The 57,671-nt window shown below is 54.0% G+C and carries 56 protein-coding genes and 1 riboswitch (2 of these 57 only partly in view); of the genes, 16 read left to right on the forward strand and 40 right to left on the reverse strand.

Annotated elements, in window-relative coordinates; translation table 11 throughout:
* Positions 1-326, reverse strand: partial view of a B12-binding domain-containing radical SAM protein gene (locus tag MHH82_RS26050; RefSeq protein ID WP_340968525.1) — the 5' portion only. It extends 1,447 nt beyond the left edge of the window; the window shows 326 of its 1,773 coding nt (coding positions 1-326); it begins with the start codon at positions 324-326; its stop codon lies off the left edge, out of view.
* A gap of 113 nt (positions 327-439) precedes the next feature.
* Complete coding sequence (gene recQ / locus MHH82_RS26055) at positions 440-2,323, reverse strand: DNA helicase RecQ (protein ID WP_015737160.1); 1,884 nt, start codon at positions 2,321-2,323, stop codon at positions 440-442.
* A 189-nt stretch (positions 2,324-2,512) separates the two neighbouring features.
* Between recQ and MHH82_RS26060 the strand changes: the two genes are divergently transcribed.
* The 5 genes from MHH82_RS26060 (at position 2,513) to MHH82_RS26080 (ending at position 8,276) form a co-directional block, all read left to right on the forward strand.
* Entirely contained in the window at positions 2,513-3,298 is a 786-nt protein-coding gene (locus tag MHH82_RS26060; RefSeq protein ID WP_340968528.1) for a helix-turn-helix transcriptional regulator, read from the forward strand.
* An 88-nt stretch (positions 3,299-3,386) separates the two neighbouring features.
* The gene (locus tag MHH82_RS26065) at positions 3,387-3,845 is read left to right on the forward strand and encodes an SRPBCC family protein (protein WP_015737162.1); all 459 of its coding nucleotides are present in this window, start codon (positions 3,387-3,389) and stop codon (positions 3,843-3,845) included.
* 30 nt (positions 3,846-3,875) lie between these two features.
* Positions 3,876-4,238, forward strand: a complete 363-nt coding sequence (locus tag MHH82_RS26070) for a VOC family protein (protein WP_015737163.1) — start codon at positions 3,876-3,878, stop codon at positions 4,236-4,238.
* 316 nt (positions 4,239-4,554) lie between these two features.
* The gene (gene speD, locus MHH82_RS26075) at positions 4,555-5,370 is read left to right on the forward strand and encodes an adenosylmethionine decarboxylase (RefSeq protein ID WP_015737164.1); all 816 of its coding nucleotides are present in this window, start codon (positions 4,555-4,557) and stop codon (positions 5,368-5,370) included.
* Positions 5,371-5,699: 329 nt separating this feature from the next.
* The gene (locus tag MHH82_RS26080; protein ID WP_340968532.1) at positions 5,700-8,276 is read left to right on the forward strand and encodes a rhamnogalacturonan lyase; all 2,577 of its coding nucleotides are present in this window, start codon (positions 5,700-5,702) and stop codon (positions 8,274-8,276) included.
* Positions 8,277-8,366: 90 nt separating this feature from the next.
* Here MHH82_RS26080 and MHH82_RS26085 read toward each other — a convergent pair whose 3' ends face one another.
* Together MHH82_RS26085 and MHH82_RS26090 are read right to left on the reverse strand one after the other, a co-directional pair.
* Entirely contained in the window at positions 8,367-9,173 is an 807-nt protein-coding gene (locus tag MHH82_RS26085; protein ID WP_036660006.1) for an MBL fold metallo-hydrolase, read from the reverse strand.
* Between the two features lie 23 nt (positions 9,174-9,196).
* On the reverse strand, positions 9,197-9,802 hold the full coding sequence (locus tag MHH82_RS26090; RefSeq protein WP_036660008.1) for a winged helix-turn-helix domain-containing protein: 606 nt from the start codon (positions 9,800-9,802) through the stop codon (positions 9,197-9,199).
* A 206-nt stretch (positions 9,803-10,008) separates the two neighbouring features.
* Here MHH82_RS26090 and MHH82_RS26095 point away from each other — a divergent pair, with 206 nt between their 5' ends.
* Positions 10,009-10,524, forward strand: a complete 516-nt coding sequence (locus MHH82_RS26095; protein ID WP_340968535.1) for a hypothetical protein — start codon at positions 10,009-10,011, stop codon at positions 10,522-10,524.
* 95 nt (positions 10,525-10,619) lie between these two features.
* Here the strand turns inward: MHH82_RS26095 and MHH82_RS26100 are convergent, their stop codons facing one another.
* The 7 genes from MHH82_RS26100 to MHH82_RS26130 form a co-directional block, all read right to left on the reverse strand.
* Positions 10,620-11,474 carry a VOC family protein gene (locus MHH82_RS26100; protein ID WP_213579639.1) on the reverse strand — a complete coding sequence of 285 codons (855 nt, stop codon included), beginning with the start codon at positions 11,472-11,474 and terminating at the stop codon, positions 10,620-10,622.
* A 218-nt stretch (positions 11,475-11,692) separates the two neighbouring features.
* Entirely contained in the window at positions 11,693-12,145 is a 453-nt protein-coding gene (locus MHH82_RS26105; RefSeq protein WP_251498307.1) for an Rrf2 family transcriptional regulator, read from the reverse strand.
* 222 nt (positions 12,146-12,367) lie between these two features.
* Positions 12,368-12,532 (reverse strand): hypothetical protein, encoded by a 165-nt coding sequence (locus MHH82_RS26110; protein ID WP_340968538.1) that lies wholly within the window; start codon positions 12,530-12,532, stop codon positions 12,368-12,370.
* Positions 12,533-12,643: 111 nt separating this feature from the next.
* Positions 12,644-13,567, reverse strand: a complete 924-nt coding sequence (locus MHH82_RS26115) for an AEC family transporter (protein ID WP_036662796.1) — start codon at positions 13,565-13,567, stop codon at positions 12,644-12,646.
* A gap of 110 nt (positions 13,568-13,677) precedes the next feature.
* Positions 13,678-16,827: a hybrid sensor histidine kinase/response regulator gene (locus tag MHH82_RS26120; RefSeq protein WP_340968541.1), complete on the reverse strand. Its 3,150-nt coding sequence runs from the start codon at positions 16,825-16,827 to the stop codon at positions 13,678-13,680.
* Between the two features lie 135 nt (positions 16,828-16,962).
* Complete coding sequence (locus tag MHH82_RS26125) at positions 16,963-17,454, reverse strand: hypothetical protein (RefSeq protein ID WP_015737173.1); 492 nt, start codon at positions 17,452-17,454, stop codon at positions 16,963-16,965.
* A gap of 174 nt (positions 17,455-17,628) precedes the next feature.
* Entirely contained in the window at positions 17,629-18,786 is a 1,158-nt protein-coding gene (locus tag MHH82_RS26130) for a response regulator (RefSeq protein WP_340968543.1), read from the reverse strand.
* A gap of 185 nt (positions 18,787-18,971) precedes the next feature.
* Between MHH82_RS26130 and MHH82_RS26135 the strand changes: the two genes are divergently transcribed.
* Positions 18,972-19,316 carry a hypothetical protein gene (locus MHH82_RS26135; protein WP_009589352.1) on the forward strand — a complete coding sequence of 115 codons (345 nt, stop codon included), beginning with the start codon at positions 18,972-18,974 and terminating at the stop codon, positions 19,314-19,316.
* Positions 19,317-19,376: 60 nt separating this feature from the next.
* Here MHH82_RS26135 and MHH82_RS26140 read toward each other — a convergent pair whose 3' ends face one another.
* Complete coding sequence (locus tag MHH82_RS26140) at positions 19,377-19,853, reverse strand: GNAT family N-acetyltransferase (protein WP_051425344.1); 477 nt, start codon at positions 19,851-19,853, stop codon at positions 19,377-19,379.
* Between the two features lie 150 nt (positions 19,854-20,003).
* A complete protein-coding gene (locus MHH82_RS26145) occupies positions 20,004-20,504 on the reverse strand; it encodes a GNAT family N-acetyltransferase (protein WP_009589361.1) in 501 nt (166 codons plus the stop codon).
* Between the two features lie 185 nt (positions 20,505-20,689).
* Here MHH82_RS26145 and MHH82_RS26150 point away from each other — a divergent pair, with 185 nt between their 5' ends.
* Positions 20,690-21,778 carry a M24 family metallopeptidase gene (locus tag MHH82_RS26150; RefSeq protein ID WP_340968546.1) on the forward strand — a complete coding sequence of 363 codons (1,089 nt, stop codon included), beginning with the start codon at positions 20,690-20,692 and terminating at the stop codon, positions 21,776-21,778.
* Positions 21,779-21,909: 131 nt separating this feature from the next.
* Here MHH82_RS26150 and MHH82_RS26155 read toward each other — a convergent pair whose 3' ends face one another.
* From MHH82_RS26155 to cobD, 11 genes are all read right to left on the reverse strand, one after another.
* Positions 21,910-23,304 (reverse strand): L-cystine transporter, encoded by a 1,395-nt coding sequence (locus tag MHH82_RS26155; RefSeq protein ID WP_015737178.1) that lies wholly within the window; start codon positions 23,302-23,304, stop codon positions 21,910-21,912.
* A gap of 212 nt (positions 23,305-23,516) precedes the next feature.
* Positions 23,517-24,338, reverse strand: coding sequence for an adenosylcobinamide-GDP ribazoletransferase (gene cobS / locus MHH82_RS26160; RefSeq protein WP_015737179.1), 822 nt, complete (start codon positions 24,336-24,338; stop codon positions 23,517-23,519).
* Positions 24,335-24,913, reverse strand: a complete 579-nt coding sequence (gene cobU / locus MHH82_RS26165) for a bifunctional adenosylcobinamide kinase/adenosylcobinamide-phosphate guanylyltransferase (protein ID WP_145040522.1) — start codon at positions 24,911-24,913, stop codon at positions 24,335-24,337. The genes cobS and cobU overlap by 4 nt, the downstream gene beginning before the upstream one ends.
* Positions 24,910-25,980: a nicotinate-nucleotide--dimethylbenzimidazole phosphoribosyltransferase gene (gene cobT, locus MHH82_RS26170; protein WP_096776456.1), complete on the reverse strand. Its 1,071-nt coding sequence runs from the start codon at positions 25,978-25,980 to the stop codon at positions 24,910-24,912. The genes cobU and cobT overlap by 4 nt, the downstream gene beginning before the upstream one ends.
* Positions 25,981-26,045: 65 nt before the next feature.
* Positions 26,046-26,831, reverse strand: coding sequence for an ABC transporter ATP-binding protein (locus tag MHH82_RS26175; RefSeq protein WP_015737182.1), 786 nt, complete (start codon positions 26,829-26,831; stop codon positions 26,046-26,048).
* Complete coding sequence (locus MHH82_RS26180; protein ID WP_015737183.1) at positions 26,828-27,874, reverse strand: FecCD family ABC transporter permease; 1,047 nt, start codon at positions 27,872-27,874, stop codon at positions 26,828-26,830. The genes MHH82_RS26175 and MHH82_RS26180 overlap by 4 nt, the downstream gene beginning before the upstream one ends.
* On the reverse strand, positions 27,871-28,875 hold the full coding sequence (locus MHH82_RS26185) for an ABC transporter substrate-binding protein (RefSeq protein WP_340968551.1): 1,005 nt from the start codon (positions 28,873-28,875) through the stop codon (positions 27,871-27,873). Before MHH82_RS26185 ends, MHH82_RS26180 begins: the two co-directional genes overlap by 4 nt.
* Before the next feature lie 256 nt (positions 28,876-29,131).
* Positions 29,132-29,334, reverse strand: a riboswitch (cobalamin riboswitch).
* Positions 29,335-29,471: 137 nt separating this feature from the next.
* Positions 29,472-30,251 (reverse strand): histidine phosphatase family protein, encoded by a 780-nt coding sequence (locus MHH82_RS26190; RefSeq protein ID WP_340968553.1) that lies wholly within the window; start codon positions 30,249-30,251, stop codon positions 29,472-29,474.
* The gene (gene cbiB, locus MHH82_RS26195; RefSeq protein ID WP_340968555.1) at positions 30,242-31,219 is read right to left on the reverse strand and encodes an adenosylcobinamide-phosphate synthase CbiB; all 978 of its coding nucleotides are present in this window, start codon (positions 31,217-31,219) and stop codon (positions 30,242-30,244) included. Before cbiB ends, MHH82_RS26190 begins: the two co-directional genes overlap by 10 nt.
* Positions 31,216-31,950, reverse strand: a complete 735-nt coding sequence (locus MHH82_RS26200; RefSeq protein WP_015737187.1) for an adenosylcobinamide amidohydrolase — start codon at positions 31,948-31,950, stop codon at positions 31,216-31,218. The genes cbiB and MHH82_RS26200 overlap by 4 nt, the downstream gene beginning before the upstream one ends.
* A gap of 81 nt (positions 31,951-32,031) precedes the next feature.
* A complete protein-coding gene (gene cobD, locus MHH82_RS26205) occupies positions 32,032-33,156 on the reverse strand; it encodes a threonine-phosphate decarboxylase CobD (RefSeq protein WP_340968557.1) in 1,125 nt (374 codons plus the stop codon).
* Between the two features lie 175 nt (positions 33,157-33,331).
* On the opposite strand from cobD, the gene MHH82_RS26210 reads away from it, so the two are divergent.
* Positions 33,332-34,333: a lipoate--protein ligase gene (locus tag MHH82_RS26210; RefSeq protein WP_015737189.1), complete on the forward strand. Its 1,002-nt coding sequence runs from the start codon at positions 33,332-33,334 to the stop codon at positions 34,331-34,333.
* An 89-nt stretch (positions 34,334-34,422) separates the two neighbouring features.
* Here MHH82_RS26210 and MHH82_RS26215 read toward each other — a convergent pair whose 3' ends face one another.
* Positions 34,423-35,133 (reverse strand): metal-dependent hydrolase, encoded by a 711-nt coding sequence (locus MHH82_RS26215; RefSeq protein ID WP_015737190.1) that lies wholly within the window; start codon positions 35,131-35,133, stop codon positions 34,423-34,425.
* A gap of 287 nt (positions 35,134-35,420) precedes the next feature.
* Here MHH82_RS26215 and MHH82_RS26220 point away from each other — a divergent pair, with 287 nt between their 5' ends.
* A complete protein-coding gene (locus MHH82_RS26220) occupies positions 35,421-36,323 on the forward strand; it encodes a DMT family transporter (RefSeq protein WP_015737191.1) in 903 nt (300 codons plus the stop codon).
* A gap of 38 nt (positions 36,324-36,361) precedes the next feature.
* On the forward strand, positions 36,362-37,168 hold the full coding sequence (locus MHH82_RS26225; RefSeq protein WP_009589265.1) for a Cof-type HAD-IIB family hydrolase: 807 nt from the start codon (positions 36,362-36,364) through the stop codon (positions 37,166-37,168).
* A gap of 131 nt (positions 37,169-37,299) precedes the next feature.
* On the opposite strand, the gene MHH82_RS26230 is transcribed toward MHH82_RS26225, so the two are convergent.
* Entirely contained in the window at positions 37,300-38,061 is a 762-nt protein-coding gene (locus MHH82_RS26230; RefSeq protein WP_251498348.1) for a TioE family transcriptional regulator, read from the reverse strand.
* 221 nt (positions 38,062-38,282) lie between these two features.
* On the opposite strand from MHH82_RS26230, the gene MHH82_RS26235 reads away from it, so the two are divergent.
* The gene (locus MHH82_RS26235) at positions 38,283-38,693 is read left to right on the forward strand and encodes a GNAT family N-acetyltransferase (RefSeq protein ID WP_340968563.1); all 411 of its coding nucleotides are present in this window, start codon (positions 38,283-38,285) and stop codon (positions 38,691-38,693) included.
* A gap of 94 nt (positions 38,694-38,787) precedes the next feature.
* On the opposite strand, the gene MHH82_RS26240 is transcribed toward MHH82_RS26235, so the two are convergent.
* The 4 genes from MHH82_RS26240 to MHH82_RS26255 all read right to left on the reverse strand — a co-directional run bounded on the left by MHH82_RS26240 (position 38,788) and on the right by MHH82_RS26255 (position 42,393).
* On the reverse strand, positions 38,788-39,537 hold the full coding sequence (locus MHH82_RS26240) for an MBL fold metallo-hydrolase (protein WP_445661998.1): 750 nt from the start codon (positions 39,535-39,537) through the stop codon (positions 38,788-38,790).
* Positions 39,538-39,741: 204 nt separating this feature from the next.
* The gene (locus MHH82_RS26245) at positions 39,742-39,978 is read right to left on the reverse strand and encodes a hypothetical protein (RefSeq protein WP_009589256.1); all 237 of its coding nucleotides are present in this window, start codon (positions 39,976-39,978) and stop codon (positions 39,742-39,744) included.
* Entirely contained in the window at positions 39,975-41,003 is a 1,029-nt protein-coding gene (locus MHH82_RS26250) for a TIR domain-containing protein (protein ID WP_015737196.1), read from the reverse strand. The genes MHH82_RS26245 and MHH82_RS26250 overlap by 4 nt, the downstream gene beginning before the upstream one ends.
* Positions 41,004-41,115: 112 nt before the next feature.
* The gene (locus MHH82_RS26255; protein WP_340968567.1) at positions 41,116-42,393 is read right to left on the reverse strand and encodes a serpin family protein; all 1,278 of its coding nucleotides are present in this window, start codon (positions 42,391-42,393) and stop codon (positions 41,116-41,118) included.
* Positions 42,394-42,581: 188 nt separating this feature from the next.
* On the opposite strand from MHH82_RS26255, the gene MHH82_RS26260 reads away from it, so the two are divergent.
* The gene (locus tag MHH82_RS26260; RefSeq protein WP_340968569.1) at positions 42,582-43,148 is read left to right on the forward strand and encodes a GNAT family N-acetyltransferase; all 567 of its coding nucleotides are present in this window, start codon (positions 42,582-42,584) and stop codon (positions 43,146-43,148) included.
* A 225-nt stretch (positions 43,149-43,373) separates the two neighbouring features.
* Here MHH82_RS26260 and MHH82_RS26265 read toward each other — a convergent pair whose 3' ends face one another.
* Genes MHH82_RS26265 through cysT form a run of 4 tightly spaced genes read right to left on the reverse strand, consistent with a single transcriptional unit; the run spans position 43,374 to position 47,138 of the window.
* Positions 43,374-44,432, reverse strand: coding sequence for a sulfate ABC transporter substrate-binding protein (locus MHH82_RS26265; RefSeq protein ID WP_340968572.1), 1,059 nt, complete (start codon positions 44,430-44,432; stop codon positions 43,374-43,376).
* 30 nt (positions 44,433-44,462) lie between these two features.
* Entirely contained in the window at positions 44,463-45,527 is a 1,065-nt protein-coding gene (locus MHH82_RS26270) for a sulfate/molybdate ABC transporter ATP-binding protein (protein WP_015737200.1), read from the reverse strand.
* Position 45,528: 1 nt separating this feature from the next.
* Positions 45,529-46,326, reverse strand: coding sequence for a sulfate ABC transporter permease subunit (locus MHH82_RS26275; RefSeq protein WP_009589250.1), 798 nt, complete (start codon positions 46,324-46,326; stop codon positions 45,529-45,531).
* Positions 46,323-47,138, reverse strand: coding sequence for a sulfate ABC transporter permease subunit CysT (gene cysT / locus MHH82_RS26280; RefSeq protein WP_036662786.1), 816 nt, complete (start codon positions 47,136-47,138; stop codon positions 46,323-46,325). Before cysT ends, MHH82_RS26275 begins: the two co-directional genes overlap by 4 nt.
* Positions 47,139-47,327: 189 nt before the next feature.
* Here cysT and MHH82_RS26285 point away from each other — a divergent pair, with 189 nt between their 5' ends.
* A complete protein-coding gene (locus MHH82_RS26285; protein ID WP_015737203.1) occupies positions 47,328-47,729 on the forward strand; it encodes a secondary thiamine-phosphate synthase enzyme YjbQ in 402 nt (133 codons plus the stop codon).
* A 178-nt stretch (positions 47,730-47,907) separates the two neighbouring features.
* On the opposite strand, the gene MHH82_RS26290 is transcribed toward MHH82_RS26285, so the two are convergent.
* From MHH82_RS26290 to MHH82_RS26300, 3 genes are all read right to left on the reverse strand, one after another.
* Positions 47,908-48,501: a TetR/AcrR family transcriptional regulator gene (locus tag MHH82_RS26290; protein WP_015737204.1), complete on the reverse strand. Its 594-nt coding sequence runs from the start codon at positions 48,499-48,501 to the stop codon at positions 47,908-47,910.
* A gap of 6 nt (positions 48,502-48,507) precedes the next feature.
* Entirely contained in the window at positions 48,508-49,140 is a 633-nt protein-coding gene (locus tag MHH82_RS26295) for a YigZ family protein (RefSeq protein WP_009589243.1), read from the reverse strand.
* Between the two features lie 106 nt (positions 49,141-49,246).
* Positions 49,247-50,602 (reverse strand): glucose-6-phosphate isomerase, encoded by a 1,356-nt coding sequence (locus MHH82_RS26300; RefSeq protein WP_340968575.1) that lies wholly within the window; start codon positions 50,600-50,602, stop codon positions 49,247-49,249.
* A gap of 197 nt (positions 50,603-50,799) precedes the next feature.
* Here MHH82_RS26300 and MHH82_RS26305 point away from each other — a divergent pair, with 197 nt between their 5' ends.
* Both MHH82_RS26305 and MHH82_RS26310 read left to right on the forward strand, forming a co-directional pair.
* Positions 50,800-51,696, forward strand: a complete 897-nt coding sequence (locus tag MHH82_RS26305; RefSeq protein ID WP_015737205.1) for an NAD(P)-dependent oxidoreductase — start codon at positions 50,800-50,802, stop codon at positions 51,694-51,696.
* 163 nt (positions 51,697-51,859) lie between these two features.
* Positions 51,860-52,786: a copper amine oxidase N-terminal domain-containing protein gene (locus tag MHH82_RS26310; protein ID WP_340968577.1), complete on the forward strand. Its 927-nt coding sequence runs from the start codon at positions 51,860-51,862 to the stop codon at positions 52,784-52,786.
* 130 nt (positions 52,787-52,916) lie between these two features.
* Here the strand turns inward: MHH82_RS26310 and ppnP are convergent, their stop codons facing one another.
* The 3 genes from ppnP to MHH82_RS26325 form a co-directional block, all read right to left on the reverse strand.
* Positions 52,917-53,234, reverse strand: a complete 318-nt coding sequence (ppnP, locus tag MHH82_RS26315; RefSeq protein WP_015737208.1) for a pyrimidine/purine nucleoside phosphorylase — start codon at positions 53,232-53,234, stop codon at positions 52,917-52,919.
* Positions 53,235-53,335: 101 nt separating this feature from the next.
* On the reverse strand, positions 53,336-55,357 hold the full coding sequence (tkt, locus tag MHH82_RS26320; RefSeq protein WP_090909014.1) for a transketolase: 2,022 nt from the start codon (positions 55,355-55,357) through the stop codon (positions 53,336-53,338).
* Positions 55,358-55,722: 365 nt separating this feature from the next.
* Positions 55,723-57,671, reverse strand: the 3' portion of a protein-coding gene (locus MHH82_RS26325; RefSeq protein WP_340968583.1) for a VWA domain-containing protein. 1,075 nt of this gene lie beyond the right edge of the window; the window shows 1,949 of its 3,024 coding nt (coding positions 1,076-3,024); its start codon lies beyond the right edge, outside the window — the gene reads right to left on this strand; the stop codon is at positions 55,723-55,725.

Genomic DNA, 57,671 nt, shown 5'->3' on the forward strand with positions numbered 1-57,671 from the left:
AAGTCGACATTGTGGAGCCGGTTCATCCAATACTCCGTATCGTAGGACACCTCGGGCCCGCCGAGGATGATCGTGACCTCCGGCATAATCTTCTTCACGATATCGATCACTTTAATCGTTTCTTCGATATTCCATATATAACACGAGAATCCGATCACATCCGGCTTGCGCTGGAACAGGTCGGAGACGATATTCATCACGGGATCCTTGATCGTGTACTCCGTCAATTCGATATCGAAATCCTTCTCGCTGTATGCCTTCAGGCAGCGAATGGCCAAGGAGGTATGAATGTACTTGGCGTTCAAGGTTGATAGTATGACTTTCATGGTAGGGCCCACTTTCCTTCTACATAATGTTATTTATTACCGAACGGTACCGAACGCTTTTATCCTGACTGATAATACGGGAATAAGCCATGAGTTCCGCCTGACATGCAAGCCTATTCTTCATAATCATACACATCGTCCCCGTCATTCGACGCGCCCTGACCATTCAGGAAAAACTCAAGGAACGGACGTCCGTATTTACGGAATTTCACTTCGCCGACCCCTTTGACGTTCAGCATCTCATCCTCGCTCTGCGGGCAGACCACGCTCATCTCGCGCAGCGTTGCATCGTTAAAAATGATGTAGGACGGCACATGCTCCTTGCTTGCCAGCTCGCGCCGAATCAAGCGCAGCTGCTCGAACACCGTCTCGTTAACGGCAGACGGCGAGTAGTCGCGGCGGCTGCCGCTGCGTTGGCTGCCTGCGGCTTTGGAAGGCCGCGGAACGCGCTGCATCACTTCGCGCTGGCCCTTTAACACGTCGGCCGCCTCGCTTTGAAGTTTCACGACGGGATATTGGCCTTCGGTCAGTGCCAGGAACCCTTCCGAGATGAGCACATTGATCGTCTCGGATATTTCCTTCTCCGTCCGGTTCGACATGACGCCATAGGTTGGAAGCCGGTCAAAGCCGTATTCCAGCACTTTTTTCGCCCGCGAGCCCTTCAACACGGAGGCGATCATCGACACGCCAAAGCGCTCGCGCATCCGGTGAATGCAGGAGAAGATTTTCTGCGCATCCACCGTGATATCCACCAGCTCCCGGTCGTCCGTGCAGGAGCTGCACGTACCGCAGGGCTTGTCTTCGTGTTCTTCCCCGAAATAATCCAGCATCGCGCTGCGCAGACACCTTGTGGTGTAACAGTAATCGATCATCTGCTGCAGCTTTCGGTAGTCGTTCTGCTTCCGCTCGCCCTCCTGGGGGTTCTGTTCGATCAGAAATTTCTGCGTCATGATATCCTGGGCGCTGAACAGCAGGATGCACTGACTGGGCTCTCCGTCCCGCCCGGCACGGCCGGCTTCCTGGACGTAAGACTCCATATTTTTCGGCATATTGTAGTGGATGACGTACCGAACGTTGGATTTATCGATCCCCATGCCGAACGCGTTCGTTGCAACTATGACGCGAATATCGTCATACAGGAAGGCCTCCTGGCTGTCCGCTCGCTCCGCATCGCTCATGCCGGCATGATAACGTCCGGCAAGTAGCCCCTTCGCCTGCAGGCGCTGGCATAAATCATCCACCTCTTTCCGGGTGGCAGCATAGATGATGCCCGGCTGGTGGGTATGCGAGGCCGCATAATCCAGCACGAACTCCCGCTTGTTTTCCCCGCGAAGCACCGACATTTCCAGATTGTCGCGCCCAAGTCCCGTCACGAACACCTGCGGCTGCTCCAGTCGAAGCAGGCGCTGCATGTCCTCCATAACCTCCGGCGTAGCCGTCGCCGTAAAGGCCGCGACAATCGGGCGGTTCGGCAGCCCCTTCACGAAAGGAGCCACGGAGAGATAGCTGGTCCGAAAATCATGACCCCACTGGGATACGCAGTGCGCTTCGTCGACAGCAACGATCGAAATGTCGAGGCCTGCCATCTCCTCACGGAACCAGTCCAGCTCAAGCCGTTCCGGGGCGACATATAACAGCTTCAAGTCACCGCGCTTGGCCGCGCGTATGCGCTCGTTCACTTCCTTGCCGCTGAGCGTGCTGTTGATATATGCCGCCGCCACGCCCGCCGTCGTAAGTGCATCCACCTGATCCTTCATCAGGGAGATCAGAGGCGATACGACCAACGTCAGGCCCGGGCTGAGGAGTGCCGGGATCTGATAACAGATGGATTTGCCCCCGCCCGTCGGCATAATCCCGAGCGTATCCTGGCCGGTTAGCAGGCTCGCGACGATTTTCTTCTGTCCGTCCCGAAAATCGGGATAGCCGTAATATTTTTGCAGGTATTCCCGCGCTGTGTCCATAATCATCGATTCTCTATCATTTGTTTCCACATTCATGGATATAAACTCCTTATTTCACCTTGGTTTTCCGTTTTAGAAAGCCCTCATCCTTTAAGTTTAACGGCCTTTCCATGAATGGGCAACCGAATCGGGGAAGGAAATTGCATTCGACGAGCAGAATTTCATAAATGTGGAAATATGTCTCCTATCATGTAGAGCCATTAAAACGAAGTTGGTGATTCCCTAATGAACGATGAACATGCCGAAGCCGTGCGGCAGACCATTCAATATATGAAGGAGCATCTGGACGAGCCGATGACAACCGAGCTGCTCGCCGATCTCGCGGGGTACAGCCCCTACCATTTCTCCAGGATATTCAAACGGGTAACCGGCATTTCCGTCAGGCAGTACCTGTCCGCCCTCCGGGTCGAATCGGGCAAAACCGAGCTCCTTCAAAGCCCCTCCCTGCTTGTGAAAATCGGAATGAACATCGGTTTGGTAAGTCCGGGCACCTTCAACACCCGTTTTAAGCAGCTTGTCGGCCTGTCTCCGAAGAGGTTCCGCTCCACCACCGAGTCCCTTCATCGTTATGTGAATCAATATGAGCATAAGCCGTTAGCCTGGGCAGGGGAAGAATCGCAGGCTTTGCCCCGGATTCGCTGCCGGATCGAAGCTCCCGAGGCGTTCCGCGGCATGATTTATGTCGGTCTGTTCCCAAGACCCGTGCCCGATCAGAAGCCCGTAACCGGTACGGCCGTCAACCTCAAGAATCGGACCTGCACCTTAATCGGCATGCCGGCCGGCACGTATTACGTGCTGGCCGCGGGCATCCCCTGGAGCCTCAATCCAAAGGATTATTTTCTGCTGGGCAAATCCCTGCGCGGCAAACTGGAGGAGCCTGTCCATATCGACAGGGGAACCGATCTTGACGTGAAGATTGCCTTACGGGAGCCTCTGCCCCATGACCCGCCGATTGTGGTTAACCTGCCGCTGCTCTTGTTTGAGAAGGATCGGAATAACAGCGCAAGGTAGAAGAATTTTCGATGTGCTTGTCCATTTATAATGGAACTGCAAGAAGCGTTGTCTGGAACAATCAGCGCTATATGATGGAGGAATATACATGACCATTATTCAAGAAACCGTGATTCAGGCCGATGTGCAGCTCCTGTGGCGAGCATGGACCGAGTCCGCAAGGATAACCGAGTGGTTTGCGCCGGCTGCGGAAATCGAGCCGAGAGCGGGCGGAAAATTCGAGCTGTATTTTAACCCCGCCGATCGCGAATCGATGTGCACCGCCGGGTGTACCATTTTGCGGTATGACGAGCCACGCGTGCTTGTTTTTGAGTGGAAAGGACCCGATCCCTTCGCGGAAACGATGAATCAAGGCGAGCTGACGGCGGTTAAGGTTGCCTTTTCCCCTGAGGCGGACGGCACGAGAATTACCCTGGAGCATACAGGCTGGAAGGATTCCGAAGCGTCCCGGCAAGCCCGGGAGTGGCATATCGATGCGTGGAAGGGGATGCTGGCCAGCTTGAAATCCAATATCGAATCCGGAAACGGGATTCTGTGCTGCAATTAAAACAAATCATGAGCGGAGGAGTGCGAGCATATGCCAAACCTATGCGTTCTATCGATCAATGTAAGTGATATACAGCAAGCCAAACAGTTTTACTGCGACGTTCTGGGATTCGAAATCTCCAGGGTTTATGATGATCAGATCGTCAGCTTGAAGCATGAGGGCATGTCCCTCGTTCTGCAGAAATGCGACCGTCCAACGAATACGGAATACCCGCATGAGGCACAGGTGATCATCGGAATCGAGACCCCGGATGTAAACGAAGCCATTGCGAACTACAAATCGAAGGGCGTCGACGTCATCTTCGATACGCCCAAGCCGTGCCCTCCCGGGCTGTACAGCGCCATCCGCGACCCGTTTGGCAATGTGATCGAGCTGCTGGAATTTACGGAGTAATCCATCCGTTCGGCAGCATCAAAGTTCAAGCATATGAAGTGAATCCATATAAACGCCAGAGGGATAAGCTGCATGCAGCAGGTGTCGTTCTGATAGATAAGGCCAGCCGGAGAAATCCGGTTGGCCTTTTTGGAGTTTGGGAGCCGCCGCTGCTTCCCCTCTGGCATTCCTCCGCCTCTGTTAACGTTGAACCCGATCCGGGTAAGAACATAGTAATGCTGCTCCGGAAGGCGGAGCATGGGCAGATTAGGAATCGATGGTTTCGGAAATAATAGGTACTCGAACTGATATATTAACGACACAAGGGGAAATTCATATGGATATGACACCAGAACAACGCGTGACCCTGCATGGGTTCAACAACTTGACGAAATCGCTCAGCTTTAATATGTATGACGTCTGCTATACGAAGACCCGGGAGGAACGGGAAGCGTACCTTGAATATATTGATGAGCAGTACAACGCGGATCGACTGACGAAAATATTGAGCCATGTGGCCGAAATCATCGGCGCGCATGTCCTGAACATTGCCAAGCAGGACTATATCCCGCAGGGCGCCAGCGTGACGGTGCTAGTCTCCGAGGGCCCCGTCGTGGAGGTGCCGGAGGAATCCTATGACGAATCGCCGGGTCCGCTGCCGGATAACGTGGTGCTCCAGCTCGACAAGAGCCATATTACCGTCCATACGTATCCGGAATTCCATCCGGACGAGGGCATCAGCACCTTCCGGGCCGATATCGACGTGTCGACCTGCGGGGAAATCTCACCGCTCAAAGCCCTGAACTACCTGATCCACTCCTTCGATACGGATATTATGACGATAGACTATAAAATCCGGGGATTCACGAGGGATATTCACGGACACAAGCTGTTTATCGACCATGAGATCAGCTCCATCCAGAACTATATTCCGGACGAAGCCAAGGAGCTGTTCGATATGATCGACGTCAACGTATACCAGGAGAACATCTTTCATACCAAGTGCAAGCTGAAGCAGTTCGATCTGGACAACTATCTGTTCGGTTACACGAAGGATAAGCTGTCCAAGGCCGAGCAGCAGGAAATCACCGAACGCATCAAACTGGAGATGGACGAGATTTATTACGGCAAGAACATGGACCGGAGTTACTGAATGCCTTGCTACCCTGCGGCGGCTATATTCTTTTCTTGCATGTCCTTCATGCGAGTAAGCAAACAGGCCGGGCTCCCAGGAGCCCGGCCTGTTTGCTGCTTCTATGGCTTCACCCTAGAAATCGACTTTCGGAATTAGAATTCACTCTGTTTTTTAAATCAAATGGCCTGTTTTTTGTATGTTGTCATTCTCCCAGGTTCCATACAATGAAAGTGATTTACTTATTACCCCATTCCAACCAGAAAGGAGGAGCCGCTCAACCATTTGTGAAAGCGCATACGGAATGCTGCACACCAGCATCCGAACCATAAGGAGAAAGGTGGCTGAACATGAAGCATGGAATTAAACTCGGCTTGCATCGCAAGCTGTTGGCAGCGGCTCTTACCCTCCCCATGATCATCACGGGGAGCATCGAGTCGTTAGCGGCGCCCTCGCATCAAGCGGCAAGCAGCACGCAGCAAGGTGCCACAAAAACCAGCCGGATTCAGCTGGAGTATTTGGATAGGGGGATCGTATCGGTCTCCACTTCAGAGGGCAACTTTCTGAGCTGGCGATTGCTTGCCGGAGAAGTAACCGGATATGGCGACCAAGGGCTTACCGGTCCGACCTTTCATGTCTATCGGGACCGCAACCTGATTGCTGTCGTCGAGAACAGCACCAATTACCTGGACCGATCCGGCACGTCATCATCCTCCTATTACGTATCTGCCGTCGTAAATGGAAAAGAGGTCGACCAGAGCCTCACCTCCACTCCCTGGTCCTCCCCCTATTACGATCTGAAGCTAAACAAGCCGGATGGCGGAGTCACCCCGGCCGGGGAACCTTATACTTACTCTGCCAATGACGCCAGCGTCGGCGATGTGGACGGCGATGGGCAGTACGAGCTTTTTGTCAAATGGGACCCTTCCAACTCCAAGGACGTTTCCCAAATCGGGTATACCGGCAACACGTACATTGACTGTTATACACTGGAGGGCATCCTGCTGTACCGGATCGACCTCGGCGTCAACATCCGTTCCGGCGCCCACTATACGCAGTTCATGGTGTATGACTTTGACGGGGACGGCAAAGCGGAAATGATGCTCAAAACGGCACCGGGCACCAAGATTCTTCGCTATGATCCAGCCGGCAACATGATCTCCCAGAGATACATCACGCTGCTGCCCGAGGATATGAAGGCCGGATATTCCAATCAGGACGATTACAGGCTGAGCAAAACCGGCTACTACGAGCACATGGTAAACCTGTTCATGAACTGGCATCAGCATGAAGAGGTCGTAAGCGGCCGCTGGCCGGCCACGCTCGAAGAAAGCTTCGGCATCGATAAGAAGTACCATTATCCGTTATCCCGTACCGATGCCGAAAGCCTGGTCGATCACTTCATGGACACCTATGCGCCGCAGCGAAGCGCCCGCAACAATCTCCGGGCATTCGAAGGGTTCATCTTGGATGGTCCGGAATATCTCAGCGTATTTGAAGGCGCGTCCGGCAAAGAGCTCGAGACGATCCGGTATAAACCCGGCAGGCATGACGACGGGCTCATGTGGGGCGACTACGCCATGGCCCGGATCGAACCCGGCAATCGCGTGGATCGCTTCCTTGCCGCCGTTGCTTACCTTGACGAGGAACAACCCTATGCCGTATTCGCCCGCGGTTATTACACCCGATCCACACTCGTATCCTACAAGTGGGATGGCCGGCACTTAAGCGAGCATTGGATTGTGGACAGCGGCTGGACCCCGATGACCAATCCGTTTAACGACAGTCCGCATGGCCGGGACGGGACCGATGCCGCATTCGGTACGTTAACGACGCAAGGGGCCCACTCGTTAAGCGCGGCTGACGTCGACGGCGACGGCAAACAGGAAATCGTCTACGGTTCGGCAACGATTGACCATGACGGCACGCTGCTGTACAGCTCCATGGATGTGCTCCCTCCTCAAAGCGCGGATCCGGGTGCGATGGCCCGCCTTGGACATGGGGACGCCATGCACGTCACCGACATCGATCCGGATCGGCCGGGTCTTGAGATCTTCATGGTTCATGAAGGCGGTGCCTACGCCCCTTACGGCTATTCCCTCCGTGATGCGGCAACAGGCAGGCTCCTCTACGGCGGCTATACCGGAAAAGACACCGGACGCGGCATGATCGGCGATATTGATCCCGATCAGCGGGGACTCGAAACATGGGCCGTCGGCACGTGGTCTGCAGATGGAGAACAGCTCTCTACGACCATGCCGGGCACGAACATGAACATCAAATGGTCTGCGGATATGACCACCCAGATCGTGAATGGTAACTTGGATCAGACACCGGTCATCGAAAGCTGGCGCAACGGGACGCTGCTAACTGCAGAAAGCACGCGCACCAATAACGGGACGAAGGGAAATCCTGCCCTCGTCGCCGATCTCTTCGGGGATTGGAGAGAGGAACTGGTGGTCCGGACCTCGGACAGCTCGGCCCTCCGGATTTACCTGAGCACCGAGGTCACCGACCGTAAGCTCTATACGCTCATGCATGATCCGCAGTATCGGGTCGAGGTTGCCAGACAAAATACAACGTATAACCAGCCCTCTTACACCAGCTTTTATTTCGCATCCGATACGGATTTCTCGGAGGTTCCTATCCCCGTTTATCAATCCCCGGGCATGCTGAACGTGCTGGATCAACTGGTGAGCGAGTATGCCCGCGCAGGGGAACTGGCTAACCCGCTGCTGTCCCGGTTGAGCAATGCCTTGAAGCAGGCAGAGCATCACATGAGCAAGGGCTCCAGGGAACAGGCGCTCAAATTTTTAAATACATTCGTTTCTCAGCTGGAGGAGCATAAGAAACCCGGTGCGATATCGGATAGAGCCCAGATGAACTTGTCCTATCAGGCATGGACGCTCATCATCATGTGGAAATAGCTTAATTTGCCTAAAAACAATCGCTAGCCTAAAAAGCCGCCTTCCGGATGCCAATTGCTGATCCGGAGGCGGCTTTGCTTCATGACGATATTAGAATTGAACCGAAAATCCGTTGAACCGGTGAATGCCCGTTCCAAATCGGACAAGGTCTTTTTCCCGGAGCTCCTGCACGGCTTCTTTTACTAAGTCCAGCCATGCCGGGTCCAGTCCAAGCGTATTATGAGAACCGAAGATCCGGTTTACGCCTTCGATATTCGCGATCCGCTCCAGCGAGTTAACGAGATCCCCGGGACTTGTCGTCGGGTAGAAGGCATATACCGGCGTCTCATCGTACAGCAAATCGCCAGTGAACAAGTACCCGCGGTTGGGTTCAAATACCGCAATATGTCCGGGCGAATGGCCCGGCGTATGGTAGATGACCAGGCTTCGCCCGCCAAGCTCGATGACGTCCCCATCCCGAAGCAGGCCGGTCGGCTGCCCCCGATAAGGGGTGTACGCTGCCGGATCGAAGGAATCCGGTACGGGTCTCGTAATATCGCGTGATATATCCTTGCGGATTTGCTCAATCGAAAGCTTTTTAATGCCGCTGACCAGCCAATCCTCTTCGGCCTCATGCACATAAATCTCCCCGTACTGCCCGTGACTGCCGATATGATCTGCGTGAACATGCGTGGTCAGTACCATGATAGGCAAATCCGTCAGCTGATTGGTTATCCGCCTCATGTCGTCGATGCCAAGGCCCGTATCGATCAATGCGGCACGCTCGTCCCCTATCAACAGAAACGAATGCACCTTCTCCCAATGCCCGTACTCACTGATGGCAAACGTGCCTTCATCCAGCTGCGATACCGTAAACCACGCATCATCGATCACGATGGTATATTGATTATTGTCCATATGTATGTATCCCCCGTCCAGAATTATCGAATGGTGATATTCTCATGATCATCTTGGAATGCTATCAACGACATATAATAGCTCTTCTCCTCCTCGGAAAGCGAGCTTCTGCCGGATTCGGCACCTTCCATCGTGAAGTGTTTATCCAGAAGCCTCTTGAATTCTTCCACAAAAGCATGGAAGCTTTCATGCGTTGCACGAAAGCGGTAGGTTCCCGCAAGATTTTTCCTGTGGTGCTCACTCGTACTGTCCAGTGCAAAAGAAGAAGCCGGGGCGGTCTCGATTTTGTCCCGCGTTACATCAAGCGTCTCCATGAATACCTGTCTTGAGGTTTCCACCAAATCCAGGCTTGGCAGCAAATGATCCTCCGGAATGAAGCGGCTTGCAACGGCGCGATAGTATTTCTGCACGATACCGTTCTTCTCTTCCTTCCTGACCACATGGATGATGCCATGCTTCTCCAGCTCCTTGAGATGAAAGTAAATATTGTTCCGCGTGATGCCGAGCATCTCGGCCAGCTGCTGTCCGGTGTAGGCATCCTTCACGAGATTCATCAGCATTTTGGTGCGGAGAGGATCCGCAATCGCTTTGAGCTGCTCATGGGTTTGAATTTTATAGACGCCAGTCATTTTCATTTTAACACCTCCATACATTTTACCGGTAAATTAATTTTTACTGTTGATTGGATTTCATCCTACCATGACCTTGATCTATCGGTCAATCCTGACGCAGGTCTCCGGCTTATCAGACGATCCATTCCCCTTCGCCTGGCGGCTGTGATATAGTATCCACAATCGTCTATTACGACATTATGTTCATCAAAGGATGTGCCTCCATGTTTGACCCGACTATATTCGAAAATCTAAAGGTTGGCATCGAGAATGCGGTTTATGACCTCGACAATCTCGATGAAATCATCCGCGTTACCGACCGGAAGGACCTCCTGGACATGGCGACCTTGTCCAGAAGTTTTAGCCTCCGGTTCGAGCTGGTTCAGCAATCCGCAGCTTCAGCCGAAATTTGCCTGGAGACCGGGCTGCGGGATTTGGCGGCCGAGATTTTGGAAATTCCGGAAGAACAGCCGGGCTGCTTGCTGAAGCTCCGCTTTCATAAAAACATTGCCGATCCTGCCTACTCGTGCCCGGTTATCACGCAGATTGTTAAGGAGATATGGAATCCCGAGCTCCCGCCGGTGCAAACGATACGCTACACCTATGGCGACGATGCGGTCCCCATCCATAACACGATCGAGCTTCGCTTCCCCCGCAAAATCAACGAAGATCAGATGGGAGACATTCCGAATATCACGGAGTTCATGCTCCGTACGCTGGGTGAATTAAACCGGATCTAGCTTGCCTGCTTTCCGGCTAGTCTGATCATCCTAACGGTGATGTTTCATTAAAAAAGCCTGCCGCTAATATAGCGGACAGGCTTCTTCGTATGATATTAAGCAACAACCAACCGGATCCAGATGTCCGAAGGATCTTGAACGGCCCAGACGCCATCCCGCTGTTCCAGGTGCAGCCCCGCTTCGCGAATGCGGCCGGTTACCGCCTCAAGCGCCTCATGGCTCGGAAGCTCGATCGTATAATTCTCCATTCCCGCAGCGTTCGGCGGCGTATTCGGTACACCGAGTCCCGCCCAAACATTGAGCCCGATATGGTGATGGTATCCTCCTGCAGATATAAACAACGCCGCTCCCCCATAATGGGCGGTCAGCTCAAAACCCAGCACATCGCAATAAAATGCGCGGGCATCCTGCAGGTTGGACACATGGAAATGCACGTGCCCGATGACGGTCCCTTCCGGAAGTCCAAGCCATTCCTTCTCTTTGGAGAGAGCCAGCAGTCCTTCAACATCGACCGGGTCGGTGGCCATCACATATTCCCCTTTGGCATCGCGCTTCCAGGTATCCCGTGGCCGGTCGGCATAAATCTCGATGCCGTTTCCGTCCGGATCATTGATGTACAGCGCTTCGCTGACCAGATGATCGCCTTGGCCGACCGGCATGTTATGAGCGATCAGATTGGCAAGCGCGAGCCCGAGCGATTCCCGATCCGGTACCAGGATCGCAAAGTGGTACAGCCCTGCCGTCCGGGTCTGCGGCCTTGTCAGGTCCGAAACCTCCTCAATGATCAGCAGCGGCTGCTTGCCGTCAGCCGTCAATTCGGCCACCCGGCCATGCTGGCGCAGCATTTTTAATCCAACGACTTCCGTGTAAAAGCGTACCGATTGTGCCAGATTGCTAATCCGAAGAGAGACGGGTCCGAGCTTTGTGGATGGATGTATAATGGCTGTCATATTCTCACTCCTTGAATGTTGTTGTTTGATTTTTTCAAAAAATATATTCAGGTCTGCGACAGGCTTAACTTGTAATCGAAACAGTTACATCTTACTTGTAATCATTATAGTTACAGGACCATCCCGTTGTCAAACCCAGTAATTAACATATGAACAAAGGCACACCAAACAGGCCCAAAAGAAAACGCCCATCCTGCAAGGATTGAGCGTATCATGTATCATATATCATCTATTCTGAATGTTCCGTTAGCAGATGCATGGATTTTCCGGACGATTTGCTCCAAATTCACCTCATGCAGCGTATCCTCCATGGCCTTCTGGGCGGCCGAGAACACCGGAACGATCGCCGTTTGAATATGTTTGCCAACAGGACATTTCGCGTCCGAATTCTCGTGAATACCGAACAGGGAACCCTCCTGCACGACATGAACGGCATGATAAATATCCAGCAGCGTAATCCCGGACGGAGGCTTAGCCAGCTTCGCTCCCGCTACGCCGGGTTTTACCTCGACCAGGCCCGCTTTGCTGAGCATGCCGACAATCCGCCGGATGACCACCGGATTCGTGTTCACACTCTCCGCAATATAATCTGAAGTGCAGACGCCAGCCTTATTCATCTCCAGCACGGAAAGAATATGAATGGCCACTGCAAATCGGCTGCTTATGTTCATGCGATCCCTCCTGACGGTCCAAATCTTCAGATGACTAGCATGTAACCATCATAGTTACATTAGACTCCAAAGTCAACGCTCCCGCCGTGTCCATGGAATGATAGGAAAAACTTGCTCATCCATTACGGCACATTGCGATCCTTCCCTAACTTCATGAAAAAAAGCCTCCATCCCGCTTGTGGCTAAGGAGAGGCTTTCTCACCGACGTAACCCGGCCTGAACTTAGAACATCGGGAATACGTATTTGATCAGGAAGTACAAGAAACCAAAAAAGATGATCAGATAAGCAACATACTTGATCAACGTAGAAGCTACCCTGCTGGAGTCGTTACACTCCTCGATATTGCGGGTCTCGATTTCCACGTCTCGGTCACGCGGTCTGCTCATAGTTTCCACCTCCATCCGATTCGGATTCGCAGATGATGGTTATCTCTTGACGCTTACTACTCTTTACACGCTAGTCCAAGAGTTGAACCAATCTTCCGGAGGCGAGAAATCTTAAAGAAAGCCAATCATGGCAGGCAGAACGATAAAGGAAGCCAGCGTGGTCCACAGAATACACCTGGAAACAAGCTTGGGCGCGGCATCGTACTCTTCGGCAAGGATGACCGCATTCACGGCTGCAGGCATCGCCGACAGAATCAGAATGACTGCAAACAAGGTTCCCTCAATGGATAACATCGCGAGCAATCCCCAAGCCACCAACGGGCCCACCAGCATTCGCATCGCCATGCCCGACCAGAATCCGCGCTTTGAGACGGCGAGCGACGCTCCACCCTCCCGAACCCCAACCATCTGGGCTCCCAGTATGACAAGAGCCAGCGGCGCATAGGCGGCGGACAGCATGGAAACACCGGTATTCAACCCTTCGGGGAGCTGGAAATCCGTCAACCGGAAGAGTACGGCAAACGCTGCGGCGTAAACCGAAGGAAGCGTAAATACGGTCTTGATCGCTTTTACGGCCGAAAAATGAGACCGCGCTGCCAAATACACGCCTAATGTATTCATGATGATGATCTGCACGATGACATACACGGAAGCCTTATCCAGCCCTGCCTGCCCGAATGCAAGCAGCACGAGGGGAAGCCCGTAATTCACGCTGTTGGTAAAAATGGTGGTCAAGGCGAGGCCCGATTTCTCCGTCTGGGACAAGCCCAGCATTTTACCTGCAAAGGCGCTGAGCGCCCAGAGGATGATCACGTTCAACAGGCAAAAGGCAACCGTCACCGTCACCTCGTTCGAGGTGATCGAAGCCTTTTCCAGCGTCTCGAAGATCAGTGCCGGGCTCAGCACATATAAAGACAGGGCCGAGAGCCCCTTGGTTTCAATTCCTTTAAATCGCTTAAGCAGCGCTCCGCCGATGACGGGCAGCGATATCGGAAGGAATACGCTGTAAATCGTAGCCAAAAAAGAAGAGATCATGAAGTCCACCCTTATACGAAGTAAAATATCATCATCTCTACATCCTAACCTAAACCTGCGGCATTCGTCCAAGATTCAAAGACTATAGGTCTAATAGGCTCAGGCTTTGATTATGCCATCTTCTTGATGACAAATGACACCGTGGTTCCTCTGTCCCTTGAGCTGTCGATCATGAGGCCCTGCCCATAAATCTGCTTCAAACGGCGGTCCGTGTTCATAAGCCCGACTCCCTTGTTGGCGCGATGTCCGCTTCCCAGCATCCTTCGGAGCTTCTCGGGATCCATCCCCGCGCCGTCATCCGCGATGATCACCTTGGCTGATTCAGCCTCTCGTACGATGCGGATGGTTACGGTCCCTCCCTGGGTCCGTGCCAATACCCCGTGAACGACCGCATTCTCCACGATGGTCTGCATCGTCAAGGGAGGAAGCTTCCATTGCTGCACGGCAACCTCGTCGGAGATATGCCAACGGACACGCAGCCGTTCCCCGAACCGCTCTCCCTCGATATACAGGTAAGAGCGAACCAAGCCAAGCTCCTGCTCCAACGGTATGAAACGGTCCAGGTTGCTGATATCATAGCTGGCTCTCAGATAATGGCTGAATTCTGCGATGAGCGCAATCATCCGGGAAGGATCCACCTCGCTTAGCGAAGCGATCGAATTTAAGGTGTTGTGCAGGAAATGCGGCTGGATTTGGGCCTGGAGCCAAGCCGCTTCCATATGCAGCCTCTCCTTAATGGACCGCTTCAGCTCCAGCAAGGCGCGTACCCTCGTTTTTAATTCCAGGTGATCCACCGGTTTTATCAAGTAATCGTTAGCTCCCGAGATGAACCCCATATGTATGTCCTCCGGCCGGTTTCTGGCGGTGAGCAGCAGGATGGGAAGCTCCGATAGCATATACCTCTGCCGAATCGTCCTGGACAGTTCATACCCCGACATCTGGGGCATCATCACGTCGGAAATGATAAGATCCCATTCTCCCTGCTCCAACAGCTGAAGAGCTTCCTCGGCGCGGGTAACGGTCACGATCCGATACCCCTCGTCTGCAAGCAAATGATGGATGACCTTCAGGTTAACCGGATCGTCGTCAACGATAAGCAGCCTGCCATCGCTTGGACGGGCAAGCGCCTGAGCCTCCGATTCGGCGTCATCCTGTTCGTGCATATCTGACATATTCGATTGCGTCTCCTTCTCTTTCTCTGGATTTGAAGCCGGGGAGACCGCGATAAACTCCTGTTTATCCGCGTTCTCCTGCTTCATCATATCGTCCACTTTCAGCGTGAACGTAAAGTCGCTCCCCTGACCCGGAGCGGATGTTACGGAAATATCCCCTCCATGGAGCTCAACCAGCTGCTTGCTGATGCCCAGTCCAAGCCCCAAACCGCCTCCCGAGGCGGCAAAACCGGAATCTCCCTGCTCGTAGGGGAGGAATATTCGGCTTAACGTCTTTTCGTCCATACCGATCCCCGTGTCGCGAACGTGGACATAAGCCCTTCCTTCAATGACCTCGGCAGCCACCGTGATACGTCCCGCCTCCGTATATTTGATGGCGTTGTGAATCAGATTGAACATGATTTGAACCAAGCGGCTTTCATCTGCCCATACCTTGGGGCCATCCTCCGCGATCTCGCATACGAGCTCGATTCGCTTGCCTTCCGCCATCGTACGGAGCATGTCCAGCACGCCTTGAACAGCCGAACCGAGGTGAACGCTCTGCACATTCAACCGAACGCGGTTGTCCTTCAATAACGAAACATCCAACAAGTCGTCCAGGAGCAGTGACATCCGTCTGCCGATCCCGGTGATCAGCTCCAACTGATTGCGATCCTCTTGCTCCAATACGCTCCCTTTGCGTTCCAGCAGCGTTTGCGCCATGTTGATGATGCCGTGCAGCGGATTTCGCAGCTCATGGGACGTATTCGCCAGAAACTCATCCTTCATCTTGTCCGCTCGCTGCAGCTGCTCGGCCTGTTCCCTAAGCATGACGCTGTTTCTGGTAAACCGGATAAACCAGAAGGAAGCAAACCCGAGAAACGCAACGATCAGGTCGATCGGGTAAAAAGGCAGTTCCTTAAAATACCGGAATCTTAAAATTCCGCTTATCATAATGTTGCAGGAAACCGCAACCGCCGACAGCAGGATGAAGATCGCAGCTTCCGTCCGCTCGCTGACCGCCTTCCTGGCTAACGAAGGCACGAACAGCACGGCGCTTATCAATACCACCGACAAATATTTAGAGAGATGGACCATCAGATGAAACGGAAGCAGCAAATAGACTGCGGCATACGAAACCACAAACACCGTGTAAGCACGGTAAAAGCCCTCCTTGATCCTCGGCTTTAGCAAATGCTTGGTGCACAGAATCAAACATAAAGATATCGCGACATAAGCAATAACCTTAAGCTTCACCGCCCACTCGAAAGGAATGCCGGGCAGCCACACCAACAGAAGCTTATCATCGTCGCTCAGCGTAGCCAGCAGCGTAAACAGAATAAGCCCGGCAAAATAAAAAAGCCCTCTGCTTCGATAGCCGATCAAGTACAAAATAAAAACATAGATCACATGGAGCAATAGCACGATGCACACCAGCAGCTGCATGTTCTCGGAGAAGGCTTTTCCCCTCATCACCGCTTCCGCCGTTCCGAATTGGATCGGCAGCCGGATCCCGCCTGAATCGGCATACTGATAGTTGCTCACTTCCACGATGATATCCAACTCATCACCGCCGGTCGGGGGGATGAGCTCCATATGGGGGATGATTCTGGCCACGTGGGTCTCTGGCAGATCGGACGGATGTCCTGATTCGTGCAATAATTCCCCGTTTACATACAAACGATAGGCTGTACGGATATCGCTGATCCAGATGCCGTAAGTTTTGTTCCGATCCGGTACGAGCAGCTTGAGGCGGTAAGTCCCGTAGCCGATTTGGTTTCCGTTCTCGTTCACGCCCTCCCATGGCCCCGGAACCTGTATCCAGCGCGGGTCGGCGGCAGCCGGCTCTCCTTGGGACGCTCCATCCGGGCCCTTCCATTGATTCGGATAAAAGGCCCACTCCCCGTTCAGGGCGACCCTGCTCCGGTCATCCGCCGGCCAAGCCCGAAGATCCAGCACGCCTTGCCGGAATGGACGTTCCTCGGGTACCGTAATGGTGTTGAACCAAACCAAGCGCACGGAAAGTAAAATCACGATAAACAGAAAAGTAATCCCCAGCAACCTTCTGCCGGAGACGGGCTTCGATTTGATATTGGAATAGATCGACAATAGTAACAGTCCTTTATATAACGTATTGTAAGAATCAATAACACTACATAACTGTCCATTATTTTACATCGTTGCGATGCAATTGTCTGTCCCATTCCCTAAAGTTCGCATGAATCCACGGGTTCGTCAGGCCGCCTAAACAATCGAAAGCGTTTTGCCCGAACGCTGAAGAGGCTGATGCGGGCATAATTCGTCAGCGGATACATGCTTCACCGTATAGTAGGAGTAGAATCTTTTTCTCCCGGAAGCTTCATAAATCCACGAAAAAAAGTCGAATATCGAATCATCCACCCATCTTCCGTTATATTCGATTAACGACCGCAAATATGGAATCTGAAGCTTCACGCCTCCATTCCACATGAAGATAAACGTATTAAACTCGGCATTTTTTTGCAGCAAAAAATGAACGGTACGCTCATCCAGCAAAAACTTCTCCTGATCACACAGAAATACCGGTCCCTCGTCCGTAGCAACGATGCCAATCCGCTTGCCGTTGAAGTAAACATAGAAGCCTCGGCAATGCTGGACATCCTTAGTTGCATCCAGCTCGATCTCCCGAAACGTACCAAGCTCCAGCCCCATGGCTTTATGCAGCGAAGATTCCTTAAATTTCCGAATGAATTTCATAACCGAATATTGTACCTCCCGATTCTTATGGTTCACACTCTACAGTATAAGAGGCGGTCCTCTACAATTTCTGAACAGGAACCAAAAAGAACAGCCCTTCGGTTGACGCATACAAAAAAATCACCGGTCATAGCGGCCGGTGATTCCCTATCTTATGATTGCTTGGTAGATCATTTATTGTATATGGGTGATTTGGATTCCATCGCTCCACTCGTCATACCATTTCTTGATGTAAGGGCTTGGCTCCTCACCCATCTCATCTTCCAGCACTTGACGCAGCAGGCTGAATTGACGGTGTACCTGGGCTGGGTTCCCCTGCAAGCCGTATATTTTCATCAATGAAAAATAGGCCTTCTCTTCCAAGGGGTGCAGCCTCTGGATCGAGGCGAAGCACAGTACGGCCTCTTCGAAGCGTTCCTGATCCACATACCATTCCGCCATGGATAACGATACGCTGAGCCACAGCTCCTTCAGTCTTTGACGCTCGCCTTCCGCCCACCAATAATCATATTCCTGCAGATAATCGCCCGTATACAGCTTCATCATTTCAAGATGGCCCTCTATCGAATCGGCCGACACCGAGGGGTTCGCCATGAACCAGTTCTCCCACTCCTCGATGTCCAGCTGCACGTCTTCCACATTCAGCACATAGCCTTCCGTCGTGTTGGTGATTTGAAATCGGGTATCATAGGGCTCCAATGTTTTTCGGATATGATAAATGGCGGTATACAGCTGGGGATAGGCCTTATCCATGTCAAACTCCGGCCATAGCATATCGATCAGTGCTGACTTGCGCACCAGCTGCCCCCGATGCTGCAGCAAGTAAATGAATATTTCCTGGGCCCGGGTTGTCCGCCAATGAAGCATGGCGAATTGCCCCTGCTCGTTCGGCTGTTCGATCATAACCTGGCGGAACATCGTCATCCGAATTTTACGATTGGGGTTCAGGACCTCTTCCGGTCTGGACGCAATGCGACTTCGCAACCGCTCCATCGTTTTGGCTACTCGATCGATCTGGACCGGTTTGACGATATAATCGACGGCATTCAATTCAAATGCGGTAACTGCATATTCGTGATATCCCGTCACAAATACAATGCAGAGATGGGGCTTCTGCTCCAGCAGCTGCTCCGCCAGCTCGATCCCGTTCAATTCCGGCAAGCTGATATCCAAAAACACGATATCCACGTCCCTTGCAAGAATTTCCTTTCGCCCCTCAAAAGGATTCGTATACGTACCGATTACATCTATAGGCATGGTATCCAGTTTTAACAGCTGACGTTCTAAATACTTCAAGGCCAACGGTTCGTCATCTACGAGAATTACCTTCATTCATATAACTCCTTGGATTGGAAAAATACGGTCCTATGTAAACTATATTGATTCCTGCGCACGGTTGCAACAATCGAAAGCATGTTTATGACAATATTCTCTTATTTTTTCACTTGAAAAACTCATAATTCCAAGTATAATACTTGGTATAAACAGGTTATACGTTTTCTAAGGGGGCATTCAACATGGAACATGGCGATAAAGAACCGACATCTCTGTCCCTTGATGATTATCTGGATCTTCTCAATTTGGCGATTCGCTTGGAAGATCGGAAGTGGCAAGCAGACATCATTCGTACGCTTCACCACATGCAGGAATCGCTGGGCGAGGAACAAGCGAAGTCGGAGGAATGCACGGAACAGGAGCTGTGGCAATGCGTGGATCAAATCAATGAACGGATGTCTGCCCTGTATCATGAATTGAAAGCAACAGACGATAAAGATATACAGCGGAAGCTGCTGGACCAAATGTGGGAGCTGAAAATTGCCCGGGTTGAGGTTTTTCGAAAAATACGTTCGATTTATCAATAAAGAACAAAGACGATAACTCCTTAGGGGTATCGTCTTTGTTTGTTCTGGATGCCCACTGCGTCAGGATAAATCCAAATGGTAATGCACAAATTCATCGTCCCGCTTATATCCTGCGGATTCATACAGGCGTTGAGCGGCCGTGTTGTGAAGCTGCGTCGAGAGTGTCAAGCCTTTGGCCTTGGTCTGAACGGCGTGCGCACGGGCTTGATGAAGCAGTTCCCTTCCAATGCCAAGCCCGCGATATTCGGAATCCACGTACAGATCATTCAGAATCCACAACCTGGACATGGATAGCGACGAGAAGGATGGATATAATTGTAGAAAGCCTGGCGTGGCCAGGGATTCACAGCGGGTGCAGTCCGCTAAATATATGACGGAATCGCCATGGGTCAGCCTTTCCCTGATATATTCCCGGGCCCCGTCCAGATCATCTTCCCGCTCATAAAATTGCCGATACTGATTCAACAGCGCTGCCGCTTTGTCCAGATCCTTCAGCTCTGCTTGATATATGCGAATCTCTGCCTTCACATCCTCCACACCCTTTTCGTCCCTTGTTTTCCCCAAGTGTACTGGATATCGGTTAAGGTTTGGAATGCAGAATACCATGAAGGGTTTGCACGTAGCTTCATCTTCGCGCTGCGATGACTTCTCTTATGGACCTTAAATTTATCCTTCACGTATCGGTACTTAGATCGCACGTCCTACAATAACCAGATCCCGCTTGACTCCGTCAAGCTCCGCAACCGCTGGGAGAAGCCCCCACTGGTCGAAGCCGAACTTCTTCAACAGCTTGAGGCTTGGTTCATTATGACCGAATACGAATCCGACGAGGTTGCTGACGCGAAGACGCGGGCACTCCTCGATGGCCTTCTGGATCAATAGGCTGCCGGCACCAACGCCGCGATATTTCTCGTTAACGTAGATACTGATTTCAGCTGTCCCGTTATAGGCGGGACGGCCATAGAAGGATTGAAAGCTCATCCACGCAACCAGCCCGTCATCAGATCGCATGACCCAAAGAGGGCGAAAATCGTTGCTGTGCTCTTCAAACCAGCGTATGCGGCTCTCCACCGTGACCGGCTCCAGATCGGCCGTTACTTTTCTGCTTGAAATCGTTGAATTGTAAATGTCCACAATGGCCGGCAAATCCTCTTTGACGGCATAATCGATACGGTATGGATGCGTCACGATGCTCTACCTCCGAATAGATGTCTTTATTACGAGATCTATTGTACAAGAGGTAACGGAAAAACGCTTCTATTTTCTCAAGCCGCGATTCATTCACGAGGAAAACTTTACTTACGCGATGGAACGCGATACCCTTACATTAACGGCATGATGAACGTCTTTGAGTAAAGAAAGGAATGAACAGGATGAACGAACGATTGCAAAGTTTGCTGTTATCCATGAAGGATCAGGGCTGGGATCATGTCCTGGTGACAGACCCCAAGCATGTTTATTATTTGACCGGCTTTGCGAGCGATCCCCATGAGCGCTTTCTCGGCCTGCTCCTCTCCCCCGCCAATGATCCGGTGCTGATCGTGCCGGCATTGGACGCGAACGCGGCCGAGGCCGCTTCAACCGTGAAGAACATTGTCACGCATCAGGATACCGATAACCCTTACCTTTTGCTTAAGGAACAGATTCAAGGCAGCGCCGGAACGCTGGCGCTGGAGAAGGATCAGCTGACCGTCTCCCGCTATGAACAGCTGCGGCAACATGTGAACGCGGACCGCATCGAAGATGTCGGCCTTGCGCTGCGGGATCTTCGGATTCGAAAGTCTGCCGAGGAAGTGAAGATCATCAAGAATGCGGTGAGGCTGGTCGAAGATGTTCTGACGCAAGGCATGGCCCGGGTAAAAATCGGCATCAGCGAGCTGGAGCTTGTCGCGGAACTGGAATACTTGATGAAAAAGCTTGGCGCGGACGCGCCCTCCTTCGCCACGATGGTATTATCCGGCCCCAACACCGCCTTGCCTCATGGCGTTCCGGGTGCGCGCCGAATCGAAGCAGGGGATCTGCTCATGTTCGATTTGGGAGTATACGCCGGCGGTTATGCGTCGGATATTACCCGTACCTTTGCGGTAGGCGATCTGAAGCCGGAAGCCGTTAACATCTATGAGACGGTTCTTGCTGCGAATCTGGCCGGGATTCAGGCCGTCAAACCCGGCGTGACCTATGGCTCGATCGACCAAGCGGCACGCAAAGTGATTGACGACGCAGGTTACGGCCATGCCTTCGTACATCGCCTGGGTCACGGGCTTGGCATGGATGTCCACGAATATCCGTCCGTTCACGGGTTGAATCAGGACATATTGCAGCCTGGGGCGGTCTTCACCATCGAGCCCGGCATTTACCTGCAAGGCGTCGGCGGCGTGCGAATCGAGGACGATGTCATCGTGACCGGCGATGGCGTCGAGGTGCTGACCTCAATCCCGAAAGAACTGACCGTCATCGGATAAAGCATGTTCAGCATGAATAAAAGCCCGAATCACCGTTTCGCTTACGGTATTCGGGCTTTCTCTATTCACGCAGAAGAGCCATCTTGCAGGCAGAAACACTGCCTGCAAGATGGCTCCCCTGGATGCGTTCATTATGCCTGAACCATATCCAGTTCAATGTTGTCGTCGTTATACACGTCTTTATCCACTTCATTCATGACTTTCCCGGTAATCACGCCGGCCGTCATGGAGTCATTCACGTTCAGTGCCGTCCGTCCCATATCGATCAGCGGCTCGACGGAAATCAACAGGCCTGCCAAGGCAACCGGCAGGTTCATCGTGGAGAGCACGATGAGCGATGCGAAGGTAGCTCCGCCTCCGACACCCGCCACGCCGAAGGAACTGATCATAACGACCACGATCAAGGTCAGGATGAACGACCACGACGTCGGATCCACGCCGGCTGTCGGTGCAATCATGACGGCCAGCATGGCAGGATAAATGCCCGCGCAGCCGTTCTGTCCAATCGTGGCGCCAAACGATGCCGAAAGGTTCGCGATGCCTTCCGAGACGCCCAGCTTTTTGTTCTGGGTCTGCACGTTAAGCGGGATCGTAGCCGCGCTGGAACGCGACGTAAAGGCAAAGGTCAGCGTTGGGAACACCTTCTTGACATACTTGAACGGATTAAACCCGAATATCGCCAGCAGCACCAGATGGATAATGAACATGGCGATCAAGGCCACGTATGAAGCCAGAACGAAATCGATCAGATTCATGATCACCGCAAGATCGGTCGTGGCGATCGTTTTGGCCATCAGCGCCAGAATCCCGTAAGGCGTCAGACGAAGCACCAGCGTCACGATACGCATGACCACGCCGTATACGGCGGAGATCATGTTGCGGAAGGTCTCCGCCTGCTCCTTGTTTTTACGGTCCAACCCGAGCACGGCGATCCCGATGAATGCCGAGAATATGACGACCGCAATCGTCGAAGTTCTTCGTGCTCCCGTCATGTCGGCAAACGGATTGCTCGGAATGAAATCCAGAATCTGCTGCGGCAGCGTACGGCCCTCGACATCCCCGAGCCGTTCTTGCAGCAGCGCGCCCTGCTGCTCCTCGGCAGCGCCGCCCTGAATATTGACGGCGGACAAATCGAACGCCAGCGCGGTCGTAATTCCGACAGCGGCGGCTACCGCCGTCGTCAGAAGCAGCACCGTAATGATCAGTCCGCTCATTTTGCCCAGGTTCTTTCCGCCCTTCAGCTTCATGATGGCCGATATGATCGACACCATGATCAGCGGAATGACCATCATCTGCAGCAGTCTGACATAACCGTAGCCAACCAGATTAAACCAATCGGTGGATTTCACCACCACATCGGAGGTCGAAGTGTAGATGAGCTGCAGTGCCACTCCGAACAACACACCCAGTCCAAGTCCGGCAAACACGCGTTTGGTAAACGAGTAATGCTTTCTCTGCATCCAGTACAAAATACCGACCAGCAGAATCAGAACAAGGACATTGATGATAACCCAAAGCGTTTCCATCCTAATGATTCCTCCCATTCTATAAATAAGGATATACTGCGTCATCCTCATGTCATAAGTGCGCTAGTATGTATTCATATCCATCTCATAGCCCACTCTAAACATATCATTACCCGTTTGAGAAAATTCCTGTCAAAAACGTTATTTTTCTGTTGACGTGAATTATGTCGACTATGTTGATCGGAATACCACCGCATTGCTCTACCATCATATCATGTAAACTTCAAAAGGAGAACTACCAAAATTAACACAATCGTTTCGATCCATTCATTCAACGCCCCGTAGGTATCTCCCGTCAGTCCCCCGAGTCTTCGGCTCATCCGTTCGGCCGTCAAACTTCCAACGGCCCAGGCTGCCAACGGGATGACGAGGATTCCTCCGATTCCGATCGCCGCAAGATCCAGTGTGCTTGTCGTGCACCAGAGAAGGCCTATGACAACCAGCGTTAACAGGATCGCGACTATGCCTGCCAGCGACCTCCTTCTAACGGACAGTCCGTGAAACAAAGCTGCCAGCCCCTCGCTTCCCCGTGCCATCGGCCATCGATACATGGCGTGGACCATAAACCAGCGGCTCCAGACCGGAGCGAGCACCAGCAGCCACGCTTCTTGCTTCCATACCCCCTCAGACAAATCCCAAACGGACATGATTAAGGAAGCTTTCAGAAGGAGCAGCAGCATGCAGGCCATGACCCCCATCGCGCCTACCCGGCTATCCTTCATAATTTCAAGCATTCGTTCGCGCGACCGATGGCTCAGCAGCGCATCCGCGCTGTCCATCCAGCCATCGAGATGAAGCCCTCCGGTTAATGCTACCCATGCAGCCAGCAGGATAACGGCAGCAGGAAAGGAAGGCAGCACAAAGCTTAAGCCCAGTCCCAATGCGGCAACGATAACACCTATGACTGCCCCTACGAACGGATAAAAAACGACGCTCCGCTGTTGAACTTCGGGTGTAAAGGGAATTTCCCTCCGCACGGGAAGCCTCGATAAAAATTGAAAAGCGGCCGCAGCCGCTTCGATCATCTTGCTCATATCCGATACTCCCTGCTCTTGATTTCCATTGGAATTCCCGCGGTCACCAGAAATACCTCGTCACAGACCTGGGCCAGTCGTTGATTCATGATCCCTGCCCAGTCGCGATAAATCCGGCCCAGCGGATATTCGGGTACAATCCCTGAACCCACTTCGTTTGTTACCAATATAACCATGCCCGGGTATACCTGAACCGCTCTTGCCAGCCTGCCGATTTGAAGCCCCAGCCGTTCTTCCATGACGGCCGTGCCTTCAGGTTCGGCCTGCAGCAGCACATTCGTAAGCCACAGCGTCAGGCAGTCCACTACCACCGCAGGGGCATCCGAGGCTGACTGGCCGAGCGTTTCCAGCAATTCGGGCAGTGCGACAGGCTCCTCCACCGTCTGCCAACCATAGGCTGAATCCTGCCTGCGGTCTTGATGAATCCGGATCCGTTCCCGCATCTCATCGTCATAGGCTTGCGCAGTCGCTATATATGTACCGGAATCGGCGCGCTTCATGCACAGCTTCTCCGCGAACGAGCTCTTCCCGCTCCTCGCTCCGCCCGTAACCAACACGCTTCCACGATGACTCATACGGCTCCTCCGCTGATGCCGGCGCTTTCAAACGTCGCCATCTCGTTCACGATCCTGCACGCCGCCTCGACCAGATGAAGGCACAGCACACCGCCCGTCCCCTCGCCAAGACGCATGTCCATTTGCAGCATCGGCTGGAGTCCCAGCTCTTTCAGCAGAAGAACATGCGCCTGTTCATGCGAAACATGGGAAGCAATCATATAAGGAAGGGCATCCGGGCAGATCGATTTGGCAACCAACGCCGCGGCACTGGATATGAATCCGTCAATGATGACAGGACATCCATGAGCAGCCGCCCCCAGAATCAATCCGGCCAATCCGCCGATTTCGAAGCCCCCGACTTTGGCCAGCACGTCGAGCGGGTCGGCGGCATGAGGCGCATTGACTTGTATCGCCCGTTCCACAACACGAATCTTATGGTTCAGCCGTTCATCCGTCACGCCGGTTCCTCGTCCCACAACCTCGGATGGCTGCTTGCCGGACAGAACCGAGAAAATAGCCGCGCTTGGCGTCGTGTTCCCGATGCCCATCTCTCCGGTTACGAACATCTGCGTGCCTTGTTTAACCAGCTCTGCCGCCACCTCAGCTCCGGTCACTACGGATTGCAGCGCTTCTTCCCTTGTCATTGCGGGTCCTTTGGCCATATTGGCGGTTCCTCTGCCAATGTTCCGGGACAGGAGCCTCTCATGGGTCAGCTCGGTCGCTACGCCGATATCCACGCAATGAACGTCTGCCCCCGCTTGACGGGCCAGCACGTTAACGGCCGCCCCTCCATTCAGGAAGTTCATCACCATTTGGGGCGTCACCTCGGCCGGAAATGCGCTGATTCCTTCATCACACACCCCATGATCGCCAGCCATGACAACCACGGATGTTTTGGTAAACGAGGGCTTCATTTTCCCCGTGATTCCCGCTAATTGGATCGCCAGCGACTCCAGCTTGCCCAAACTGCCCGGAGGCTTCGTCAACGTATCCAAATAGGCGGCGGTTTCCGCCTGCGCTTCGGCATCCAGCGGTTTAATGTTAGCGGTAATTCCCTTCAAACGACTTGTGAGTGTATCCGTCAATGAAACGGCCTCCTTCCTCTTGCTCCTAAATCTTACAACGCGGCTGAACCTGCGGCAACACCGCTTTAGGACCAGGTGCTGTTCGCCGTTAACAGCACCTGCGGAGCCCCATTCTCGGGATGGGTCACGATGGAGGGCTCCACCCGGAAAATCCGTCGGATATACGCTGCCGTCAGCACGTCCTCCGGCTTGCCCACCCCTGCGATCCGTCCCTGATCCAGAACCAGCAGCTTATCGCAGAATTGAGCAGCCAGATTGAGGTCATGCAGTACGCTGATCACCGTTATGCCGGACGAGTTCCGCCACTCCGCCACCATATCCATGAACTGAAGCTGATAGCGGATATCCAGATAGGTCGTCGGTTCGTCCAGCATCAGCAGCGAAGGCTCCTGGACCATCACCTTGCCCAAAGCGACACGCTGGCGCTGTCCTCCGCTTAACTCGGTAAGCCGGCGCTCCTCCAGGCCGTTCAGATCCAGCTTTCGAATAACGGCCTCGATAAGCGGGGCCGCATCCTTATCCTCACGGCCAAGCCAGTTCAAGAACGGGAATCGCCCCATCTCCAGCACGTCCCGGACGGTAAAATCGGTAGGGTCGAGTCCCTCCTGCTGCAGCACCGCCACGATTCGGGCCATTGCCTTCCGGTTATAGCGTCCAAGCTCCTTGCCCAGAAGCGTCACGCTTCCTTCCGTAGGACTCTCCACGCCGGATAACAGCTGCATGAGGGTGGACTTGCCGCTGCCGTTCGGTCCGATGATCCCCCACCATTCCCCTTCGGCAATGTGAAGGTCCACCCCGGATAGAATCGACGCCTTGCCATAGGCTTTGCCAAGCCCTTGGGCCGTAATCATGATAACCCCTCCCTGCGCCGTTTTTTGTTCCGGTACAGCAGATAAGCAAAGAACGGAGCGCCTATGAATGCCGTGACCACCCCGAGCGGGATTTCCGTCGGCGCCAAGACGGAGCGTGCTGCCGTATCGCACCAAACCATGAAAATCGCGCCGCCCAGCGCCGACAGGGGAACAATCACGCGGTAATCGGAGCCGGTGATCAGCCGAATCATATGCGGCACTACAAGCCCGACGAACCCGATCACGCCGGAAACCGATACGGCTGCCGCGGCAAGCAGGGTAGCGACGATCAGCACGCTGGTCTTCAGACGATCGACATTCAATCCCATATGAGCGGCCTGCCGTTCCCCGAGCGACAAAATGTTAAGCGCCCGCGACCTGCTCCATAGATATACGAAACCCACTGCAAAATACGGGAAAAGGATGGCCGTATACGACCATCCGCGCATGCTCAGGCTTCCCATCGTCCAGTACAGGATTTGGTTCACCGTATCTTTGGACATCACCGTCAGAAACGAAACGACGGCGCCCAGAAATGACTGCATGACCACCCCGGACAGGATGAGCCCATGGATCGGCAGTTTTCCTTGATCCCTTGCCAGCAGCAAAACAGCCCATAGGGTGCCTGCTCCGGTCAGAAACGCTACAACCGGCAGTGTGTAACCTCCGGCAAAGGAATATTCCATTCCGAAAAAAATCAGGGATGCCGCGCCAAGCGCAGCACCCGAGGACACACCGAGCGTAAACGGATCCGCCAGCGGATTGCGAAGCACGCCTTGAAAGGCGGCTCCGGCCACCGCCAGGGAGGCTCCAACAAGCATCCCGAGCAGGATCCGCGGCAATCTCACCTTCATCAGGATTTGCTCGGAGGAAGCTTCCCAGCCTGGAACGATGGAATCGCCGATTCCCGGCAGCCGGTGCAGCAGCATCGCTCCAATCTCTCTCACAGGCAGGTGAACGGAGCCGATTCCGAGACTGACAACCAAGGTTAGCAGTAAAAGGATCAGGCCGGCCGCACCGAATCCTGCAAGTTTTTTACTCATGGATTCATCAATTCCGGATAAACGGCCTTCGCCACTTCTATCAGTCCTTGCGTCACGCGCGGGCCCGGACGGCTGAGCAGATTGGCATCCACGGAAATAACCTGATCGTTCTTGATGGCTTCGATCTGATCCCAGCCGCCGCGCTCCTTGATCAGCTGATCCAATGTTTTCTTGGTGGCTTCGTCCACCACATCGTCCGTGTACAGAATAACGTCCGGGTTCGCGGCGATGATGTTCTCCTCGCTGATTTCGAACCAGCCTTCCGCATCGCCGGCTGCATTGACGCCGCCAGCTGCGGTAATGATCTCATCCATGAACTCGCCTTTGCCGACGGTCCATCCCGGAGAGAACTCCACGTACACTTTCTTCTTGTCTTCATCCTTCACGGATTTCACGGCTTCCGTAACGGCAGCCCATTCCTGCTTCATCTGATCGACGACCGCTTTCGCCTCGGCTTGACGGTCCGTAATTTGACCGATCAGCTCGATGTTCTCCATCACCGCATCGATGGTTTTCGGATCGTTGACGAACAGGGTAACGCCAAGCTCGCGCAATTTCTCGGCATTCTGGGCATTCATCGAAGCCGCGAATACCACATCGGCGTCGGCTGCGATGATCGCCTCTTCATTCACCTGGAACCCGCCCAGTTTAGGCTTGGATTTGGCCGCTTCGGGGTAATCGTCGTTATCGGATACGCCAACGATCTCCTCGTCCAGTCCCAATGCAAACAGTTTTTCCGTCTCGGACGGAGTCAGGGACGCAATCTTGGTCGGCGCTTTCTCAAACGTCATTTCCACGCCCGTTGAATCCTTGACGGTCAGCGGATACGTGGTCTTAAGCTCTTCCGCCGAATCCGCCGGCGCTTCGTTATTCTGCTCTTGCTGCTGTGCCGGCGGCGTCGCATCCTTCGGTGCTGCTTCTTCGCCGCCGCAGCCGATCAAGGCCAGGGCCATCAGTATGGCTACCAGAAGTACGGACCATGTTTTGTTTAATGCTTTCATCTCTTGGAATCCCCCTAAACATAATTGAGAACCTGGCGCAGGCGTGTCTAAATTCCTTCGGCCGATCCTTAACTGGTAAGAAACGTTCAATCTTCATACCCTAAGAAGCAAAAATCCCCGACTCCTCGATGACAAGGACTCAGGGATTACGTTTGTATCATAAGGACGCCGGGATAACCGTTCAACGATGGCGCCTTAAACTTCCGTCCGCATGGCTCCATGCGTCCGGTAAACGTAATCCTCTCCTCGAAGGACCGTCTTTCATTCGCTGAGGGCAGGTCTCCTGACTTGCAGGTTGTAACGACTTCTCCGCCTTCCCAAGCGCTAAAGGCTCAGTGGCATATGGAAAAGTCCCTGCTTCACAGTGGCGGGACCGTGCCGGACTTGCACCGGCTTCCCTATTAACCCGGCAGAAAACAATAACGCCCTCTGTCCGGGACCCTCGCAAATCATATGAATTTATGGATGATAGGCCAAGCATGGTTTCTCTGCACAAGATTATAGGCGATAAACCATCCCCTTACAACTGAAAGTTTCGGGCGTTTCGATTGCGTCATGACACCGATTTAGCCCGTTATCGCCTATTCCGACCGAAATCATACGTTTTCGTTTTGTTCGCTTAACCGTACGCCCCGCCAAAGTGCTCCGTCCCATGTCAGCTGCAGCTTGAGCACCTCGCCCGGCATAACCGACGTCGCCCAGAATTCCGTATCCGGCACGGTAGCCGCTACCATCTCCCGAATAACGCCGCCGTGGGTGACCACAAGCACGTCAACTCCTTCAGCGAGCGTTCCACGGCCATCATCACCACGCCTGGCCTCTGCCTCTGCCTCTGCCTCTGCCTCTGCCTCTGCCTCTGCCTCTGCCTGCGCAAGGGTATCCGGAGCTTCCTCCATATGCAATAATTCCTTCACATCCAAATGCAATCCCGACAAAAAGGCCTGGACGCGGGAACCGAAAGCTTCCCAACTCTCCCCGCTAGGCGGCGTAACTTCCGCAGGGTTATCGATCCAGCGCCGGTAGAGGGAATCCGTCTTCAAATCCTCGTAGGTCTTTCCTTCCCAATCCCCGAAATCCAGTTCGCGCAGCCGTGGGTCATATCGTACGCTCGGCATAAACTGGCCCAATATGTCATCATCAGGAACAGCACCCCTTTTTGAATCCGATAAGATCACATGGAGCGTCTGCCGGCAGCGGAGGAGATCGCTGCAATAGATCCGGACAAAATGCCTGCAACGAAGTTCCTCCCGCAGCGGGAGGAGCTGTTCCCTTCCCTCAGCCAGAATTCCCTGATCCTCATGGCCGAGATAACGGCGCTCCTCGTTCCACAACGTGCGGCCGTGGCGGACCAGATGCAGAATGATCCTCATATCCATAGGCTTCCTCCTGCCGCGGCAGCAAGTCCGAGCACCGCGGTACCCAGCATCGTAAACAAAACCGATACGCCCACAAGCAGACGGTTTGTCACCCTGATATCCTCCGCTTCGAGCGGTCGGTCGGGGTCCCCCATGAAAGCCCGGAACGAGATTACGCCTTGGTACGAATTTTCGCCTCCCAGGCGAATCCCCAGGGCACCGGCAACGGCCGATTCCGGGAAGCCGCTGTTCGGACTGGGATGCTTACGCGCATCTCGTTTAACCATCTTGATCGCTTGTTTCCACTGCAGCGAAAACATCGCCGCCGCAACGGTCAACAGCCCGGCGGTCAGGCGTGCCGGTATCCAATTGGCGAGATCGTCCAGCCGGGCGGAGGCCCAGCCTACATGCAGGTACTTCTCGTTTTTATAACCGACCATGGAATCCAGCGTATTCACGGCGCGGTAGGCCATCGCAAGCGGCGCCCCTCCGATCAGGGCAAAAAAAAGCGGAGCGATGACCGCGTCCACGATATTTTCCGCAACCGTCTCCACCGTCCCCCGCACAATTTCCGGCTCATCCAGATGAGCGGTGTCCCTCCCGACCACCATGCTGAGCGCTTGCCTGGCCTCGGCAATATTCCCGGAACGAAGATGGCCGTACACCTCCAATCCGGCCTCGCGCAGCCCCTTGATCGCAATCGTAGTCGCAATGAGAACGATCTCCGCACCCCAGGCAAGCCAAGGATGAATCGCTGCGCACAGCTCCAGCAGCAGCCAAGCCAGCACGAAGGAGCCGCCGGCCACGATCACCGGCAGCAATATCCCCGCCCGCTTCAGTCCCTGGGCGGAAGTCGTCCGCTGGCGTATCCACCCTTCGACCCGGCGGATCGCCTTCCCCATGCCGATGACGGGATGCGGCAGCCATCTCGGATCTCCGATCAGCAAGTCCAGCGCGACCGCCGCCCATATGACCCATACGACGGTCATATCCGATCCTCTCTTTCGGCGGCGATGCTCTCCGTGACGCTGTCGTAGACAAGACGTCCGATCATGCCGCCCAGATCGGTCGCGGTTCCGGCATAATGATGATTCACGTCATAGGCTGAATTGCCGCTGACCGCAAGGACCATCGCATCCGTCGTCGTTCCCGTGGCGGCGGCTCCGGTTTCATGATCCTTCACCCCCAGGTCATGCAGCGCCGCGGCTTTCGCTTCCGCTGCCGTCAGCATGGCGTTCACCATGCAAGCCGGCGTCAGCCTTCCGTCCACCGCCAGCACGACATTGATCGTGCCCGGCTGGTAAGCCGCGAAGGTCGTGCGTCTCGACCCGGCGCGGGCAGCATTGCCCACGCCCGCGGTAGTACAGCATAGAACGGAAGCTTGCTCGCCCCGAGCTTCCCGAATGGAGGCATATTTCAGTTTTACCGCCGTCATCAATCCTGCCGTGGAATCGGTCGGATAGCCGTGCCCAGCCATAAAGCTAACCATATCGTTTATCGGATCGCTGCAATCGTAATGCTTGTCGACATAACGGTTCACGATATGGTCCAAGTGCAGAAAACCGCCGCCGTATACGGCGCTGCTTATGGACGCAGCCGGACTCGGAAGCGAGATCCGAATATGCGGATGCTGCTGCTCCGAATCCAAGGACACGATGGCTCCTGGCCATGCATCCGAGTTATATGGACGATTGCTGCCTTTCAGAAAAGGTACTGCCATGTTTTTTCTCTCCCTGCTCCTTAAATATCTGAACCAACTGTACCTGTAGCGTTCTTCATATGGATCTGCTGCTAGAAATCCCTAAGTCGCGTCAGCAGAAGGATTTCCAAGGACCTCCGCGGTTATCGCCAGCAGTCTGTCGTTAGATCCGGCGTCCTTAACGGCTAACCGGATGTGGCGCTCACCAAGGCCCGGGTACATGGCGCAGCTGCGAACGAGCACGCCCCGCCTGCCCATTTCCTGCTGGAACGTCCCTGCATTCCAGGGCCGTGGAAGCTCCATCAGCAGAAAATTGGCCTCCCCCGGCGTAACGTCAAGCCCCAGCGCTCGTAAACCATGTATCAGCTTCTCGCGTTCCACGCGAATCAATTGCAGCGTATCCAGTTCATATTCCCTGCCGCTGCCAAGACAAGCCTCTCCCGCAAGCAGCGCCAGTCCATTGACGCTCCACGTCACCTGTTTGCCTGCCATGGCGCGTATCACGTCGGGGTGGGCAACCGTATACCCGAGCCGCAGGCCCGGTATCGCATAAAACTTGGTCATCGACCGGACAATGATCGTCCGCGGATAGTCCAGCAGTTCCGGCATCAACGTCTGTCTGTCCTCCGGCGGAATGAAATCGATGAAGGCCTCATCCAGCACCAGCCAGGTCCCTTCTTGCTCAGCGCATGCCGCCAGCTCGCGAATTTCCTCCAGGCTGTACTGAACCCCGTTCGGATTGTTCGGCTGTCCCACAAATACGAGATCCGTGCAGGCGATCAGCTCCATCATATCCGCCTTGTCCGCACGCCAGTCCCGCTCCGGCTGACCGCACACGGAGCGGATGTCCGAACCAAATTTCAAGGACAACTCCCGGTATTCGGAAAAACAAGGATCGACCACGCCGACCGTTCGAGGTTGCAGGCCCAGCAGCAGCAATGCCATGCACTCTGCAGCTCCATTCCCGACAAGAATGCACTGGGCATCGGTGCCCAATTCCTCTGCGAGCAGCCTCTTGAATTCGCGGTGCCCCGGATCCGGATAACGAATCACCGCGCTCATCCCTTCTTCTAACGCTGCCATGACCCCTTGTGGCGGTCCTAGCGGGTTAATATTCGCGCTGTAATCCAGAAAAGCCGAGGCTGCCCTTCCATATACAGCCGCCGCCGTCTCCACGTCCCCGCCGTGTCCGTACACCTCGATCAAAGGTTGGTTATTATCGCTCATAAGGGTTCCTCCCGTTCCATGCCCATGGCTCTTGCAAGCCCTGCCGTTATGTAATGCCATCATTATGTCGCTACCGTCCCTGACTCGTCAACATGGAATGCTTTGTCTCTGCCTTCAAATTGGTTTACAATAGTCTGGAAGCACCACATTTTGAATTGTGACGACGGAGGATGCTATGCTATTTATCGATAATCAGGGGATTCACGACCCATCCATCAACCTAGCGATTGAAGAATATGCGCTTAAGCACTTGTCCATGGACGAGAGCTACCTTCTCTTTTATATCAACAAGCCTTCCATCATCATCGGAAAGCATCAGAATACGATCGAAGAGATCAACCAGGAATACGTTCGCGACAACAACATCCAGGTTGTGCGCCGGCTGTCGGGCGGCGGAGCCGTGTACCACGATCTCGGCAACCTGAATTTCAGCTTCATTACGAAGGACGACGGCCAGTCGTTCCACAACTTCCTGAAGTTCACGCAGCCGGTCATCGACTTCCTGCAAAAGATGGGCGTGCCAGCCGAGCTCAGCGGACGGAATGACCTGCAGGTCGGCGAGAAGAAAATTTCGGGGAACGCTCAGTTCTCGACGCGGGGACGCATGTTCAGCCACGGCACGCTCATGTTCGATCTGAATCTGGATGACGTGCAGGCCTCGCTGAATGCCAATCCGGAAAAGTTCAAATCCAAGAGCACCAAGTCCGTGCGCAGCCGCGTAGCGAACATCAAGGAGCTGCTTGGCACCGACATGACCATTGAACAGTTCCGCGCGGAGCTGCTTCGCTCGATCTTCGGGATGGAACCGGATCAAGTACCGCAATACGTGCTTCAGGAGAAGGATTGGGAGATCATCAACCAGATTTCGAAGGAACGCTACCAGAATTGGGATTGGAACTACGGGCTGTCCCCTGAGAGCAACGTGAAGCATGCGAGGAAGTTCCCGGTGGGCATCATCGATATCCGCATGGACATCCGTGAAGGGCATATCGGAGAGATTAAAATTTACGGCGATTTCTTCGGCGTCGGCGATGTCGCGGATATCGAGAATCTGCTTCGCGGCAAACGGTACGAAGAAACGGCGGTGCGCACCGCGTTATCCGGCATCGACGTCAAGCATTACTTCGGCAACCTCGAGCTCGACGATCTGATCGGCCTCATCTTTCTTGAGGAATAGATCCGGCTGAAATCTAAATAAGCCTCTCGCCCCGTATGCATTGCATAAGGGCGGGAGGCTTTTTCATTGTAAAACTGCATATCCCGGATTTAAGAAGCCATAAACACGTACCAAACAAGGGCCAGCGTCAGCACAATGCAGGCATTCTCTACCGTGCGTCCCCATTTGCTTCCGGTGCTCATGATCTTCAGCTTGATTCTCCATTTGAACGGAGGAAGCGGACGGATTCCGCGGTTGGTCAGCGCATCTGCGAGCAAATGAATCGAGTAGGATAAACCGCCGGCAAACCATAGGCTTTCCCCGCCGATCTTGCCCTGTGACGCAAAATACAGCAGGCCCGTCCATCCGGCTGCGGCGTAGACGGTATGGGTTAACCCCCGATGGGTCACCAAGGAGCCTGCAATCAGCACGCTGCCTGCGATCGTATTCCATGGGCTGAAGCCCTGCCCGAAGGAAATCAGTCCCAAGCCGATCAGGAACATGACGACATGGCGCAGCGTCCGGCTCGGCAGGTACGAAACAACCCCGATCAGCCCGGCCAGGGCGATATTCCAAGGCGCATACTCCTTGCCGTAGAATACGACGAATATGGCGGCGCCAATCATCGCCAGCTGAAGAATTCGCAGCAGCCCGGAAGGAATCGCCTTGCGCACCAGCAGGGAGTTGGGCTCGTCGATGTCGGGAAGCAGCGAGCTGACCAAAGCCACTGCCGCGGCAGGCAGCGTGACAGGCACTCCGCTCATGCCCATGACGGATAACGTGACCCCTGTGCTGATAATCAAATGAGCTCTGCCCATCATGATGACATTCTTCCTTTCTAAGCTCAATGCTGACTATGGAATCGATGGATCGCTTTCCGATCTCCACGTCCGATAGCCCAGGGTCATGAGAATATACGTTCGGTTCATTAGTATAGCAAAATCATCCTCTTTTTGTCTACCCCTTCCACTTTTGCAGGCTTAAAAATGGTTGTCCGATCCGCTCATATGGGATACAATTTGATCACTTGCCCATGGCTTACGCCCGGGGACGAAAGTACGGGAAGCTGCAATTTGAGTTTCGCATCATCGGAAAGGATGACTACCTAGTGAATCGCTCACGTATCGCCGACATCAGCCTGCTTCTGGTGGCCATGATGTGGGGCTCCACGTTCCTCATCGTTCAGTATGCGGTGCGCGTCCTCCCGCCTATGGCCTTTAATTCGGCCCGCTTTCTGGGAGCGGCCCTGCTCCTCGCATTGATCATCACCCTCTTTTACCGGAATCAGTGGAAGCTAATATCCGGCAGGATGCTGCTGCATGCTTGCCTGCTCGGTCTTTTTTTGTTTATCGGCTATGCCTTTCAAACGGCGGGCCTTCTGTACACGACCACGTCCAATGCAGGTTTCATTACCGGCTTGTCCGTCGTGCTGGTGCCTTTCATATCGTACGCGCTGTTAAAGCACTCCATCTCCAGATTCACTTGGATCAGCGCCTTGCTTGCTGCAGCGGGCCTGTACCTGCTCACCTTCGCCGGATCCGGCATGAGCCTGAACAAGGGCGATGTGCTCGTATTCGTTTGCGCCATCGGTTTTGCACTCCATATCGGTTATACGGGCGTTTATGCCGGCCGATATCCCTCCCTGCTGCTGGCAGCGCTCCAGATGGCCGTCGTTGGGGTATTCAGCCTGATAGCTTCCGCTTTAACCGAACATGTGGGCAATGCATCGGATCTGATGGAGAAGCTGACCGAGCCGAACGTGCTGTGGGCGCTCGCTGTATCCATCGGCCCTACCAGCGCATTCGCCTTCTGGATCCAAACCGTCTGTCAAAAATACACGACGCCGTCCAGGGTAGCCATCATCTATGCAACGGAGCCCGTATTCGCGGCACTGACGGGAATTCTGTTTGCCGGAGAACGGCTTACGCTTTTCGGCGGCATCGGTTGCCTGTGCATTTTGGCGGGAATGGTGATTGCGGAATTGAAGTCTGCGCCACAGAAGGTACAATAGAGTATAGACAGAGACAGAATCAAAAAGGAGAGATACCCATGACAACTTACAAATTGATGGCCATCGACATTGACGACACCCTGATCAATGACGATAAGGAAGTAACCCCCGGCGTCCAGCAGGCGCTTGAGCAAGCGGTCGCCCACGGCGTCGTCGTGACGCTGGCAACCGGACGTGCCTATGCGTCAGCCCAGGCGATTGCCCGTCAAACCGGACTCAACGTTCCCATCATCACCTACCAAGGTGCCTTGATCAAAAATCTGCTCGACGAAAAGGTTCTTTACGAACGCTTCGTTCCCGTCGACGCTGCCGTAAAGCTGTTTGAATACTGCGTGGAGCACAATCTGCATCTGCAAACCTACATCGATGACAAGCTGTATGCCCGCGAAGAGAATCAGAAGCTGATCGATTACTGCGCCCTGAACCGGACGCCTTATTATATCGAGCCTGATTTTATGACGATGGTTCGGAAACCGACACCGAAAATGCTCATTATTGACGATCCCGACTATCTCGATGAACTGATCCCTATATTCCGCGAGTTGCTTGGCGATGAAGTGCATATTACCAAATCCAAGCCGCATTTTCTGGAGTTCATGCATAAGGAAGGCACGAAGGGACATGCGCTGACCTTCCTGGCCGATCATTTTGGCTGCGACCTCAAGGAAACCATCGCTGTCGGCGACTCCTGGAACGACCACGAAATGCTGGAGGCAGCCGGACTTGGCGTCGCTATGGGCAATTCGATTGAGCCGCTTAAGGCGATTGCCGATTACGTTACGCTGGGGAATAACGAAGACGGCGTGAAGCATGTCATTGATAAATTCGTGCTCAACCAAGGCTAATACGAAAAATAACTAGCTGCGCAAACAAGCCTCCATGATATCCATGGGGGCTTGTTCCTGTCCATAAACCGGGCCAATGCCGTGCCCCAAACCGGTTCCTTGGGAAGCGTAAGGCGGCCGCGACCTGTCGATCATTCCCGATCCGGGTTAAATGTTAGAATCGGCTTCAGAAGAGCCGCATCGTCGAACTCCAGCAAGCCTACCTCCATGCACAGCTCCATCAGTTTATGAATGCCGTTGAATTGCTGCAGATTTCGTTGATGAATGACCGACAACGCTTCGCGGACCAATTTTTTGGCCTGCTCAATGCTCTGATGCTCCACGGCCTGAATAATCTCCTTGATGCTCTCCAGGTAATACACGGTTCGTCTTAGCGAGCGAATCAGCAAAATCTGCCGGACATGCGAGGGGCTGTACAGCCGATATCCATTCTCGGGGTTGCGCTCGGGAGTGATCAAGCCTTCCTTCTCCCAGTGACGAATGGCGGACGACTCCACGTTGGTCAATTCGGCCACTTCGCCGATTGTCATATGCGCCTTCAGCTTTTTATCCCTGATGCTGTCAAGCTCGGGATTCTCAAGCAGGGCAAGCGTTTCGTCCGCAATGGTCTTTTCCTGCTGCAGTTTGACCTGCTCCCCGTTCACGAGCCAGAGGGCTTCATCCATCTCCCTCTTCTGGATATGGCGAATCACATCATAGGTTACGGCATAACCGAACCCGGGGAACATGGCCCGCAGACACCGGAAGTAGGCGAGATGCATCTTCGTGTATAGACGGTACCCCTTCTCGTTCCGCTCAGGTGAGGGCACCACTCCCCAAGATTCGTAATGCCTTAAAGCACTCGTGCTGATATGCAGCTCTTTGGCGATGTCTTTCGGCTTGTAGTAATGCATGCCGTCCCCTCCCCGACCACGATTGAGAACCTACTTTACCAGAATCGCGGGCCATTGGCAAACCTTAAATTAAAACATTAAAGTGCTCTGATAAGGTTTGTGCAGCATCAACAAGGGTGCGGGTGAATTCGCCGCCCGGCAGCCTCCCACTTGCATCAATGTAGTATATTGGTTGGTGTAGAGGCAAGTTGAACGTATTCTTAACAGCGGGAGGCTGAATCATGATGAATATGCACATAACCGAGGAAGTTCCACAGCTTAAGGAATATATCGATCTCCGATTCGATGCAGGGCTGCCTGAAGTCGAGGAATCGATCGCAGAGACGGCTCTTAACCGCAGCCTGCTCTCCCTCCTTGTCCGGGACGGCAGTAACCGGCTGATCGGTATGGGGAGGGTGATTGGCGACGGCGCTTTGTATTTTCAACTGGTAGATGTTATGGCCGCGGCCTCCGCTCGGGATCAAGGGCTTGAAGAAACGATCGTGTCCGAACTGCTCGGCCGTCTGAAAAAAATAGCGCCAAGCGGAGCCGAGGTCACCGTCATCACGGACGTTCCCGGAATCAAGCTGTATCAACACGCCGGCTTCAAGCTGCTGTACCCTGAACGATACGGCATGGCCGGATTTGTGTGAGGGATTTCCTGCCAGCGACTTAAAGCGGCAATCTTGCCGCATGTTCACGTTATAGGCTCCGCACGGGAGCCGCCGAGCCGCACACATGGCCGGACTACTCCATATTTTCATTATTCAATTTCACGGTCATCCCCGCCACCGCCACACGGACTCCCTCCGGCAGAGGCAGCTCTTTCCGAACGTCGACGTCATGCGACATATGGGTATACACCGTTTGGCGAGGCTTTACCTCGGCGAGCAGCTCTGCCGCTTCCTTCATATCATAGACGGAACGGGTCTCGAACTGGGCGGTTTCATGAACAAAGCTGGTTCCCAGCACCAGGAGATCCACGCCTTTCAGCGGCTTCTTTTCCTCCAGGCTGAGATGAATCGAATCCGAATTGTATACCCATGTGTACCCGTCCTTCTGGAACCGGTAGGCGTAGGAGTACCCGTTCTTGCCATGGTTTACTTTCCAGCACGAAATCTCCCAGCCAGCTAATGTAAATCCATCATCGACTGGCGTCATCTCCATCTGCCGCGGAAGCCACGGATACTGCCGGACAATCTGGTCCAGCACCTCGGCTGGTGCGTATAGCCGGCCTTTTTCCCTCTGCCATCTGCAGGCATCGCTCCATTCCGGAAGGCCTCCGATATGATCAAAGTGGGCGTGCGTAATCAGCATATCGCTCATTTTTCGAATCCCGAGCCCCTCCATCATGCCGCGCCAATCCGGACCGCAGTCGATCATGAAGGACGTTTCGCCGCACTCCACCATCGCCGAGGAGCGCAATCGCCGGTTCACGCCCGTACTCCTCGCTTCCGTGCATACCTCGCAATCGCAATATACCCGCGGGACGCCCATCGCATCCCCGGTTCCCAGAAAAGTTAATGTATCTCCGCTCACACGTATCCCCCATTTTTATGTATTGGATCCCTTCACGGTTAAGCAAACCTTATTCCTTTATTGTATTAGCGCACGAAGAAAAAAACAAAGACCGCCGGGCTCATCCCGAACGGTCTTTCGTCATTTATGTCATACGATCGATATGGCTATGATAGCAATTCATTAAGCAAACGAGGGCTTATTATCGTCAACAGCTCCGCTGATGACCTTGACGTACTTCTTATCCACACCTTCCACGGAAGGACCGACATATACACTGCTCTTGCTTGAGCGTCTGACCGAGCGCTTCCGGGATTTCAGCGTACTCATCATCGGTACGGGCCCCCGAACCACCCAGCTGCTGCCATTGGCGGACCCCTGCGGATGACCTGACGTTCTCTTCTTCTCATTCCTGCTCACGACGAATCCCCTCCAACTAAATGCCTGATGGTACGAAGCAGCTCACGATTCTGTTCCACAACCTCCGCGAGATCTTCATCCGTAAGAATCTCATGTCCCGTAAAATGCACGGACAATACATGATTTACACCTAAAGGATAGCAGAACACATACACCTGCGCAACTTCCTCTTCGTGATAAAATGCCCATTTTCCACTATTATAGACATCAATCACGTAAATCGACTGGTTGCTTGGCGAATGATCCTTTTTCCCATCGAACGGGAAATACCGTCCTTTACCTACATTACCCCCAATTTGGGCAATGCCTTCATCTCTTCGTCCCCAAAAGGCTGCGCCGGTCACCCGGAAATCCCCTGCAGCCGGCGGGAGCAAGGAGTTTCGGACGGCTTCACTCAGTGCATGATATTTTTCCGCTTCATCGCTCACATGCACGTTTCGGTTATATTCCCAGAAAAAATGCAGCACGCTTTGCTTGCGTCTCAGCTCCGCATCCTTCTGTTCAATCAATGTGCTCGGGTTGTTATAGAATCCTTCGGTTTCGATCGCGCTCAGAATATGTCCGCAGGCGACATCGACGGCAGATTTGTAATCATCGTCGCTTCGAAGCTCGTATTCGAGCAGCGTAATGCCCTGCAGGTCGGAGAGTAGGTGATAATCCTTAACGATCACGTCTTGAACGGAACTGCTGTCTGCCTCTACCTGATCCGGAATGATGCAGTATACCCTTCGCCGCCCGAGCCTTCCCCAGTACAGCCCCATCTCAAACAACGTGTTGTCGCGGGTAACAAATACATGTTTGCCTCGAATGAGCGCCACATCATCCGGAGAAAAGACGAACACACCAAAATCACTGGACGCCAGCTGCTTCTCCAAAGCTTCCATCGTATACATATTCGCTCCGAACGTACCTCCGTACCAAGGCGTCACTTGGGCGGAGCGTTTGATCTGTTCGTGGATCGCCCTTGCATACTTGATGGCCTCTCTGGAAGAACCTATGAATAAATTCGGCTTCGGTATGGTCATAGGCACATCCTATTCTCCCTTTGTTATACATTTTAGTCTTATTCGACCATTATAACAAAGTTGCCTATTTTTGGGTGAAAATTATGGCAGGCGCATGTTGGTATAGTATATGCTACGGTTTCAAAACAGACCCCATAAATAACCATGCACCCGTGTCCCGATCTTCAATGGCAAAGAAAAAAGGGCGGTTGATATTCATGGCGATCGGCTCTGTAGGCTCGGCGCTTTCCGTTATTCCCACCGCTGTCACAGCTGCGGCCTTTGTCCCTTTTTCGCTGACATCGACAATCGTCTGGTGTGTGACATGATCGATCCAAAATCCATCTCCTTGTTCGGCCATTTTGCTAAAATCAGCCTCGGCGGCGTCGAATGCCTTGACCATGCCAAGGCTCTTAAGGGCATCCGGAAGCTCGAAGCTCTGCTCCGCCTTAAACTTGGGCAGACTGAGCTGAACCGTTTCGAACGAGTAATCGCCTTTCCAGACGGACGCATCCTTCCACAGCTGCCGATGCAGCTTATCGATCGTGGAGGATTCCTTCGGCAGGATGACCAGCATGTGCATGCGGCCATCTCCATATGGAATGCGGATGGCCTGCCAGGACTCTCCTTCTTTATAGCTGTATCTATCTTCCCTCTTCATCATCGGGACTTGTTGAGTGGTGCCGTCAGATAGCGTAAATTCTTCATCCACGGTATTTGCCGGATCAAATTCATCCGTCCACCCGCCGTTGAAATATATGGCATTGATCAGGACCGCAACGCCCCCTGGCGGCTCATGATATATCTTAGGGATCATGCCGCTGGTTTTGTCTTTCACCCATTGGTTAATTTCATGCATCGCGTCCTCCTGCTGAAGGTCCGTCTCCCTGACCTCCGCGCCGTAACTGTCCTTTACGGCCTCCGCATAAGTCTCCTTTAGCTTAAGACCTGGCCGGTGCCAAACGGAATTGGCCACGTTCAGCACAACGCCGCCTCCGTTCTCCAGCAAGGAGCGCAGCTGGCGGTTGCCTTCATTGATGCCTGCATCATTCATGCCCCTCCAGCCCAGCATATCGGCCATCTCGGCAGCCGTATCGCCCGCAGTCCCGTTATAAGCCAGTGCCAAGGCCTGCGTGATGCTGTATGGAGAAATAATCAGGTTATCGCTCGTGTACTCAGGGTTATCCGATAACGCCTGGTGCAACCGTAAACCAAAATCATTCTGCGCTTTCACCATGCCGGCATCCACCTTGCCTAATACCTCTTTGCGTTCCTTCGCCGACAATTCCTTCACATTGGTCTGCTTATGCGCCATGCCCTGCGGTTCCCCTGGCTGGATCCCGCTGTCCTGAGCGCAGGCGGTAAGCCCAACAAGCAAGCATAGGCCTGTGAGTATCTTTTTTTTCCACATCACCTTGTCCCCCTTCAATGCCAGATTTTTCATCTATCTGCTATTGACGGAATCGACACTCCTAATGTTTCATATAAAGGATCATTTATCCAAATTTAGTTGGCAATCCACTTCATCACCGCTACAATGAATAGATAGTTCCAGCAACATACCTAAAAAGACATGCAGAGCGAAAGGAATTTCTACATATGCAAAAAATTCGTCTTGAAGGCAGCAGAGTGACGCTGCGATCCAGGAAACCCGAGGATACCCCTGTTCTATATAATCTGATCTATGGCACGAAGAACCCGGAATGGAAAAAATACGACGCCCCTTATTTCCCGCTCAAGCAGATTTCCTACGAAATTTTTGAAACGCAGTGGAATGCCGACTTCGAAACCGATCAATTTCCGAGCGATCTGCTCATCGAAGTCGAGGGCACAACGATTGGCATCGTCACGTTCTATTGGGAGCATGAAGCCTCGCACTGGCTGGAAGCCGGCATCCTGATTTATGACCCGGGTCGTTGGAGCGGCGGGTACGGCACGGAAGCACTGTCGTTGTGGGTGGATTGCCTGTTCCAAAATCTCACCATCGCCCGTGTCGGCATTACGACCTGGTCCGGCAATCCGCGAATGATGCGCTGTGCGGAAAAGGTGGGCATGCAGCTCGAAGGCCGCATGCGAAAGTGCCGGTATTACGACGGCGTCTATTACGATTCCATTCGCATGGGCATTCTGCGAGAAGAATGGGAAGCGCGCAAAACAACCGTATAGAGCAAGATGGTACGGAATAATCTGTATGCGTGGCATATTTGCAAAATAGGAGGCATCATTCAGACGAATGCTAATGTTCTGTACGTACAAATAAGCAAGCCGTTCAGGATATCCTGAACGGCTTGCTTTATCTCTTTTTTGTCGCCGACGGGCCATGGATGATACGCAACTCAGCACGCGACGATCCCTCATGAACCTATCAATCGCTCCATATACCACCGAGCATCACAACCCTGCCAGCACCTGATACCAAACCCCTCGCTTCGAATACAGCGTCTCGCGCACCTGGTCCCATCCGCCCAGATACTCGATGTCGAACAGCCCCGGCGGGTTGGCAAACCGCTCCTTCGTCTGTTCAAACACCGATTCCTCGACGGGACGGAAGCCATGCTTCACGAAGATGTTCTGCGCCTCCGGCGTACGCAAGTACTCCACAAAAGCCGCCGATACATCCTCAGTGCCGTGCTTCTTCGCAAACCGCTCCACGACTGCGGCCGGATTCTCGATCAGCATCGTATGCTGCGGTACAACAATGTCATACTGGACGCCTTGGGCAATCCGGGCAAGCAGCTCGTTCTCATACGTAACGATCACATCCCCGACCCCATATTCAAAAGCCGCCATCGAAGCCCGCCCGCTTTTATCGAGCGACTCCACATTGCGGTGAACCGCTTCAAGGAAGGCTTTCGCTTCGGCAGGATCACGCTTTCCATTCTCTTCCGATTGTTTCAGACCGGCGCCGTAAATCGCGTTGATGTCCCACTGCGCCCCGCCCGAGGTCTTCGGATTCGGATACAGCACCTTGACGTCCGATCGGGTCAGATCGTCGAAATCCCGTATCCCTTTCGGATTACCGGCGCGGGTACCGAGAACGACAATCGAGCGTGTCACCATGCCGTTATACGGCTGGGATTTCCACTCCTTGTCGACGAGCCCTGCCCTGACGAGTTTATCGACATCCCCTTCCATGGCAAGCAGCGTGACGTCAGCCTCAAATCCGCCCGTAATGGCGCGCGCCTGTGTTCCGGAGGCCTCGTAGGATTCCTGAAAACGAATGGTTTCTCCCGTCTGTGCCTTCCACTCGGCTTGAAAAGCGGGGATAATCTCGGACAAGGCATCCCTGGCTACGCTGTACGCGCCCAGCACGATCGTTCGCTCGCCCGGCTGCGATATCGCATCTTCATTGACAGGCTGATCATCGGCACATCCTGCGATAAGCAAACTGAAGAGAAGCGCCATGCCCACTTGCAGGAATGAGATTCGTTTCATATTCAAGATCCGCATGAATCCACTTCCCTTCGTTATTTAGAATCATCAGATCATAATCGGCATCGGATCGACCTTCAGGCGATTTTCCTCGATCCAGCTGTGCTCGTCGTTAAAGAGATATGCCCGATGAACGAGGACGCGGACCTCTTGGCCCGGCTGCAGCGTTTCCTTCTCCAGCGACCGGTAGGTGATCAGTTTATGTCCCTTGACCTCCACCTCCACGAGCCACTCGCTGCCGCGGAAATGCAGATGGCGGACGATCCCCGTCTCCGTGGCGGACAGCACGCTGAAATCATGCTCGCTTCCAATCTCGATATATTCCGGGCGAATTAATGCGCGCGTCGCATTCTTGTTAGCCGCTGCCTCAAATCCCTTCAGCTCGGCAGCGCTTGAAATCACGGTGGACTCGCCTATGAAGGAAGCGACAAACGGCGTCTTCGGCTCCTTGTAAATATCCCACGGCGTTCCCTTCTGCTCGACGCGCCCCTGATTAATGATCATGATTTCGTCCGCGACTTCAATCGCCTCATCCTGGTCATGCGTAACAAAAATCGACGTGATGCCGACCCGCTCGATCAGCTCGCGAAGCCAGGAGCGCAGCTCTTGGCGGATCTTCGCATCGATGGCGGCGAACGGTTCATCCAATAAGAGCAGCTGCGGCTCGGGCGCAAGCGCTCTGGCAAAGGCTACGCGCTGGCGCTGTCCGCCCGATAACTGGTGCGGGTAACGGCTCTCGAAGCCTTTCAAGCCCGTCAGTTCCACCAGCTCCATCACCCGGTCTTTGATTTTGGCCTTGGCGGCCTTCTTCACCTTCAAGCCGAAAGCGATGTTGTCAAACACGGTCATATGCTTAAACAAGGCATAGTTCTGGAACACAAAGCCGATGCCGCGCTCCTGCGGCGGCAAGTCATTGACCACTTGGCCATGAAAGGAGATTTGTCCGGAATCCGGATTCTCAAGCCCGGCCAGCATGCGCAGGATGGAGGTTTTACCGCCTCCGCTGGGCCCCAGAAGCCCGATCAGATGTCCCTTTTCAATCTCGAAGCTGACATTCTTGACGGCGTGAAACGTACCGAAATGCTTGTTCAGATCGCGAACTTCCACATGCATATCAATGCACATCCTTTCTTTTTTTGGCCCATTCCATCAGCAGCAAGAGACCTACGGAGAAGGCGGCCAGTACCAGCGCCACTCCATTCGCCGCAGCCACGTTGAAATTCTCCACGTCCTGATACACAAGCGTCGTCGCCGTCTGGGTTTTGTTCATGATGTTGCCGGACACCACCAGTACGGCGCCGAACTCGCCCAATGAACGGGCTACCGTGAGCACCAGGCCGTATACGACGGCCCACCGGATGGAAGGCCACGTTACTTTCACGAACGTGGTCCACCCGTAAGCCCCAAGCGTCGCGGCCGCCTGCTCCTGATCGTTTCCGATCTCCTGCAGGACGGGCATGACCTCGCGAACCATCAGCGGGAACGTGACGAAGAGCGTCGCAATCACCATGCCGGGGAACGCATACACCACCTTAAACCCGATCCCTTCAAAAAAACCGCCGATGATGCTGTCGGGTCCCAGCAGCAGCACAATCATCAAACCGCCGATGACCGGCGAAACAGCGTAAGGCAGGTCGACAATGCTGTTCAGAATGCCCTTGATCTTTCGGCTGAGCCAATTTGCCCGCACCAGATACAGCGCCATCATGATGCCAAACAACGCATTCAAAAAAGTAACGAATACCACAATCAGACCCGTCATCATCAGGGCATGCAGGGCTTCCGGCCTGAGCAGCCCCTCCGCAAACCCGTCCAGCCCCTTATCGAACGCACCGATCGCAATTCGGGACAGGGGAATGATCAGCAGGATGATAAATACGGCATACGTAAGTCCGATCCATAATCGTTTCAAGCTCGTCTCCCCCTCTGCTGCACGGCATTGATCACCCAGAGGATCATGAAGGAGAGCGTAAGAAGCAGAATCGATACGGCAGCCGCTCCGGCCGGATTATCGCTCTCCACCTCGCCAAAAATAAATACCGAAGCGATCAGCGTCCTGCCTGGAATGTTGCCGGCAACCAGGACGACGGCACCGAATTCAGCCAATGCCCTCGAGAAGGCCAGCATTCCTCCGCTGATAATTCCCGGCAGCATCGAGGGCAGGATAACTTTAAAAAAGGTTCTCGTTCTGGAAGCGCCCATCGTATATGCGGCCTCTTCCTCCAGCGGATCCAGCTCTTCCAGCAGCGGCTGAACCGCCCGGATTACAAACGGGAACGTGACAAACAGCATGGCGACCACGATCGCGGGCTGATGGAACACGATTTCAAAGCCGAGCTTCTCCGCCAGGCCTCCAAGCAAGCTCCCCGGCCCAAGCAGCAGCAAAATCATCAAGCCGCCAACGGCCGTCGGCAGCGCAAAAGGCAGATCCACCAGACTGTTCAGCAGCGTCCTTCCCGGAAATCGATACCGTATGAGCACCCAAGCAATCATCGTTCCGATAAGCACGTTGATGAAAGTAGAGATTAGGCCCAGTTTAATGGTAAGCAGCACGGCCTTCCAGGCGATCGGATCCATTACGCTTTCCGCAAAATGGCCCCATCCCGCAGAGAATGATTGCACATACACCCCAAAGATCGGCAGTACGATCAAGGCAAGAAAATAAAGCAGTACGGTGCTTCGAAAACCCCAAGTCCAACCTTTATGACGAATCCATGTTGTCATCTCGTATCCCTCCCGCCTCCGGATGGCATTCCGGTCGACTCCTCCACAAACCATCTTTATATTTCCTATTTGTATACTTGGTTTTACTTAACACATACTTTACCAAAAGCTGAATCCGATCGTCAATCCATCTTTTGCACTTTATCGGGTAAAATAAAAGAAATGGAAAAAGTTGAGGAGGTTATTGAGATGCTGTATACCGGTGAATTGGCTACGCAAGGACGCGATGAGATGAGGGATATTACAAGGGAGATCCACTCTTTCGTGAAACAAAGCGGAGTCCAGCAAGGAACGGTCCTGATTTATTGTCCGCATACGACGGCGGGAATCGCCATCAACGAAAACGCCGATCCCGATGTGAAACGGGACGTGCTGATGTCTTTGGATGAGGTCTATCCATGGAATCATCCCAAGTATCGCCATGCGGAGGGCAACACGGCCTCCCATCTTAAATCGATCACCTGCGGCCCTTCGCAGACCGTGATCATTCAGAACGGGCACCTGCTTCTTGGACGTTGGCAGGGGATTTACTTCTGCGAATTCGACGGACCGAGGCAGCGCCAATATCATGTGAAGATCATGGAAGGATAAAACCGGCAACGGATGCCGACAGTCAAGCGAATGAAATGAAAGCACAAAAAGCAGACAGGTGCATGCAAGGGAGCGCGGACCTGTCTGTTTTATGGTTCATTAGGTGATTGACGTTTCAACGCTAGGCCGTTGTAACGGATTGAAGTGCCAAGCTGCACGTCTTGGCAGCATGTAAACATCAGACCCTGCTGTACAGACTCCGGCATAACACTTTGATATGGGTAAGAGCGGCTGGTTTAATCTCATCAAAACCGATTCTGTCCTGAATATAATACGATATAAATCCATGCAGCGACAAAAACAAAGTCAGCGGAACGGTTCGCCGTTCTTCCTCGCTGTAATTCTCCTCCAGCAAATACTGACGGACCAGCATAGCAAACATTTCAAAACAGCGTCCCTGCTCAGAGCGACAGTAGGACAGCAGCTCTTCGTCCCGAATCATGAACATGATTTCGTACTGGTAAGGATTATCCAGACCGAAACGAACGAATTCCAGCATCAGCTGCTCCAGCTTCGATACCCCGTCACAGGGAGGCTTTACCGAGACCTCCAACAGCAAATCATTTAGATCATTAAAGTCCTTCATGACAATGGCGTAGAATAACTCCGCCTTTTCCTTAAAGTGATAATACAAGGAGCCGTGGCTATAACCCAAATGCTGCCCGATGCTTCGCATCGAAATGGCCCTGTATCCTTTGGTTATGAACAAATGCCTGGCTGCTTCCAGTATCCGCTCTCTCGACAACTCGCGTTCGACTGCTCTTCTTGCCATATTATTTTATTCCCCTTCAATAAAATAAAGCCGCTCTCCCTCCGTGATCAAGGACTGCCCCTGTGTCAAATCCACCATCCAAGTCATAAAGCTCTCCGCATCACCATCGAGCGGCAAGCAGGTCAAAGTCACCGTGTCGGCAAAGTTTGTCTCTCCCATGCGTACGTTCCGGTTACGAAGCTCGTTCTCCACCTTACCCAGCCAGGTATAATCCAGCTCCACGAAAATCTCCCGGTGAAGAACCCTTGTAATCGGTTCGCCTGACTCGATCGCAGCCACGGCTCCGTCGGTGTACGCCCGGATTAATCCGCCCGCACCCAGCATAATGCCGCCAAAATAACGCGTGACCACGATAGCTACATTCTTCCGCCCCTGATTGCGGATCACCTCGAGAATCGGCTTGCCGGCCGTTCCGCTCGGTTCCCCGTCATCCGATTGCTTCTGAATCTCATCCCGCTCGCCAATCATGTAAGCGGAACAATTGTGCGTAGCATTCCAATGTTTTTTCTTGATCTCTTCAATAAAAGCGACGGCTTCCTCTTCGGTCTCTACCGGCATCACATGCCCGATGAAACGCGATTTCTTGATGACGATCTCCTTGGAGCCCGCCTGACGCACCGTTTTGTAACGATCCAGCATGAAACAACAACCACCTCTATATTGCCAAGAAAGCAGTCCACGGCAATGATATGCCAGCGGACTGCTTCCTTCAGCGTCTTACGTCTAATCCAATGAAAGTGTCGGGTTATTCGGAAAGTCTAGCTTCCAATTCGGCCTTCTCTTTCTCGTACCCAGGTTTGCCGAGCAGAGCGAACATATTTTTCTTGTACGCCTCTACGCCCGGTTGGTCAAACGGGTTGACACCCAACAGATAGCCGCTGATACCGCAGGCCTTTTCGAAAAAGTATACCAGATATCCGAACGAATAGGGAGTGAAATCTGGAATTGTCACAATCAAATTCGGAACTTGTCCGTCTGTATGGGCCAGCATCGTGCCTTGGAACGCCTTTTTGTTGACAAAATCCAATGTTTTCCCGGTCAGGAAGTTCAATCCGTCCAGATCGTCCGGATCCGATTCGATCGTAATATGCTCGGATACGTTCGCCACCTGAATGACCGTTTCGAAGATGTTGCGGCTGCCTTCCTGGATAAATTGACCCATGGAGTGCAGATCGGTAGAGAAATCGACGGAAGCCGGGTAGATCCCCTTGTAATCCTTCCCTTCGCTCTCGCCGTACAGCTGCTTCCACCATTCCGATACAAAATGCAGGGAAGGCTCGTAGTTCACCAGGATCTCGATGCCTTTGCCTTTACGGTAAAGCGCGTTACGAACCGCTGCGTATTGGTAAGCTTCGTTCTCGGCAACGTTCGGGCTGCTGTACTCCTTGGAGGCGTCAGCCGCGCCCTGCATCATCTCTTCGATGTTGATGCCTGCCGTCGCGATCGGAAGCAGACCTACTGCGGTCAGCACGGAATAACGTCCGCCCACGTCGTCAGGAATGATAAAGGACTCGTAGCCTTCCTCGGTTGCCAGCTTCTTGAGGGCGCCCTTCGCTTGATCCGTCGTCGCGTAAATGCGTTTGCGCGCTTCTTCCTTGCCGTATTTCTTCTCCAGCTCCGCACGGAAAATACGGAAAGCGATAGCCGGCTCCGTCGTTGTGCCGGATTTGGAGATAACGTTGACGGAGAAGTCTTTGCCTTCGATCAATTGAAGCAGATGCGAAACATACGTGGAGCTGATGTTGTTGCCCGCAAAGTAGATTTCCGGCGTCTTGCGCTGGTCCTTCGACAGCTCGTTATAGAACGAATGCGACAGCATTTCGATGGCTGCGCGCGCGCCCAGGTAGGAGCCTCCGATTCCGATTACGATCAGAACGTCCGAGTCGCTTTGGATTTTGGCGGCCGCTTTCTGGATGCGGGAGAATTCCTCTTTATCGTACTGAGTCGGCAGGTCGATCCAGCCCAAATAATCGGAGCCGGCTCCCGTACCGTTATGTAACTGTTCATGAGCTGTGCGGATCGGCTCAGCGAAATAATCAACTTCGTGCTGATTGACAAAGGTCAGTGCTTTACTGTAATCAAACTTGATTTTTTTAGACATGCCTTAAACCTCCTGTGAATTTAGAAATAGGATACTTTAATTTAATAAAGACCGCAAGTTTCACGGGCCAACTGTCATCTATTCTTCATGCGCGGGACTCCCTCCCGCTTCCATTCCCTGCAAAGACTGGCTTCGTTTCGGGAACCCGTGCTAAGATAGAGTGGATCAGGAATCCATAATCGAAGGTGATATAGACTATGAAAAAAATCGGGTTTATCGGACTGGGCACCATGGGCGCTCCCATGGCCTCCAATCTGCTGAAGCAGGATTACGATGTGACGGTATATAACCGCACACACGAGAAATGCCGTCCGCTCGCCGAACAGGGAGCCTCCATCGCGGAGACGCCTCGGGAAGCGGCCGAAGGGCAAGATCTTGTCATTACGATGGTAAGCAACGACCAATCCATCCGGGATGTATTCTACGGAGAGAACGGCCTGCTTGGCTCCCTGACGAGCGGGATGACCGTCATTGACTGCAGCACGATCTCCGAAAGCCTGGTTAAGGAAATTGCCTCCGCCGTTTCCGGCCTCGGCGCTTCCTTCCTGGATGCACCGGTAACCGGCAGCAAGCCTGCAGCGATTGATGGCACCTTGGTCTTCATGGTTGGCGGTGATGCCGCCGTCATCGAAGCGCAAGCCGACGTTTTTGACACCCTGGGCAAAAAGGTCATTCACATGGGGCCTAACGGAAGCGGCGCCGTGGCCAAGCTCGCGCACAATACGATTGTGGGCATTAACAACCTGGCACTGGCCGAAGGCTTCGCGATCGCCGCGAAATCAGGCATACCGGCAGACAACTTCCTGGAGCTCGTACAGCTGGGATCGGCCGGCAGCAAAGCGGCGGAGCTGAAGGGACGCAAGATCATCGAAGGCGATTTCAGCAACCAGTTCTCGCTGGCGCTCATGCTCAAAGACCTGAAGCTGGCCTCTTCGCTCACCGATGGCATCGGGATGCCGTCGCCCATGCTGAACCTGGCCAAGAGCCTGTTTCAAGCCGGTGCCAGCGAAGGCTATGGCGACGAGGATCTCTCCGCCGTCGTGAAGTGCTATGAGGCTTGGATCGGCCAGAAGATCGGCGGCCAGCAGCCATAATACCAGACAAGCCATGCATCTATAACGGCTCCTTCTTTTTAGTTTTCGGTTCATCCGGACTAGGAGGAAGGAGCTATTTTTTCGGCCATTCCATCATTTCCCTCTCGGCAAGAAACTTTTTGCGTTTCACTTCCGTCTACTATGCAAAGGGAGGAATTACAACATGAAATGGACCAAACGATTAAGAGCAATGGCAGCCGCTGTCGTACTAACCGCTGTTCTGGCCCCTGCAATAGCCGTTTCGCCAGCTTCTGCAGCAGTTAAACCATCCGCTACCATTAACAACGTAACCGCAAGCGGCGACGTGCTGATCAGGCAGGGCACCACCTTTGTTACCCTTACCGATCTCAAGCCTCTGGGGAACTACGTCATGAAGTACGACAACCAGAAGAAACAGGTGACCATTCAAGGCGATAACCGAACGGTGATTCTCGCGGCCGGAAGCACCAGCATGGAAGTGAACGGCGTTAAGAAGGCGCTCCCTGCAGCCCCGCTGCTGCATAACGGCAAGACCTTGATTCCCCTAAGGGCCGTTGCCCAAGCCTTCGATGCCAGCGTCTATTGGAACGGCTCTTTAAAAACAGCTTTTATCAATAAGGCAGATCCCGATATCATCGCAGACTTAAAGAGCTCCGATCTGGCCACCGCCAGGAACGCTGTAGCCAAGCTTCCTTATTCATCCGAATTGAAGAAACCTGAGCTGGACATGCTGCCCGTGGAAATGCAGGGCGTGGACTATTATTTTCCCAAAGGCCAATCCCAACGCTTTTTCCTGGTAGATAACGATATCGCCAGCTATTACGAAATCCGAGGCGGCGTCAAATATTTGAAATGGCAGGGCAAGCTGGATTATTCCGCCAAGGCACCGGCAAACCAAAAGCTGTTCTTCCTGCCTGCGTTGAAAGCGGAGATCGGCAAACAGCCGGATACCGGCAATTGGACCCTTGCCAAATTCGTATTCCGCTACCCTTCCGGCGTCACCAGCTACCGCCTGCTCGATCGCGGCCAAGAATGGGGCGAAGGATACGTAGAGCTTGACAACCGGGCTCCCGGATATAAAGGCGAGATCGTGACGATCCCCGAGGAATAAGTCCATTATATCAACCGCCGTTTACGGCCTGCGTTGACATCCGGCATTGACAGTAAAGGCTCAGAGCCATCGGCTTTGAGCCTTTTTGGCATATTCACGGATATGAATGCTTTAGGCGCCGCTTGTCCTGCTACATCGTCGGATAAGAGCAGCAATAATCCGTCACGGTGCGGATTTCCAGCTTGAAGCTTGAATTGCCCGGCACGTTAAAGGTCGCGGGCTCTTGAATCTCCAACCACTCTTGCTCCCCGGGCAGCAGAACACGCAAATCGCCGGACAGGATTTCCATAATTTCAGGGCCGTCCGTGCCGAATTCATAGCTTCCCGGCAGCATGATGCCGAGCGTGACCTTCTCCCCATTCTCCAGCAGCACCGTGCGGCTGGTTACCTTCCCCTCATAGTACACATTGGCAGCTTTCGTGACGGTCGCATTCTTGAATTGAGACATCGACAACTCTCCTCCTCCAAAATATGTATGGCTTGATATATGGACGGCACCCGCATGATGCGGGTGCCGGAAAATCAATATGGAGTTAAATCAGGGTGTTGTTACAGCAAGCCTTTTACGCGGCTAACCACGTTCTCAACGGTAAATCCGTACTCGGCAATGACGCGGTCGCCAGGAGCGGAAGCGCCAAACGTGTTGATGCCGAGAATGTCGCCTTTGTCGCCCACGTAACGCTCCCATCCGAACGGATGAGCCATTTCAATGGCAAGACGGGCTTTAACGTCAGGAAGCAGCACGGAATCTTTGTAAGCCTGATCCTGGCTGTCGAACAGATCCCAGCTTGGCATGCTGATGACGCGTACGGCAATGCCTTCTTCGGCCAATGCCGCTTGTGCTTTAACGGCAAGCTGAACCTCGGAACCCGTTGCAATGATTTGAGCCTGCACGTTTCCATCTTTCGCGTCGGAAACAACATAAGCTCCGCGTTTGATGCCTTCACGCGCATGGTCCGCCGTGCCTGCGAGGATCGGCAGATTTTGACGAGTCAGCACCAAGGCTACCGGACGATCCGTGTTCTCAACCGCATAAGCCCATGCAGCGGAAGTCTCATTGGCATCTGCCGGACGGATAACGGTCACGCCTGGAATGATGCGCAGGGAAGCCAATTGCTCGATCGGCTCATGCGTAGGGCCGTCTTCGCCGACAGCGATGCTGTCATGTGTAAGCACATACGTAACCGGCAGCTTCATGATCGCAGCCAGACGAATGGCCGGACGCAGATAATCGGTAAATACGAAGAACGTACCGCCGAAAATTTTCAATCCGCCATGGAGAGCGATACCGTTCATCGCGCCAGCCATCGCAAATTCGCGAACGCCATAATACACGTTGCGGCCTTCATAGCTCTCCGCGGTGAAAGATGCCAGGTCGTTCAAGTGAGTCATGGTGGAGCTTTCCAGGTCAGCCGATCCGCCAAGCAGCTGCGGTACGCCTGCCGTCAAACCGTTCAGCGCTTTACCGGAAGCCACGCGAGTGGAAACCGCTTTGTCGTCCGCGCTGTATTTCGGAAGGTCTTTGTCCCATCCTTCAGCCAATTCGCCGGATTCGCCGCGCTCGAATTGCGCAGCCAGCTCTGGGTAAGCCTCTTTGTATTTCGCGAACTGATCCACCCACGCTTGATATGCAGCAATGCCGCGTTCTTTCACTTTGCCGAAATGCTCGCGCACTTCCTCCGGCACATAGAAGTCCTCTTCATATACCCATTTATAGAATTCCTTGGTCAGCTTCGCTTCGTCGGCTCCGAGCGGAGAACCGTGCGTACCGCCATGGCCGCCTTTACCTTGTTTGTTCGGGCTGCCGTAACCGATGACCGTTTTCACTTCGATCAGCGTCGGGCGGTTCGAATCGCCTTTCGCTTCCTCGATCGCTTTCTCGATCGCAGGCAGATCGTTGCCGTCTTCTACGCGCAGCACTTGCCAGCCATATGCTTCAAAACGCTTCGCCACGTTCTCGGAGAAGGCCAGGTTCAGCTCGCCGTCAAGGGAGATATCGTTGGAATCGTACAACATGATCAATTTGCCAAGCTTCAGGTGACCTGCCAGGGAAGCCGCCTCGGAAGCCACGCCCTCCATCATGTCGCCGTCGCCGCAAATCGCGTACGTATAGTGATCCACCACGTTGAAGCCGTCTTTATTGTAAGTCGCGCCCAAGTGAGCCTCGGCCATTGCCATACCTACAGCCATGGCCACGCCTTGTCCGAGCGGACCTGTCGTTGCATCAACGCCGGCCGTGTGGCCGAATTCCGGGTGCCCCGGGGTTTTGCTTCCCCATTGGCGGAACTGTTTCAGGTCCTCAATAGACAAGTCATAGCCGCTCAGGTGGAGCAGACTGTAGAGCAGCATGGAGCCATGTCCTGCAGACAAGACGAAACGGTCGCGGTTAATCCACGCCGGCTGGTCCGGGTTATGATTCATCGTCTTCGCGAACAGCTGGTAGCCCATAGGCGCGGATCCCATCGGCATGCCCGGATGACCGGAGTTGGCTTTTTCGATCGCGTCGATCGCCAATGTCCGGATCGTTGCGATGGACAGGTTGTCGATCGTTTGGTTATGTTCAGTTGTCATGATTCGTCCTCCTCAAATCTTTTCCATAGTAAGCTTCGAAAATGAAGGCTTCTTACGTCCCTCCAGCCCCGATTCGCTTGGTATCAGAGCAGTTAGGAATGTTGAGAATATCATTTTGACTCTTATTGTATCACCACACGTCTTTCATTTCCATAACGTAATTGTCAATGTTGTGTAAAAGTCGTCAGGGCTGCCGACATCCCTCTTGCATTATTTCCCTTATTAGTCCGGTTATAACCGGATTCGACATCCGTTAAACGATTTTGAGGACATCGGCGGCATGGAAAAAGTTACTGCATTTGGGCAAAGAAAAAGCTTCGGCCTAAGCTGCACATCGACAGCCGGACCGAAGCTTGAGGGGCACATCAACGCGTGCCGCGTTTTTTGGCTTTGAGGAGGCGATCCATGGAGGAGCCTCCTTCCGGAGCCGGCCCGGTCTCCCCGGGCCGGCCGCTGCCGTCCCCCTGCGCCTTCGGCGGCGGGGGTGGCGGCGTGGGCGCGCTTCCCTTGCGCGCGCCCTGGCTTGCGGCCGGCTTCGCCTGCGCCGGCCGCTCCTCCCGCAGCGGGGAATTCGCCCGCTGCGACTCGCGCGCCTCCGGCGGGGCCTTGCGGCCCCCTGCCGGAGCTGCGCCGGGTGCCGGGGCAGGGCTTCCGCCCCCGGCACCGTGGCCCGCGCCGCTGCGCTCGCGCGCGGGCGGGGCCTTCGGCAGCGGCATCGCGGAGCTGCCGCCGTAGAACTGGGCGGCGCGGGCTTTGCGCGCCGCCAGCCGCTCGAGGCCGGCGTCAGGCGCGGCCTCTCTGGCAGGGGCCGGCCGCCTGCGGAGCAGGGCGGCCATCCGTGCGCCGATGGCGCCCCATGGCAGAGCCAGGCGCCGCACGGCGATGTCGGCGACCCACAGCAGCAGGGCCGCCGCCAGCAGCGGGTAGCTCCAATCATGGAGCTGCATCCGCGAGGTCGCCTCCCGGTCGAACACTTCGGCCGGGTCATCCCAGGATAACACGCGGCCCCCGGTCGCTTCGGCCAGCCGTTTCATCGCTTCCTCGCCGCTGCCGGAAGATAGCCGGTATTCCGGCGAATACGGCACAACGAAGCCGGTGCCCGGCGCAGCTTGCAGCGGCTCTTCCCCGCTCGCGTCCTCAAGGGACATGAGGAAGGCTCCCGGCTTGGAGACGTTGACGAGTCCGGTATAACGGCCCGGCGCCTCCTGAATGAGCTCCACCGTCTGCTCGCCGGCCTCGTCATCCCCGATCACCGCATTCAGTTTTTCCGGCGGATTCTCCCCATTGGCGATGACCTGCAGCTTCACCTGGTTGCCGGCCGTCTCGGTAGTGACTTCATAGGGCGACGACGTAAACTGCGGGAACGTCCACTTCACGATTTCGGTCAACGTATCGGCGAACCCGGACCACGACACCCACTCCTTGGACCACTTCCCGCTTAAATCGCTCGTCCATGCCACCGTCCGGCCGGATCCGTACTGCCATCGCGACAGGATCGGGTCCGGCTCCGGACTGGACAGAACCGTCTGGGCGGAAGACTTCGGCGTTGCCGCGACATAACCATAGAGCCCCGGAACGCCCTGCTGGAACAAACTCGCCCAATCGCCCGGGTTCTGAACGGCCGGGACAAAGGGTTTATCCACGATATAGGATTTGGCCAGCATCACGGCCTCCCGGCTGAATACGGCCGGCAGCGTGGTTTCATCCTCAACGAAATAATAACGGCCCTTGGCCGCATCCGCCAAGGATTGAAGCAGGTTGGTGTCCGCATCCATCCCGACCGCCACGGAAGACATCGTGATTTTGTTCTCCACCATCGTATCGGTCAGATCCTGATATCCGGAATTCATCGCGGACTGACCGTCGGTCATGAGAATGATATGCCTGCGCTGGGCGTCAATCTTCAGCATTTCCTCCAGCGCCGAGGAAACGGCAGGATAGATGTTGGTCCCTCCGGCACTCGGAATCGACTGGATGCTGCTTAGCACCTCTTCCTTATCACCGAGCTTCTGCGGCGGTACGACCCACCACGGCTGATCGTCAAAGGCGACGACGCCGACCGTGTCCTTGGCTCTCATCAGCTCCACCGTGCGCATGGCCGATTCTTTGGCCAATTCGATCTTGTTGCCGTCCATGCTGCCCGAACGGTCGATGACCAGTATGAGGCCAAGCGATGGAATCTCCCGCTTGCCTTCCAGCTCCATCGAGACCGGCAGCGCCTTTTCGATCGGGGTTTTAAAATATCCTCCCATCCCGAAGCTGTCCTCGCCGCCCGCCATCATAAACCCGATGCCGAAGCTTCGGACCGCCTGCT

The sequence above is a fragment of the Bacillus sp. FSL K6-6540 genome, assembly GCF_038007545.1.

Coding starts and splice junctions, on each gene's coding strand:
- MHH82_RS26300 (WP_340968575.1), bottom strand. CDS start 50,602: ATGTCTAAAAAAATCAAGTTTGATTACAGTAAAGCACTGACCTTTGTC.
- MHH82_RS26240 (WP_445661998.1), bottom strand. CDS start 39,537: ATGGGCGTCCCGCGGGTATATTGCGATTGCGAGGTATGCACGGAAGCG.
- MHH82_RS26130 (WP_340968543.1), bottom strand. CDS start 18,786: ATGAAGGTAATTCTCGTAGATGACGAACCGTTGGCCTTGAAGTATTTA.
- MHH82_RS26135 (WP_009589352.1), top strand. CDS start 18,972: ATGGAACATGGCGATAAAGAACCGACATCTCTGTCCCTTGATGATTAT.
- MHH82_RS26090 (WP_036660008.1), bottom strand. CDS start 9,802: ATGACTGGCGTCTATAAAATTCAAACCCATGAGCAGCTCAAAGCGATT.
- MHH82_RS26235 (WP_340968563.1), top strand. CDS start 38,283: ATGATGAATATGCACATAACCGAGGAAGTTCCACAGCTTAAGGAATAT.
- MHH82_RS26285 (WP_015737203.1), top strand. CDS start 47,328: ATGCTGTATACCGGTGAATTGGCTACGCAAGGACGCGATGAGATGAGG.
- cbiB (WP_340968555.1), bottom strand. CDS start 31,219: ATGACCGTCGTATGGGTCATATGGGCGGCGGTCGCGCTGGACTTGCTG.
- MHH82_RS26210 (WP_015737189.1), top strand. CDS start 33,332: ATGCTATTTATCGATAATCAGGGGATTCACGACCCATCCATCAACCTA.
- MHH82_RS26255 (WP_340968567.1), bottom strand. CDS start 42,393: ATGTGGAAAAAAAAGATACTCACAGGCCTATGCTTGCTTGTTGGGCTT.
- MHH82_RS26190 (WP_340968553.1), bottom strand. CDS start 30,251: ATGGATATGAGGATCATTCTGCATCTGGTCCGCCACGGCCGCACGTTG.
- MHH82_RS26105 (WP_251498307.1), bottom strand. CDS start 12,145: ATGAACATAAGCAGCCGATTTGCAGTGGCCATTCATATTCTTTCCGTG.
- cobD (WP_340968557.1), bottom strand. CDS start 33,156: ATGAGCGATAATAACCAACCTTTGATCGAGGTGTACGGACACGGCGGG.
- cobU (WP_145040522.1), bottom strand. CDS start 24,913: ATGAGTCATCGTGGAAGCGTGTTGGTTACGGGCGGAGCGAGGAGCGGG.
- MHH82_RS26070 (WP_015737163.1), top strand. CDS start 3,876: ATGCCAAACCTATGCGTTCTATCGATCAATGTAAGTGATATACAGCAA.
- recQ (WP_015737160.1), bottom strand. CDS start 2,323: ATGAATGTGGAAACAAATGATAGAGAATCGATGATTATGGACACAGCG.
- MHH82_RS26080 (WP_340968532.1), top strand. CDS start 5,700: ATGAAGCATGGAATTAAACTCGGCTTGCATCGCAAGCTGTTGGCAGCG.
- tkt (WP_090909014.1), bottom strand. CDS start 55,357: ATGACAACTGAACATAACCAAACGATCGACAACCTGTCCATCGCAACG.
- MHH82_RS26155 (WP_015737178.1), bottom strand. CDS start 23,304: ATGGAAACGCTTTGGGTTATCATCAATGTCCTTGTTCTGATTCTGCTG.
- MHH82_RS26065 (WP_015737162.1), top strand. CDS start 3,387: ATGACCATTATTCAAGAAACCGTGATTCAGGCCGATGTGCAGCTCCTG.
- MHH82_RS26215 (WP_015737190.1), bottom strand. CDS start 35,133: ATGATGGGCAGAGCTCATTTGATTATCAGCACAGGGGTCACGTTATCC.
- MHH82_RS26265 (WP_340968572.1), bottom strand. CDS start 44,432: ATGCGGATCTTGAATATGAAACGAATCTCATTCCTGCAAGTGGGCATG.
- cysT (WP_036662786.1), bottom strand. CDS start 47,138: ATGACAACATGGATTCGTCATAAAGGTTGGACTTGGGGTTTTCGAAGC.
- ppnP (WP_015737208.1), bottom strand. CDS start 53,234: ATGTCTCAATTCAAGAATGCGACCGTCACGAAAGCTGCCAATGTGTAC.
- MHH82_RS26225 (WP_009589265.1), top strand. CDS start 36,362: ATGACAACTTACAAATTGATGGCCATCGACATTGACGACACCCTGATC.
- MHH82_RS26305 (WP_015737205.1), top strand. CDS start 50,800: ATGAAAAAAATCGGGTTTATCGGACTGGGCACCATGGGCGCTCCCATG.
- MHH82_RS26295 (WP_009589243.1), bottom strand. CDS start 49,140: ATGCTGGATCGTTACAAAACGGTGCGTCAGGCGGGCTCCAAGGAGATC.
- MHH82_RS26185 (WP_340968551.1), bottom strand. CDS start 28,875: ATGAAAGCATTAAACAAAACATGGTCCGTACTTCTGGTAGCCATACTG.
- MHH82_RS26290 (WP_015737204.1), bottom strand. CDS start 48,501: ATGGCAAGAAGAGCAGTCGAACGCGAGTTGTCGAGAGAGCGGATACTG.
- MHH82_RS26095 (WP_340968535.1), top strand. CDS start 10,009: ATGTTTGACCCGACTATATTCGAAAATCTAAAGGTTGGCATCGAGAAT.
- MHH82_RS26250 (WP_015737196.1), bottom strand. CDS start 41,003: ATGACCATACCGAAGCCGAATTTATTCATAGGTTCTTCCAGAGAGGCC.
- MHH82_RS26085 (WP_036660006.1), bottom strand. CDS start 9,173: ATGGACAATAATCAATATACCATCGTGATCGATGATGCGTGGTTTACG.
- MHH82_RS26100 (WP_213579639.1), bottom strand. CDS start 11,474: ATGACAGCCATTATACATCCATCCACAAAGCTCGGACCCGTCTCTCTT.
- cobS (WP_015737179.1), bottom strand. CDS start 24,338: ATGAGCAAGATGATCGAAGCGGCTGCGGCCGCTTTTCAATTTTTATCG.
- MHH82_RS26180 (WP_015737183.1), bottom strand. CDS start 27,874: ATGAGTAAAAAACTTGCAGGATTCGGTGCGGCCGGCCTGATCCTTTTA.
- MHH82_RS26125 (WP_015737173.1), bottom strand. CDS start 17,454: ATGAAATTCATTCGGAAATTTAAGGAATCTTCGCTGCATAAAGCCATG.
- MHH82_RS26200 (WP_015737187.1), bottom strand. CDS start 31,950: ATGGCAGTACCTTTTCTGAAAGGCAGCAATCGTCCATATAACTCGGAT.
- speD (WP_015737164.1), top strand. CDS start 4,555: ATGGATATGACACCAGAACAACGCGTGACCCTGCATGGGTTCAACAAC.
- MHH82_RS26230 (WP_251498348.1), bottom strand. CDS start 38,061: ATGCATTACTACAAGCCGAAAGACATCGCCAAAGAGCTGCATATCAGC.
- MHH82_RS26260 (WP_340968569.1), top strand. CDS start 42,582: ATGCAAAAAATTCGTCTTGAAGGCAGCAGAGTGACGCTGCGATCCAGG.
- MHH82_RS26175 (WP_015737182.1), bottom strand. CDS start 26,831: ATGATTACGGCCCAAGGGCTTGGCAAAGCCTATGGCAAGGCGTCGATT.
- MHH82_RS26150 (WP_340968546.1), top strand. CDS start 20,690: ATGAACGAACGATTGCAAAGTTTGCTGTTATCCATGAAGGATCAGGGC.
- MHH82_RS26060 (WP_340968528.1), top strand. CDS start 2,513: ATGAACGATGAACATGCCGAAGCCGTGCGGCAGACCATTCAATATATG.
- MHH82_RS26115 (WP_036662796.1), bottom strand. CDS start 13,567: ATGATCTCTTCTTTTTTGGCTACGATTTACAGCGTATTCCTTCCGATA.
- MHH82_RS26270 (WP_015737200.1), bottom strand. CDS start 45,527: ATGCATGTGGAAGTTCGCGATCTGAACAAGCATTTCGGTACGTTTCAC.
- MHH82_RS26310 (WP_340968577.1), top strand. CDS start 51,860: ATGAAATGGACCAAACGATTAAGAGCAATGGCAGCCGCTGTCGTACTA.
- MHH82_RS26110 (WP_340968538.1), bottom strand. CDS start 12,532: ATGAGCAGACCGCGTGACCGAGACGTGGAAATCGAGACCCGCAATATC.